This window comes from Neorhizobium turbinariae (assembly GCF_023223505.1).
In the GTDB taxonomy this organism is placed as follows: Bacteria; Pseudomonadota; Alphaproteobacteria; order Rhizobiales; family Rhizobiaceae; genus Neorhizobium; species Neorhizobium turbinariae.
In genome coordinates this window covers 1-57,671 of the sequence record NZ_JALPRY010000025.1, presented here as the reverse complement: position 1 = coordinate 57,671, position 57,671 = coordinate 1, and the positions used below count along the sequence as shown (strand labels likewise).

Below are 57,671 nucleotides of genomic sequence, written 5' to 3'. Positions count from 1 at the left end.
CCGAACTCGGCGAGACGGTGGCGCTTTGCCGGCTCGACGGCGAGCAGGCGCTTTATCTGGAGGAGCGTTCGGGAGACGGTCTCGGCGTCCGAGTGGATCAGGGGCGGCGGGTGCCGTTGCACTGCACCGCTGCCGGCAAAGCGCTGCTGGCGGGTATGGAGCCGACCATCTTCCGAGCGCTCGTGTCGCGGCTGACGCTCGACCAGCACACGCCGAGCACGATCGTCGAGCCGTCACAGCTCGCTGCCGAGGTGACGCTGACGCAAGCGCGTGGCTATGCCGTCTCCTACGAGGAACATCTGAAGGGTGTGAATTCCGTCGCAGCGCCGCTGCCGGGTCGTGACGGAACGCCGCTCGGCGCCATTGTGGCACTGGGGCCGTCGCTTCGGCTGGATAAGGAGCGGATCCATCCCGTGGGTCGAGAACTGATCGCCGCGGCCCGCCGCATCACCGGGTCCGCCGGCACGGTCGCGATCAGTTCCGGCCCAAGGCCGCGCAGTGCTGCGAAATCCGCGCACGCCATCGAGGTCGCGTGCGTGCTGCCGTGGGGCGCGCAGCTTGGCGAAGCGCCTGTTTGGGTGGCCCGCGAGGAGAAGCTTTATTGGGTCGATATACTCGAGCCGGCAGTGCATCGCTTCGATCCGGTGACCAGCCGCAACGAGACCTATGTGGCACGCAAGCTCGTCAGCGCCATTCTGCCGGCCGCCGATGGTCGGCTTCTGGTGGCCTCACAGGACGGTATCGAAACCTTCGACTTCGACGGCGGGCGGTTCGGCTCCTATGCGGATCCGGAAGCGGGGCTTTCGGAGAACCGGTTGAATGACGCCAAGGTTGATGCATCCGGTGCCATCTGGGTGGGCTCGATGCGGCTCGACGCAAGCCGGCCGGGCGGCAGCCTATACCGCATCCGCGACCGCCAGTCGGTCGAGCGGATGGAAACCGGCATCACGGTGTCGAACGGCATGGGCTGGAGCCCCGACGGACAAACTTTTTATTTCGTCGATACGGTTCCCGGCGTCATCCTCGCCTATGACGTCGCCGATGGCGGCCTCGCCAACCGCAGGGTCTTCGCGCAAATCCCTGAGAACAGCGGTCGCCCCGACGGGCTGACCATTGACAGCGATGGCGGCGTCTGGTGTGCGATCTGGGACGGCTGGCGCGTGGACCGCTTTCTGCCCGACGGAAAGCTGGACCTATCGCTGCCGGTGCCGGTGCCAAGGCCGACCAGTATCGCCTTCGGCGGCAAGGATCTCGATACGCTGTTCATCACCAGTGCCCGGACCCGGCTTCCCGCCTCGACGCTGACGGAGGCGCCGCTTTCAGGCGGACTTTTCGCCTGCAGTCCTGGGAAACGCGGCCTGCCAGTGCATCTGTTCACGCCTGAAGGAGGATCGCTTTGAATACGTCTTCCTTGGCAACACAACTCTTTTCACTTCAGGGCAGACGCGCGCTGGTCACCGGCGCTGGTCGCGGCATCGGTTCGGCAATTGCCAGCGGCCTTGCCAGCTTCGGCGCCGATGTGATTATTCATGATCTGACGGCGGAGCGGTGCGTCAGCACTTGTCACGCAATCCAAGCTGACGGCGGCACGTGCTCGACTATCGGGCTCGATTTGGGCGAACCGGACGCTGGACAAAAGCTCATCGAGACGGCTGGGCCTATCGATATCCTGATCATCAACGCTTCCGCGCAGATCAACGGAGAGATCCAGACGATTGACGATGAGGACTTTTCGACGCAGGTGGCGGTCAATTTGAGATCAACCGTAAAGATGCTGCAGGCCTGTCTGCCGCAGATGGCGGCGAAAGGATGGGGACGGGTTGTCAGCATCGGCTCGATCAACCAGTCGAGGCCGAAGCCTATCGTCACCATGTACGCGGCCACAAAAGCGGCGCAGCACAACATCATCCAATCGTTGGCACGGCAGTATGCCCGGCAGGGTGTGCTCCTTAACACGCTAGCGCCTGGCCTCATTGATACCGATCGGAACGCCGAACGCCGCGATGCAGATCCTGACGGCTGGTCCAACTATGTAGAGAACCTTAATTTTATGGGTCGCGCAGGAGCGGCGCAAGAACTCGTCGGTGCTGCCGTTTTCCTGTCCTCGGAAGCATGTAGCTTCATGACCGGCGAGACGATTTACATGACCGGTGGGTTTTAGAGCATCGGCGTGCTGATTAAAACCTTCTTGAAAAAGGAACGTCACGAGCATCTCGCTATCTTTCAAGCATAGCAGCGTCGGAGCGTTGCGCTCTGGCGTGACGTTATATCTCAGCTTTAGCTCGTGACCGTGCGGCCACCGCTCCGAAGCGTTTAGCTTTCAATCTCCAGAGACCCTGAGGATGTGCTTTCGCTCTCTTGAAAGGTATCGAACCTACGACCCCTGCCCTTGTATAGCTCCGCGCGTCACAGATTCCGCTGGTGAGCAAATAGCTTAAGCCGCCGGGGTTGGACGAACCGCGGTTGGTGGCTGCTCTCCCTCTGTCCCATCTGCTAAGGCGGACACCTTGACGCGGAAGTCCGCAGTCGGCCCAAAGCGGACAGAGCAATGAGGGTGAGACCTACTCTTTATCATGTTCAAAGAAAGCGAGTGAAGCCGGGGTTGGGTCAGCGATAAGCGCATCCAGACCGCTTTTGTTAGTGAGACGCTTTCCCACGCTCCCAATACCAGGCCACGCTCTGGCTCTTGCGGTCTTGGCCCCGTTCCTTGAGATGCGAGCGTATAGCACGGGCGTCGGTCTTCTCGCACGCTACCCAGGTGTAGGTTCCTGGCGTGCTTGCGGCAATTGCCGACTTGACCGTGCGCTGGAACCTGTCCCATTCCTCTTCGCTATAGGTCTTACGGTGCAGCCAGTTGACCTCGATCGCAGCCTTGCTTGATAGTGGCTGCTCCTCGTCCTCGTCTTCAACCTCAATGATTGCCTTAATGGAGCATCCAGCAGGAGCTTCGGCGGCGATGCGTGCGATCGCCGGAAGAGCAGTCTCGTCACCAGCGAGAAGCAGGTTGTCGGCCTTCGGAAGGCTTCCGCCAGGCCCGATCAAAGCTATCTTGTCTCCAGGTCGTGCGTCGCGAGCAAAGTCAGCACCCGGAGTCGTCACTCCTGGAGCAGGATGCTGGAGGAAGTCTATCCACAATTCTCGGCGGTCAGGATCAACCGCACGTATGGTGTAGACGCGTGCCGTTATCTCGTCCTCACCCTCTGGCCATGCTATGCGCCCATCATCGCCTAGACCTGGCCAAACTGGCGACCTTCCTTTCGGGGGGACAAGAACGCGAACATGGACATCGCCACCGATGAACGGCGTGACGTCCTGACAAGCGACTTTCACCCGGCGCATACGTGGTGTCACGTCTTCAGCCGAAACGACGGTAGCCTCATGTAAATTCGGCAACCTCGAAACCTCTGCTGCATTCACCCAGGTAAGCTCGAACGGCTCCTCATTGGCGAAGTAGAAAAGGTGCTCCGCAATCATGTTGCGGGTGAGATGCAGCGCCTCCTCCGATGGGCAAGCCAGCTCAATCAACAGCCGCTGATCAGCAAGCTTGATATCCGCCGTTCCGATGTCGTTCTTCAGGAGTGCTGACTTTTCCGTCCGTTGCACGTCAGAGTGCTCAACAAAATGCTCGCAGATTTCTTCAAGCATAGACTGCGGGTCCATCGGTACGGCAATGCCGGAAAGCCTGTAGGTTTGCATTGTATCCATGACTGGTATCCTGAAGAGCCTCAAAATAAGGAGCGCCTTCGCGCTTTGTCCTAGCTGAACGTCGATCTTTCAGATTAGGGCGCTACATGGGCGTCATCCGAAACACTCAAGCTGTAGCTCTCTTGCGTCGCTACCTTCGCAATGAATGGCACTGCGCCCAATGCCAGGGCGGCGGCTGCAGAAAAGAAGATACCGTAGCCGAGAACTTCGGCGATCTGACCTGCTATCACGCCACCTACAATGCTCACCGCCGCATCCGCGCACTGAAACAGCGTGAAGTCGACACCCGCCTGGCGGGAATCGGACAAGCGCATGAACTGTGCGTAGAGGGCCACAAATCCGAACGCCATTACACCTGAGCTGCTGGCGATTGCGATAATCATGATGACTGAGACCGGGAGCGCTTCTGTTATGCGGGACACTGCGAGAAGCGACAGCAATGACGCCTGCAGTATCAGCGCAAGGATCAGCACTGGCTTGGTTCCCCATGCTCTGACGCATGCCCCTCCGAAGATCGCTGCGGCCGAGCCGATGACGAGGCTTCCGGTGCCATTGAGTATACCGATGGTGGCCAGATCGACGCCTGCATCAACAAGGAACGGCCCGATCATCCCAAGTGAAACTTTGAGAGCGACAACGAAGATGGCGGCCGCGAAGAGACCCTGTCGTAAGGCTGGCCGCCGTAGCGAGTGGAGAAGTGACGGCACGTGCTCGCGGCTTTGCTCCGTCGGCACCCTGGCTGCGACAAACAGAAACGGCAGGCCGAGAAGCACGACAAGGGCCGCCATGGACCAGGCGGCGATCTGCCAACTCGACGTGCCAACGAGGTAGAGGAAAAGCCCTCCACCCACGGCGGATCCCAAATAGGCCCCACCAACTTGTGCTGCATTCGCCCAACCATGGTGTTTCTGGGCCAGGCTTTGCACGGCAAAGCCATCGCAGGCGATATCGACGGTCGAGGCGGCGAAGGCAACGACGACCAGAACGGCAAACAGCGACATCCAGTTGGCGGGATCCAACACACCTGCAGCGATCACGCCGACCGCCGAGGCCAGGCCACCGAAGATGACGATCGTTCCGGAGCGATTGCCGCCATTCCTGGGCAGGCGGTAGCGCTCGACCATAGGGGCCCATAGGAATTTAAGCACCCAAGGCAGGGCAATCAGCGAGACGAGCCCGATCCGATCAAGGGAAACGCCCGCCTCGCGCATGACGGCGGGAAGGCTCGTCCAGGTGACCCCGCCGATGACGCTCTGAGCAATGTAGAGGCCGGTAATGCCAGCAAGTAGCGTCCCCGGTTTCTGTACCTTCGTCATCGCCATCAGAACCGGTAGCGGAGGCTACCATAGATGGTGCGGCCCTCGTCCCAGTAACATGAGCCCGCCGAGCACATCGGCTTCTTCGTGTCGAACAGGTTCTTGGCGTTGACCTGCAGCGTCAGGCCTTGAAGATCAGGGTTGCGGTAGCCGAAGTCGTAAGAGATCGCGGCATCGGCAAAGACGCGGGCGCCGTTGACAAAGCTGTTCTCGTCGTCACCGTAGCTCTTGCCGACGTAACGCAGACCAGCCCCCATCCCGAGTCCCTGAAGCGGCCCCGTTTCAACGAGATAGTGTCCCCAAAGTGCGGCAATATGGTTCGGCGTAGCCGAAAGCTCGTTGCCTTCCGTGCCGGCCGCACCCCTCTCGATCTTCATGCGCATGTAAGTGTAGGATGCGACTAGGCTGAATCCGTTGTCGAAGGAGGCGGTGGCCTCAAGCTCGATACCACGTGAGTTAAGGTCACGCTGGACCTGCTTGTTGATGCCGCTCGACGTGTCGAAAACGACGCCGTCCTTCTGGTCGATGTCGAAGACAGCCGCGCTCAGCACTGCATTGGTGTCAGGAACCTCATACTTGACACCAATCTCCTTCTGTTTGCCGATCGTGGGATCGGCGACGCGATTATCGTTGGTGCTCGGGTCATCGTAGACAAAGCCGACATTAGGCGAGAACGACGTCGAATAACTGGCATAGGGGATGAGCCCCAATTCGGTGCGATACGAAAGGCCGATCCGCCCGGAGAAGCCACTGTCCGTCTGCTCCGTCCTCGCGAACCCGCTGTCGATCGCGATCGTATTGACCCAGTCATACCGTGCGCTCGCAAACAGCGTTAGGTCGTCCCACTTCATCTGGTCGTGGAGGTAGATGCCGACCATATTGCTCTTCTGGCTACCGGAGAACGGCGGGTTCGCGACTTCGAGGTCAGCAAGCGTGGTGTAGGAGACGGCGCTGTAGGCGGAATAATCGGACCAGTTGTAGTCAACACCCGCCACGGCCGTATGGCTGACGGAGCCTGTATCGAACTCGAACTGCGCCACGTTGTCGACAGCGAAGTTCTTCATGTCCTCTTCATAGTAACCCCAGTAGCGCGTCGGAACCGCACCATAGAGGCCGCTGTACTGAAGATCAGAATCGACAGCGCTGAAACGCAGGTTCTGTCGTAGCGTCACGACCTCGTTCAGCCGGTGCTCGAACTCGTAACCGATGCGCCCCTGGGTCTGATCGAAGTCATTCCAGCCAGGATCGCCGCCATAGATATCGGTCACCTCGCCGTAGACAGGCTGGTAAAAGAAGGCGGTGCCGCCGGTATGAGCCTTGGAATATTCCGTCAGGATCGTGAACTTGGTGTCCTCGTCAGGCTTCCAGGTGAAGGCCGGCGCGATATAGAACTTGTCATCCGGATATCCGGCCAGCTCCGTGTCACTCTTTCGGCCCATCGCCGTGAGCCGGTAAAGAAGCGACTCGTCTTCACTGACGGGACCCGACAAATCAATGCCGGCCTGGTAGCGGTTGTCCTGGCCGATGCCGGCTTCGATCTCACGGAACGCCTCGTCCTTCGGGCGCTTGGTTACCATGTTGACGATGCCGCCGGGACCGCTGACGCCGTAGAGGGAGGACGCCGGCCCCTTGAGAACGGTGATGCCTTCAAGGCCATAGGGCTCTGTCCGCAGCCATGCGGAAGGGCCGTTAAACTGCCGGAGCCCGTCGCGGAACATGCCGTTGTAGTAAGCCGGGAAGCCTCGCAAATAAAAGGCGTCGTAGCGCGTGTCGAAACCGAAGGTGTTCGGGTTGGCACCCGCTGTATAAGTCAGCGCTTCGTTCAGCGTTCGAGGCCTCTGGTCCTCGATCTGATCCTGCGTCACCACTGACACAGACTGCGGTAGCTCGACCAGCGGTGTGTCTGTCTTCGTCCCGATCCGGTCCGTCTTGCCCACGTAACCTTCCTGAACAAGGATGGCATCGCTTTCAGCCTCCAGGACGATAGTCTCCAGTTCCGTCTGGGCATCCTGCGCAACACCAAGCCCCGCCTGCAAAGCGAGGGATGCTCCTGCAATAAAGCTTAGCTTGTGATGTCGAAGTGCCGAATTGATCGTTACCATTGTGAGCCCCACCAAAAATCTACTGGCAGTTCTCAAAGATGATTATTCGAGTCAAGTATGGTTGCGATGCAAGTAACGAGTCTGACCTTGGTGTCACCAATATGGCACAGTTTCCATCTAGCCGTGGCTGACGCATTCACGAACCTACCGAGCGAGCAATGACCGGATTTGGCGCAAAGCTGCGGTGGCCTCCGCATTGAGCGGACAAACCTTCGACCCAATCTTACTTCGGATGCAGGCCAGCTGATAAAAGTGGCAGATCAAGCACCTGGCCCATTTGGGTCCGAAGGGCGCCGGGAGCGGAATGGCAGCTTGGGGCACGTGAGCTGGAAAAGCTGAAATCTGCGCGAACAATGGGACGCTCGGATCGGGCAACAGTCGGTAGATTCCCAAACCTACCACCTCGCCATCAGCATCCGGCGCTTGGTTTGCGAAGAGTTCGGCTAGGCCAGGCGTTGCTCAGGCAGCAGAGGCCGTTGGATGACCGGCTGCCAACAGATCTCCAAAGTCGGCGACTTCAAGCGGTCTTGAGAACAGGTAACCCTGGCCCTCGTCACAGCCCATGACGCGCAGAAGCTCGGCAGCCTCGGGAGCTTCAATGCCCTCGGCTACAACGCGGTAGCCCATCTCGTGGGAAAGCTTGATCATAGAGTGCACAAGCTTCTGCTCACGGGAGCCGTCGCCAAGTGCCCTTATAAAGGATCGATCAATCTTGACGACGCTGACAGGGAGCCGTTGGAGATAAGACAGGCTGCTGTAGCCCGTGCCGAAGTCGTCGATGGCAAGGTTGACACCAAGTTCGACCATTTCGTCGAGTTTTGCTAGAACCTGAGCGCTGTCCTGCATTAGTGATGTTTCCGTCAGCTCGACCTCCAGGGATCCTGGAGGAAGATCATTCAATGACAGGTTCGAGAGAAGCTCACCGACGACGTCTTCTTTCAGGTTACTGGCTGCTAGGTTGACAGAAAGTGTCAAGGCAATCCCTTGCCTCCGCCACTCCCCGAGCTGATTGCAGGCTGTTGCCAGCACCCACTTGGTCATCGGCCATGCCAACGCGGTGTTCTCGATGACAGGCACGAACTCTGCTGGCGAGATCTCACCAAGCTCAGGGTGTCGCCAACGAAGTAGCGCTTCAGCAGAAACCGTTTTCCCGGAGGCAAGATCGACCCGAGGCTGCACAACAATGCGGAGCTGATCAGTTTGCTGACATCACCATAGAGGCGAGGTCTTTTAGAGCAGTTATCTCTGCGTCAGAGCTTTTCCTTGGTTCCGTTCCCAAGACGCAAAGGGCGCCAAGACAGTATCCCTCGCGCGTCACGAGCGGCGCCCCCGCATAAAAGCGGATGCCGCTCACGCCAAGCACATCGACTGTTCCTCCCCTTCGTTGAAGCCAGGCAAGCAAACTAGCTCTAACCTCGGTCGTGATCTCGAACTGCACGGGTCGCCCAGTCTTCTGCTGGACGACCACCGCCCGAGTTCGAATGTCATGGCCGGTGACGAGTGTGCCGATCTTCAGCTTTACCAGATCGCAGCCGCGGAGCTTGCTGTCGATGGCAAGATCGAAAAGCGCCTGGTCTCGATCCTACCCTCACGGTCGAGGAAGAAGCGAACCGCCCAGATCTGGCGCTGCTTCGGGGGCTTCTTTACGCCGACTTGCTTGCCCGCGTTCCAAGCCGGTCGACCCAGTGCGGCAGGATCATATTGTGAGATACCCATTTCAATTCTCCTATGGCCACCATGGCCGCAGGAATAACGCGAAAGCTTCCTCACCCTGCTCGTCAGCTTGTCAGTTGTATTGCCGTTACGAGTGACATACATGCGGCGCGAGAGCGACGTCACTCCTGCTCAGCCATTCTATAGCCCACGCCCGGTTCCGTTCGCACGATGCTCGGTTGTGTCGGGTCGCGTTCGATCTTCTGGCGGAGCTGGCCGATGAAGACGCGCAGGTAGTGCAGGTCGTCGCCATGGGCAGGGCCCCAGACGGATGTGAGCAGGGTTCGGTGGGTTACGACGCGGCCGGCGTGGCGTGCGAGCAGCAGGAGCAGATCATATTCCTTCGGCGTCAGGTGCACGGTGAAGCCGCCGCGCGAGACGAGGCGCTTGATTGGATCGATCGTCAGGCCGTCGATTTCCGTGACTCTGGGGATTGCATCGCGGCATCCTCGGTGACGAAGGGCGCTGCGGATGCGGGCCGTGAGTTCGCCAATGCCAAAAGGCTTTTCGACATAATCGTCGGCGCCGAAGTCAAGGGCTGCGATCTTTTCGCTTTCGCGGTCGCGGGCTGAGAGGATGACGATCGGGATGTCCGACCATCCCCGGAGGCTCGCGATGACCTCCTTGCCGTCCATGTCCGGCAGGCCGAGATCGAGGATGACGAGATCGGGCGCCTGCGTGGCCACGGCTTTTAATGCTTCTGCCCCCGTGCCGGCTTCGACAACTTCGTAGCCTGCGGCCATCAGCGAGGGTTTGAGGAACCGCTGGATCTGCGGCTCGTCATCGACAACCAGAATGCGGGGCTGGTTCATTTTACGCCGGCCCTCGGTTCATTGGATGCTGGAAAGCGCATGACGATCCGCGTGCCTTTCTTCTTCAAGGCCGGACTTTCGGCATGGATCCTGCCGCCCATGGCCTCCACGAAGCCTCGGGCGATGGAAAGGCCGAGCCCTGTGCCCGGTGCGCGCCCATCCGGTTTACCCCTGCGATAGAACTTCTCGAAGATGCGGTCCAGATCCTCCGGCGGGATGCCTTTGCCGAGATCGGTGACCGAGATCAGCACATCCTTGCCATCACGGCGAGCATAGACGTTGATCGGTTCCTCACCTCCGTATTTCACGGCGTTGTCGAGTAGGTTGAAGAGGACCTGGCCGATCAGCACGCTGTCGCCGCGGATTAGCGGCAGGTCAGCGGCTATGCCGGTTTCGATGATGCGGCCGAGCGCGTGCTTGCGTGTACGCTCGACGGCGGACTGCACGACATCGGCGACATTCACCCAGTCCTGTTTCGGCTTCAGCGTGCCGGCCTCGATCCTTGTCATGTCAAGAAGATTGGCAACGAAGCGGCTCATGCGGCCGCTTTCCTCCTCGATCGACTGCAGGAGATCGTCGCGATTTTCCGGCGTCATCCGCTCACCCAGCTGGCGGAGACCCGTGACGGCACCAGTGATCGTCGCGAGCGGGGTGCGCAGATCGTGGGAGATGGAAGAGAGAAGCGCTTCTCGGTAGCGTTCGCCTTCCAGCCTTGCGGCTTGCTCGACGGTCTCGTCGGCGAGGCGCGCCCGATCGAGCGCGATCGCCGTCTGGTCGAGGATGGCGGTGAGCGATCGTTCGGCATTCTGATCGAGCCGGTCGTCCGTGTGTTCTATGCCGCAGACCCCGACAATGCCATGGGGTCCCAGCAGAGGGCGGAACTCGAAGCGGCTGTTGGGCAGCGTGCCGGTGCCATGGCCGGCGGGCTCGCGCTTATCATGGGTCCAGCGGGCGGCCGTCAGATCGGTCACGTCGAGCTCGGTATCCGGCGGCCAGGCGGCGGCGACGCTGAGATCATTCTTGCGCGGCACGAGCAACACGACCTTGCGCTTGAGGCTCGCCTGCAATTGCGAAACGGCGAGCCAGATCGCATCATCGCCCTTGGCGGTGCTCGCGAGCTTGCGCGAGAAGTCGAAAAGCGACTGCAGGGCCGTCGCCCGCACCTTTGCCACCTCCGCCTGTTCGTGGATGCGCGAGGCAAAACCGCCTGCGATCATCGCGACTGCGAAGAAGACGAAGAGCGCGAAGACTTCGTGCGGGGCAGCGATGGTGAAAGTATGGACCGGGTCGATGAAGAGGAAATTGTAGGCGAGCGCCGACAGGGCTGCAGCCAGGAAGGCCGCCACATATCCGCCCGTCACCGACGCGCCCAGGACCGCCAGCAGGAACAGGAGCGAGATGTTGGGCAGATCGACGAAGAGGCCTATACCCTTGCCGATCAGGGCGGTGAGCGCAACGAAGCCAACGGCCGAGAATGCAGACTGCCTGAGCGAGGTGGCCTTCGGCATGCTTAATGCGGCACGGCGTATTTCGCGCGTCGCGGTGTCGGGGGTGACGATGTGAATGCCCAGGCCCGACGCGCCGCGCGACAGGGCGTCCGGCAGCGATCGGGTCACGAGCTTCTGCCAGCGGCTCCGCTTTCGGGTGCCAATCACGATCTGGGTCGCGTGCTCGCGACGGGCGACTTTGAGGATCTCCTCGACAAAATCATTGCCGATGACGCGGCGCGTTTCCGCGCCCAGCTGTTCGGCGAGCCGGAAGAGCGTCTCGATACGCTGCAGCCGTTCGGGCGTCTCGACCTCCCGGTCGGCGCGCTCGATCGACACTACCAGCCAGGGCGCGTTGAGGCCCGCGGCTAGACGGCTTGCGACCCGCACGACCTTTTCCGAGAGCGCGTCCGAACCGACGCAGACGAGCAGCCGTTCGCCCGTCGCCCAGGGGCCGTCGATGGCGTTCTGCTTGAGATAATCGACCATCTGGTCGTCGACACGGTCGGCGGTACGGCGGAGCGCCAGTTCCCGCAGCGCCGTCAGGTTTCCGAGGCGGAAGAAACGGTCGACGGCGCGGTTGGCGCTTTCAGGCAGGTAGACCTTGCCGTCCTTCAAGCGCTCGATGAGTTCAGACGGGGCGAGATCGACCAGCAAAACCTCGTCGGCGCGCTTGAGCACGACGTCGGGCACCCGTTCGCGCACGGTGACGCCGGTGATCTGAGCGACGAGATCGGCGAGGCTTTCGAGATGCTGGATGTTCAACGCCGTCCAGACGTCGATGCCGGCTGCAATCAGTTCCTCGATGTCCTGGTAGCGTTTGGGATGGCGGCTTTCTTCCGGGTTGGAGTGGGCGAGCTCGTCGACGATGATGATCCGCGGCCGGCGTGCAAGGGCCACGTCGAGATCGAATTCCTCCAGCATTCGTCCGCGATGGGCCACACGCCGGCGCGGCAGGATCTCGAGCCCGTCGAGCAGGTCCGCCGTTTCGCTGCGCCCATGGGTTTCGACCAGGCCGACAACGACGTCGCTGCCATCGGCATTGAGCCGCCGGGCACGCGACAGCATTGCATAGGTCTTGCCGACGCCAGGGGCGGCGCCCAAAAAAACAGTAAGCTTGCCCCGGCGGTCTTTCTCCGCCAGGGCAAGCAATGCATCGGGATCGGGACGCCTTTCGTCCCTGCGGTCGTCATCCGCCATCAGGTTTTCACCAGTCCTGAGCGTCGAGCGCCAGGTTGAGCTCTAGCACATTCACACGGGCTTCGCCGATAACGCCGAAGTCGGGTTTTTCGGTCGCCTGCTCGACAAGGGCAGCGACGGCCGAGGGTTGAAGTCCCCTCGCCTGTGCGACACGGGCCACCTGCGCCTCCGCAAAGGCGGGCGAGACATGCGGGTCGAGGCCGGAACCCGAGGTCGTGACGGCATCGCCCGGAACCGGCTGTGTAATGCCGGCTCCTGCCAGCCTTCCGACATCGGCAGTCACACGATCCTTCAGCTTGACCGAGGTCGTGCCGAGGTTCGAGCCGGAGGATGCCCCGGCGTTGTAGGCGTCGGGGCCGGTCGCGGAGGGGCGCGGCCAGAAGTAGCGGTCGGAGGTGAAGGCCTGGCCGATCAAGGTCGAACCGACGACCTTGCCGTCCCGCTCGATCAAGCTGCCATTGGATTTGGCCGGCATGACAGCCTGGGCGACGCTGGTGATGGAAAGCGGAAAGGCAAGGCCGAGGAGAGCAGTGAAGACGACGACCAGGGTGAGGGCGGGTCTGAGTTGGTTGAGCATGATTACACCAGATGGAGAGCGCTGACGGCGATGTCGATGACCTTGATCCCGGCAAACGGCAGGATGAGACCGCCGACGCCATAGACCAGCAGGTTTCGACGCAGAAGCGATGCGGCACCCGCCGGGCGATAGGTCACCCCCTTCAGGGCAAGCGGAATGAGTGCCACGATGATCAGCGCATTGAAGATGACGGCCGACAGGATGGCTGATTGCGGCGATGCGAGGCCCATGACGTTGAGGGCTTCAAGGGCGGGATAGGTCGCGACGAACAGCGCCGGGATGATGGCGAAGTATTTGGCCACATCATTGGCGATCGAGAAGGTGGTGAGCGAGCCACGCGTCATCAGGAGCTGCTTACCGATCTCGACGATTTCGATCAGCTTGGTCGGGCTGGAATCGAGATCCACCATGTTGGCGGCCTCGCGGGCGGCTTGGGTGCCGGTCTGCATGGCGACCCCGACATCGGCCTGGGCAAGGGCCGGCGCATCGTTGGTGCCGTCGCCGCACATGGCGATGAGACGGCCGCCCTGCTGCTCGCGCCTGATATAGGCGAGCTTGTCCTCCGGAGTTGCCTGGGCGAGGAAATCGTCGACGCCGGCTTCCGATGCGATGGCCGCGGCCGTGACCGGATTGTCGCCCGTCACCATGACCGTGCGGATGCCCATGGCGCGGAGTGCGGCGAAGCGTTCCTTGATGCCGGGCTTCACCACGTCCTTGAGGTGGATGACGCCGAGCAGGCGGTCGCCATCGGCGACACCTAGCGGCGTACCGCCGGTACGGGCAACCTGATCGACGGCGCGGCGAAATTCGGCCGGTGCATCCTGTTCCGTCAGGCCGGCGAATTTCAGCACCGCATCAACGGCGCCCTTGCGCAGGCGGCGCTGACCGATATCGACGCCCGAGAGACGGGTTTCGGCGGTAAAGCCGATCACGGCATCAAACTCGGCCTTCGGCATGGGCACGCCGAACTCGCCGGTGGCGAGTGCCACCACCGAGCGCCCTTCCGGGGTCTCGTCCGAGAGCGAGGCGATGAGTGCGGCTTCGGCCAGTTGCGTCGGGGTAACACCTGGCGGCGCGAGGAAGTCGCTGGCCATGCGGTTGCCGAAGGTGATGGTGCCTGTCTTGTCCAGGAGCAGCGTGTCGACGTCGCCGGCGGCCTCGACCGCGCGGCCGGAGGTGGCGATCACGTTAAAGCGCACCAGGCGATCCATGCCGGCAATGCCGATGGCAGACAACAGGCCGCCGATCGTGGTCGGGATCAGCGTGACCAGCAGGGCTGCCAGCACCGTGACCGACAGCACCGTGCCGGAATAGCCGGCAAGACCCCAAATGGCGACGCAGACGAAGAGGAAGATCAGCGTCAAGCCCGAGAGCAGGATCGACAGCGCGATCTCGTTGGGCGTCTTCTGGCGCTGGGCGCCTTCGATCAGCGCGATCATGCGATCGACGAAGGAGGAGCCGGGTTGGACGGTGATCTTGACCTTGATCTCGTCGGAGAGCACCTGCGTGCCGCCGGTGACGGCCGAACGGTCCCCACCGGATTCGCGAATGACCGGAGCGGATTCACCGGTGATGGCGCTTTCGTTGACCGAGGCGACACCCTCGATCACTTGGCCATCGCCTGGGATCAGTTCGCCGGCCGCGACCAGCACAATATCGCCGACCATGAGGCTGGAGGCCGCAATCGTCTCCGTTTTTCCATTGGCGCCAAGCCGGCGGGCAACGAGTTCGGATTTGGTCTTTTTCAGGCTGTCGGCTTGGGCGCGGCCCCGGCCTTCCGCCACCGCTTCGGCGAAGGTGGCGAAAAGCACCGTGGACCAGAGCCAGGCGGCGATCTGGCCGGAGAAGCCGGCCTCACCGGGGTTCACAGTGAGGTCGCGGATGAAGAGGATGGTCACAATGACGGCGACGATCTCGGTGACGAAGATGACCGGGTTGCGCATGAGTTGGCGCGGATCGAGCTTGACGACGGCATCGCGCATCGCCGGATACAAGATCGCCGGGTCGAGAAGACCGGAGGCTTTATGGTCTTTTGACATGATGGGTCCTTTAGAAGGTCTGGCCGGCAAGCATGGCGAAGTGTTCGACGATCGGGCCGAGCACCAGCGCGGGCAGAAACTGCAGGCCGCCGAGAATGAGGATGATGCCGATGAGCAGGCCGACGAAGAGCGGACCATCCGTTGGGAAGGTGCCAGCGGAGGCCGGCGACTTCACCTTGGCGGCTAGCGATCCGGCGATCGCCATGACCGGTACGACATAGGCGAAGCGGCCGAGCAGCATGGCGAGCCCAAGCGCCGTGTTGTACCAGACCGTGTTGCCGGTGAGGCCGCCGAAGGCCGAGCCGTTATTGCCGGCGGTCGAGGTATAGGCATACAGGATTTCCGAGAGGCCGTGCGGGCCTGCCGTGCCGATGCTCGCCACCGCGAAGGGCAGCATGGCCGAAACGGCGGTGAAGCCGAGAATGACCAGCGGCAGGATGAGCACGGCCAGCATGGCGAATTTCATCTCGCGGCCCTCGATCTTCTTGCCAAGGAATTCCGGCGTGCGTCCGACCATCAGGCCAGCGACGAAGACGGAGAGCAAGGCGAAGACCAGCATGCCGTAAAGCCCGGAACCGACACCACCCGGCAGCACTTCGCCAAGTTGCATAAGGAACATCGGCACGAGACCGCCGATCCCCGTAAACGAGCCGTGCATACTATTGACGCCACCATCCGAAAGGCCGGTGGTCACGGCCGCATAGAGTGCCGTCATGGCTTGGCCGAAGCGGACTTCCTTGCCTTCCATGTTGCCGAGTGTGGGATCAACGCCGATCGCCGTCAGGATGGTATTGCCCTGGGACTCTGCCCAGTAGGTCAAGCCGACGCCTGCGATCAGGAGGATCGCCATGGCCGAGATCAGCGCCCAGCCCTGCTTGCGGTTTCCGACCATCTGGCCGAACGAATAGACGAGAGCCGCCGAGATCGACAGCATGGCGAAGATGTTGAGGTAATTCGACCAAGCGGTCGGGTTCTCGAAGGGATGCGCGGCATTGACGTTGAAGAAGCCGCCGCCATTGGTGCCGAGCTGCTTGATCGCTTCCTGAGACGCGACGGGGCCGAGCGAGATCACCTGATTGGCGCCTTCCAGGGTGGTGGCCGTCACCGAGGCATCTAGCGTCTGAGGCAGGCCCATGGCGACGAAGGCAAGTGCGACGACGATGGCGAGCGGCAGCAGCACGTAGAGCGTGGCCCGCGTCATGTCGACCCAGAAATTGCCGAGCGTCGCAACCTTGGAGCGGGCAAGCGCGCGGGTGATGGCGACGGCAAGCGCCATGCCGGTTGCAGCCGATAGGAAATTCTGTACGGTGAGGCCGGCCATCTGGGAGAAGTGGCTGAGCGTGGTTTCGCCGCCGTAGTTCTGCCAGTTGGTGTTGGTGACGAACGAGACTGCCGTGTTGAAGGCGAGATCGGCCGGGACGCCGGGAAAGCCTTGAGGGTTCAATGGCAGATAGGCCTGCAGCCGCAGCATGGCGTAGAGCGCCAGGAAGCCGACGAGCGAAAACGCGAGCATGGCGAAGGTGTAGCCGAGCCAGCTCTGCTCCTTCTCGGGGTTAATGCCGCTCACGCGGTAAAGGTCGCGCTCGACACGCCCGAGCACGGGGGACAGGAAGATCCGCTCACCGGAAAATACCCGCGCCATGTAGAGGCCGAGGGGCTTGATAACGAGAAGGACGGCGAGGAAGAGGAGGCTGATCTGCAGCCATCCAATAAGAGTCATGGCTCTACTCCCGATCAGAAACGCTCGGGACGCAGCAGCGTCACGACGAGATAGATGCCAAGGGCAGCGGCGACGAAGAGGCCGAAGAGGGGCTCAAGCATTTGCATTGCCCTCACAGCCTGGCGAGCGCGCGGGCATACAGTGCCAGCACGACAAGCGTACTAGAGCCTAGCGCGATAAAAAGTAGGTCGGACATGTCCGGGTCTCCTGTTGATACAGGAGAAGTATTAGGTCCGCTTCGGGTAAGGCTTCGATTGGGAAGACGTGGGAGGAGAATAAAGAAAAGATAAAGATGCATCTGGACGGCAGATTATCGCCACAGCAGCGGGCAGTGTCTTGTGCCGTTGGAGCCAATGTCTCCTTATGGGGGCGATGCTATTGCCAGAAGGACCGAAATGGGGCGCGAAGCGGTCGTAGCCTCGCTCTTGAAGGGATCAGAACCGGCGACCCGTTAATTCAATCCTGCACTCGATGGGAACCGAGCATCAAACCGGATGCCAACTCATTGAAATGACGCGTCACTAGCGGAGGCTTCCGCCGTGGTTTTGGGTAGCTCATGCGGACCGCCGCAGTACAACACTCAGTATATGGATAGAAACACGAACAGGCGCCGCGCGGACCGTGGCGCCTGTTCGTCATCTGCAAGCCTATGCAATCAATGCGCTTTCATCTCACTGACGATCTGTTGTGGCGTCAGCGACGAAGGATAGTAAGTGGGCCAGTTGGTCACTTCATCCAGGAGGGCAGCCCGATCATCGCCCCAGTAGAGGTGGTAGTGGTCAGCCTTCTCCGGCGCGATCTTGTGGTCGCTGAACTGAATGAACTGCGGTGCTTCGGCATCGCCATCAGTCTTTTTGAAGATGAACCGAACGCCGCGGTTACCCTTCTTGTAAGTCAGGGTTTCCCTGCCGTCATAGGCATAGCTGCCCTTCATCGGCTCGCCGTTCTTGTAGAAGGTTACGACGTCGCCCTCGATGGTGATGCGCTCAACATCTGTCTTGTAACCGACTTCGTATTCGGCACGAATGTCTTCCACGCTTGCCGTGCCCTTTTCCGCCTTGTGCTCCCAAACCGGCTCAAGTGTTCCATCCTGAAGATAAGGGTATACTGACTGCCAGTCGCCGGCATAATCGGAGAGTGGGCGATCCTTTATCTGGCTGTCCTCGAAGTAACCCGCGTAGACTTGCGGGTCGCCGTGGCTGTGTGCGTGTTCATGGTTTTCGTGGTCGTGGTCATGGCCCGCGTGGTCATGCTCCTCGCCCTCGTGGACCTTGCCGCTGCCGCCGGCTACGGCGATGTTGTAAGGCTTGCCTTCAACCTCGACCGTACCGACCTCCTTGAGCTCATCCTTGGCGATGCGACGGACCAAGCCGGCGTTCGGATCGCTCATGACAATTTCATCGCCTGCCATTGCTATGCGCGGGCGCGGATCGTTCCAGTGACCATCCATGGAATAGGGTTCAGTCACCTTGGCACTCTTGGACAGCTTGCCATCTAGAACGTCGATCTGATGCAGGGATCCATCTTCGGTGAGGACATAGCCGAAGCGGGCATTGGCTGGGTCTAGCGCAAAATCAACGCGCCTGAACGGCAATTCAATGTACCGGAAATGCGGCTCATCGACGGGATCGACGACAACCAGACCTTTGGCGCCGTAGTTGCCGAGAAAGACCTGCATGCTTTTGGCGCCCAGCAATGTACCCGTGGTCTCACCGCTCGGCAGTTCTGCGGCGTAAGTCAGCATTTTCGTGACGGGGCCATCCTTGCCCGCAGTTACAGTCAAGATGCCTTCCTTGCATCCTGCCGCGAGGTACGCGCCCGAAAAAGCCTCGCCGTGAATGCCGGTGCAGGTGGCGATATCACCAACCGGTGTGCCATCTTCATTGACTGCGCGCAGTCCAACACGCGTGGGAGCGGCATCGCCCTCTACCGGGGCATCGGATGCTACGGTGGTGACCCAACCATTGCCAACCGGAGCCACAAAGCCGTGATGAGCCCGTGCCTGCTTCAGTTGCTTAGACTCGATCTCGTTGTGAGCAAGCTCATGCGCCTCGACGATTTCGGCATAACCGCCCTTGTCGAAGTTGATGACGATCTTGCCGTCATGATCGATGACGTGGAAGGGGCGCGGGCCGGTCAGCGCCTTGTCGACGGCTGCCGGATTTTCGATCTCGATATCGGAATGGTCGCCGTGAGAATGTAGGGAGATACCGCTGTTGATGAAGTTTACGGCGTCGTCGTCTGATTGGACCGAAACGATAGCCGCACCTTCGTTCACGCTGTAGAGCTTGTTTTGTCCCTTCGTCTCGAACGTCCAGCGGTTTTCCGGTTTGTTGAGATCGAATGCTGTGACCTTCCCTGCTTCATGATCACCGACGAACACGCGGTATAGCGTGACGTCTTCGGCGTCCTCGTCGGCAAATGCCACGGGGCCGATGAAGGCCGCCGATAGTGCAAGGGCGGAAACGCCCCGGACCAGTCGTTTCATATCCATCTCTCCTTTATGATATAACTTAACATTAACAGCGCAGCTTTCGCCGCCTGATCTTGGACGCTCAGCCTTTGTTGATGCCTGAGACGAGAGTTTCGACGTTGTAGCGCATCATGTCGATGTAAGTCGGTGCGGTACCATCGGCCGGGGATAGCGCGTCCGAATAAAGCGTTCCGCCAATCTTCAATCCGGCCTCGGAAGCGATCTGCTCGACCAGACGGCTGTCGGAGATGTTTTCCGCGAAAACGGCAGCAGCGCGTTTTTCGCGGATCTCGCGGATCAAGGAGGCAACGTCGGCTGCCGATGCCTCGGATTCGGTTGAAACGCCCTGCGGCGACAGGAAGGAAATGCCGTAATCCCGCTCGAAATAACGGAAGGCATTGTGCGCCACGACGGCCACGCGTTGATCCTGGGGGATCGTGCCGATCTGCGCCTTGATGTCGGCATCGAGTTCGGTCAGCTTTTCGATATAGGCGGTCGCATTCGTTTTATAGGCTTCGCATCCGCCGGCGTCGGCAGAGCAGAACGCTTTCTGAATGTTCTGGACGTATGTTTTGACATTGCCGACCGATTGCCATGCATGCGGATCATTCGGTGTGGCATGAAAAACCGCCTTGCCGTCAACGAAGTGGTAATGGCCACCGGTCGGGTCGTTGAGGATGTTGATGCCATCGGTGACGGTGGTAATCGGCGCATCAGCCTGGCTTGCCTCAATCAGACGCTCCATGAACCCTTCAAGCAGCAGGCCGTTGACGAGGACCACGTCGGCACGGGCCAGAGCCATGGCATCGGCGGGGCGCGGCTCGTAGACATGCGCATCGCCATCTGGGCCGACCAGTGTTCTGAGCTCGATGTGATCACCGCCAACCTGCTTGGCCAGATCACCGATGATCGAGAAGCTGGCAACAACAGACAGTTTTTTGTCTTGAGCAAAGGCTGGCGTGCCGAACGCACTAAGCGAGGCTGCGATGAGACCGGTAAGGAGGAGCGTCCGTTTCTTCATGGGTGTTTCCAACAGCAGTTTGAGATCAGGCGGTCCGGTGAATGGATCGCGGAAGTCGCGACAGAAGCAGGCCGCGCGGGCTTGCAACCACGGAGACAAAATAGATGGCACCTGCGGACAGGATGATGGCCGGGCCTGACGGCAGCGATGCGTGATAGGACAAGAGCAGGCCTGACACCGACGAGACCAGGCCGATGACGGTTGCCAGCAGGCACATCGTTGAGACACGCTGCAACCAGAACCGGGCGGCGGCCGCCGGCAGAACCATTAGACCGACCGACAGCAGGGTTCCGAGTGCCTGGAAGCCGGCCACCAGATTGATGACGACAAGGCCAAGAAAAATGAAGTGCACCGGCGAGCCAAGGCGGGAGACTGAGCGCAGGAACAGCGGATCCAAGCATTCGGCCACCAGCGCGCGCCAGAACAGCGCCAGCAGAACGAGCGTGGCGGCAGACACAAGCGCGATCAAGGTCAGCGCATCGTTGTTCAACGCCAACACGGTCCCGAACAGGACATGCATCAGATCGACGCTCGACCCGCGCAGGGACACCATCAGTACCCCAAGTGACAGCGAGATCAAATAGAAGGCGGCCATCGAGGCATCTTCCTTCTGGATGGTGAGACGCGCGACCGCCCCTGCCCCGAGAGCCACGAAGATCCCGGCGATCAGACCGCCAATCGTCATCGGCACGATCTGCAGACCGTACATGAGGAAGCCGGCAGCAGCGCCCGGCAGGATGGCATGCGCCATCGCATCCCCAGTCAGGCTCATGCGGCGCAGCATCAGAAATACGCCAGCCGGGCAGGCACTCAGCGACAGCATCAGCGCGCCGCCAGTGCCCTTTGCATGAACGCGAATTCGGTGAAGGGGAGGATCAGAACGTCGCAGAGCATGGTCATGATTTAGCCCCCGCCCGCCACGCGCTGAACGGTGACCGACGACACCGCGGCATGTTGGTGATCGTGGTGATGGTGTTGATCGTAGACATGCCCCGTCGGCTGGCACCAGGGGGCGCTCTCGTCCCAAGCCTCGTGGTAGTGCCGTGCTCGCAGAAGGTTTTCGGCGGACAGGGTCTGGTGCACGTCGCCCCACGCGACCGGCTGCCGCGCCAGCAGCAACGCTTCGGGAAAATGCTCGCGCACCAGATCAAGATCGTGAACAACGACCATCACCGTGCGGTTCTCGCCATGCCAGCTTTTGATCAGCGCCACCAGATCGGTAACCGTGCGCGCATCAACGGCATTGAACGGCTCGTCGAGAAGGATCAGATCGGCATCCTGAACAAGAACTCTGGCAAACAGCGCGCGTTGCATCTGTCCGCCTGATAATGTGTCAATCGGGCGGTTTTCAAATCCTCTGAGCCCGACTGCCATCAGCGCGTTGGTAACGGCCTGTCGATCCTCGGCCCGGTGACGCCCGAGAAGACCACGACGCGGCCAAAGGCCAAGCGACACCAGATCTATGACACGCGCGGGAAAGGAGCGGTCCAGCTCCGACTGCTGCGGCAGATAAGCAAGACGAGTGCCCGCAGCCACCGAGCAGGATCCATCCATGGGCCGCAACAGTCCAACAATGCCCTTCATCAGGGTCGACTTGCCCGATCCATTTCCACCAACGACAGCGACGAGACCGCCCTTGCGCACAGCTCCGGTCAGGTGGTGCACGGCGGGATGCCGATTATACCCGAGCGTCAAGTCGCTGAATGTCAGGCAGGCTTCTTGCATTTTTGACCCTCGGTGAACGCTCATCGCGTTCCGTGGATTTTGATAGCGACTGCTTAGGTAACGTTATTACATTCGTCAATATGAAATGTAACGGTATAACAGATCGGTTGCTTCATTGGGTCTTCAAGACGGGAAAAAATCCTCCTGCAGAAGCCGCACCGCCAATCTCCTTGACCGGCAATCTGGACTGAAAAAGATGATCGGGGGAAGCACGCCTTGGCGCCGTGCGGTGGGACTGAAGCGACATCAGCGGGTCGACGACACGTCTGTGCTGAGGGCTTGGCCGATATCTTCTTTGGTGACTTCCAATATCGCCTTGTGGATCGAAACCTGGACCGTCTGATCTCTGAACATCATCAGCACGACCGTTTCCTTCGGCGGGCATCCGGGCACGTGGCAGGCAAGTTCGTTGACGGAAACCACGGCGTCTTCTGGAAGTCTGAAGACCTCGCGTGCCCATGCCTTGATCTCACGCGTTCTGCCGAGCAGACCGCCGGAGCCGCGTGAAAGCGGGTTGATGAAGGAGCCGGTCACATCACCCTCCGATGCTTGCGCGCCGACCGTGGCGCCAGGACTTCGAACAGATCCCGGATCTGTTTGATCGGCATGTCCTGCCCAATCAATACTACTCTGCTGCTGCGATCGCCGTCCGGCCAGCGCTCCAGCCGCTGGAGCGGATGGAGCCTGTGCTGGACCGCGTGAGCAACGAGTGGACGTTCCAGATCGTCGCTGAGGGCGAAAATGCCCTTCATGCGAAGAAGACCTGAACTGATATTGGTTGTCACGATGTGGAGGAAGGTTTCCACCGCCTGTGGAGACAGGGGCACCTCATGAGTCAAGCTGATGGCCTCGACGTCATCGCCGTGCCTGTTCGGGTCGTGCGTATGATCTGGATGCTGTCGAAGGGCTTCCATCGCCAGCCATCCCTCTACGTCATCAGCCTTGCCGGAGATCGCATAGTTGCCCTGCCCGAACATCGCCGGGAGATAGAACTCCTGCCCGTGACGATCATGGTAGCGAGCCGACGGATTGAGCAGGCGAAGCTCGGTCGGCCAGTCATGGCTCCTCTCCGCCAGATCAGTCTTGGTCAGGATGACATGATCGGCGAACGCAAGCTGCTTCCACCCCTCCAGGAAACTGTCGAGCGTAGCCCGCCCGTTCAAGACATCGAAGGCGGTGACGACGCTCGCCAGGTGAAAGTGCCGCGCAACGACATGGTCCCGAAGTCCCATTGCGGGTGCGCCTCCAGGTATGATGCTGTTGATGATCGGGGCTGGATCGGCAAGTCCCGTGGTCTCGATGACAACCCGCAAGACGGGAGGCACTTCGCCCCGCAGCAACGCCTCGTGCAGGTCGAACAGAGACACGCGGATGTCGCTGGTCGCGGTGCAGCAGATGCAGCCGGTCGTCGTTTTGAAGTAGCGTTCCGAGCCGGTGTGAACCAGATTGTGATCAATGGGGACCGTCCCGAACTCGTTGATGATCACCGCAGTGCTCGCCATGCTCGGGTCAGCCAGGATCTCGTTGAGCAGAGTCGTCTTTCCCGAGCCGAGAAATCCGGTCAGCACTGTCACCGGTACTGAATCGTAGAGACGCCTCACTTCAGGCTCCTCGATAGTTTTGCGCGCATCCTTGCGCCGCTTGAAAAGACGGCCGATCATTCGCAAACCTGCGCTCCATCGTCTTGTGCGAAAGAAGCAAGCTCGAGCTCTGCCGGGCAGAGCAGCCGATCAGAGGCCACGAAAATCAATTTGCGAGGAAGAAACTCTCCCATTTTGAGATAATCCTCGCACATCACATCCTCGGGTGTTGACAGCGTCTGCTTAGGTAATGTTATTACGTTCGTCAACTAAAACGTTACGGTATAACATCTACAAGCGGCATCACCGCCGCTATGGAGCGGCCCATGTCACAGCAGCCAATTGCACCCACCCCTGTCACGGTTCTGACCGGCTATCTCGGTGCGGGAAAAATCACGCTCCTGAACCGCATCCTGACGGAGCCGCACGGGAAAAAGTTTGCTGTGATCGTCAACGAATTTGGCGAGGTGGGCATCGACAACGATCTGATCGTTGAGTCCGACGAAGACGTGTTCGAAATGAACAACGGCTGCATCTGCTGCACGGTGCGCGGCGACCTGATCCGCATTATCGAAGGGCTGATGCGCCGCCGCGATCGCTTCGACGGCATCCTCATCGAGACCACGGGGCTTGCCGATCCGGCGCCGGTGGCGCAGACGTTCTTCGTTGATGAAGACGTTCGCGCAAAGACGCGTCTCGACTCCATCATCACCGTCGTGGATGCCAAGCACCTTCTCGGCGAGATCGATCAGGCGCATGAAGCGCAAGAGCAGTTGGCGTTTGCCGACACGATTATCCTCAACAAGACCGATCTGGTGAACGATGCCGAGCTGGCGGCCGTTGAGGACCGCATCCGGCGCATCAACCCTGCAGCCAGCATCATCAGGTCCGAGCGCTGCAATGTCGAAATTGCCAGCCTGCTGGACCGCCAAGCATTCGATCTGGATCGTATCCTCGAAGTGGAGCCGGACTTCCTGGATGAGGAGCACGACCATGAGCATGACGATCACGTCACCAGCTTCTCACTCGTCGAGCGTCAGCCGATGGATCCAAAGAGGTTCCTGAACTGGTTGCAAGACACGGTGCAGGCCTTTGGACTGGATATGCTGCGAATGAAGGGCATAATCTCTTTTGACGGAGACGATGATCGTTTTGTTGTCCAGGCGGTCCATATGCTCCTAGAGGGCGATCACCAGCGCCCATGGAAGCAGAACGAAGAGCGGATCACGCGGCTTGTCTTCATTGGCCGTAACTTGCCCAGAGACATCATCAGCGACGGGTTCCAGAAATGCCGCGCTGTTCGACAGGCCGCTGAGTAGGTCCAGGATGCTTCGCCCAAGATGACGAACGCACTGAGACAGGACGGCGAGAATTCATGATGCAGTATGCAGCCCACATAGATGACCCGAAGTTGACGAAGAACCAGAGCCTGGTGCTTTCGGTGCTGCAGTCGTCCGATCAGCCGCTGAGTGCATATACCATCCTCGACCGTTTGCGCGACGATGGCCTGAAAGCGCCGCTTCAAATCTACCGAGCCCTCGATAAGCTGCTGGAGGCCGGTCGTATTCATCGACTTGAGAGCATGAATGCCTTTGTCGTCTGCTGTCATTCAAAGCACGGACAGATCCACCCGCGGATCACCGCTTTCGAGATCTGCGAGGGCTGCGGCAAGGTCAACGAGTTCCATGATTCCAGAATCGAAGATGCCTTGACTCGGCATGCGAGAGGCAGCGGCTTCAAGATCCGGGCCACCACCATCGAAGTTCACGGCCTCTGCGGCGACTGCCGCTAACGACCTATCACAAAGCGGGCCCAATGGCCTGCCTTACTAAAACGAATTGTTATGTTATATCATTTGGAGACAACAATGGATAAGCTTCTGGTCACCGTTCTGTCCGGCTTCCTTGGTGCAGGCAAGACCACACTCCTCAACCACATCCTTTCTAATCGCGAGGGAATGCGCGTCGCGCTCATCGTGAACGATATGAGCGAGGTTAATATCGACGCCGCGTTGATCAGGGACGGTGGCGCCAATCTGTCACGCACCCAGGAACAACTGGTCGAGATGACGAATGGCTGCATCTGCTGTACGCTGCGGGACGACCTTTTGAACGAGGTCCGGGCGCTCGCAGAACAGGGCCGCTTTGACTATCTGTTGATCGAGTCTACGGGGATCGCGGAGCCGCTGCCCGTTGCGGCGACCTTCGACTTTCGCGACGAGAATGGGCGAAGCCTTTCTGATGTTTCGAAGCTCGACACGATGGTTACCGTTGTCGATGCGGCAAACCTTTTGAAGGACTACAGCTCAGCCGATTTTCTTGCAGATCGGGGCGAGACGGCCGGCGACGGCGACAACAGGACGCTGGTCGATCTGCTCGTAGAACAGATCGAGTTCGCTGACGTGGTCATCCTCAACAAGATCAGCGCCGCCTCACCGGCCGAACGCGATGCTGCGCGCAAAATCATCATCAGCCTCAACCCGAGTGCCAAGCTTATCGAAGCCGATTGGGGAAAGGTGGACCTGAAGGAGGTGCTGGGCACCGGTCGTTTCGACTTTGCCAAAGCAGAGACCAAGCCGCTGTGGTTCAAGGAACTGCATGGTTTCAAGGACCATGTCCCGGAGACCGAAGAATATGGCATTCGCTCCTTCGTCTATCGCGCCAAGAAGCCGTTCGATCCGTTGAAGTTCCAAGCCTTCATCGATCGCTCCTGGCCGGGCGTCGTGCGAGCAAAGGGCTTCTTCTGGCTGGCGACGCGGCCCGATTATGTTGGCGAAATGAGTCAGGCAGGCGCGCTCGTGCGCACCCAGAAGATGGGTCGCTGGTGGACATCCGTGGCGAGAGAGCAGTGGCCGCGCGATCCGGGCTTCATTGACATGATGAAGCCCTATCTTGATCCGGTCTGGGGAGACCGTCGCCAGGAAATCGTCTTCATTGGTGCAGACCCGATGGACGAGGCGAAAATCCGTAGCGAGCTGAATGCCTGCCTGATCGACAGCCCGGTCTTCCTGCCAGAGCTATGGCGAAATCTGCCGGATCCTTTCGCTTCGTGGGAGCAGCGCGCCGCCTGACCTTGAGAGGAGCGGGCAAACGTTGACAGCCGTTGGGGACATTGTAGGTTGGGCAGGTCAAGGTTCTTCCGTCGGTGACGGAAGCTAAGAGGGAATCCGGTGCGATACCGGAGCTGTCCCGCAACTGTGAGCGGTGAGCCGTTCGCCCATTATGTCACTGGCACAAAAGCCGGGAAGACGGGCGACAGGCTTTGACCCGCGAGCCAGGAGACCTGCCTGACGAAAGAGAATTCCGTGGTCGGGGTGTGCCACAGGAATGACGACGTAGCTGCTTCCGAAGATTCGGAACCTGCTTTGCCGCCATTTTTGCTGCCTCCTCGGATGTTTGAGAGTGAGGCATTGAGCAACAAAATCCGTCCTGCCAACGGCACACGCAAGAGCGCGATCTTGCTGATTGCCAAATCGGCCTTCGCTGCCTCGCCGCACCGCGCGATGCAGCGCATGACTGATCTGGTCGCATCCTCGCAGTCGGGAACCCTTGTTCGCTTCGCCTTCACCGAGCAGGGCACGCCATCCCTCCATGAAGCCCTGAGCGCGTTGTTGGATGAGGAAGTCGACGAGATCTTTATCGTTCCGCTCGTCCTGCCTATGGAGCCGAGCTTCCACATCTGGCTGAAGAAATCGCTGACGCGATGGAAGAGCTCAGACGACCGGCCCTGGCCAGTTCTTTCCATTGCAAGGGACATCGCGTCCAGCGCGTTAATGGGGCAACTGCTGAACGATCTTCTGGCAACAGCGGATGAACTTCAGGTTCCCGCTCCTCACCCGCCTCCCCTCGAAGGCTCCTTGGTTCCTGCCCAAAAGCGTCGGGTGCTGGTCTGCGAAGGTGGAGCCTGCAACTTAGCCGGCGCAGACGCCATCTGGGGGCATCTGCGCAACCAGCAGGAACGCCTAAAGCTGCGCGTTATCGGCGATGGCACCATGACCGCCAAGTCCACCTGCCTTGGCCCCTGCAATTTGGCACCCGTTCTGCAGGTTTTTCCTGAGGGCACTTATTACGGCGGCGTCACCGAGCAAGCGGTGAACCGGATCATAACCGAACACCTGCTCGCCGGCCAGGTCGTCGAGGACTTCGCCTACCACCCAACAGGCCGCAAGCAGCGGCTTCGCAACCCATCGCTAACGAGCTGACGAGACCAGATTGCTTCAACATCCACTCGACATCGCGCAAAGAACAGTCAGATGGGGCGCTCAATCCCTTGACCCTTCCTGCACTTCGGGGATGCCACAGTGATGGATCGCGTTGCACCTACGACTGCTGCGGCAATGGCGGACCATTGGAATTCCCGTGCCTGGAGGTTCGACGGGGCGGCCTCGCACCGGCGCGATGCGGATGCATGGCGAACAGTCTTCAACGCAGCCCTGGGAGGGGCTCCGCTGGACGTCTTGGATCTTGGCTGCGGAACGGGAGCATGCGCGCTTTTAGCAGGCAGCCTTGGCCACCGGGTGACCGCAGTCGATGGATCAGCGGAGATGCTAGCTCATGCAAAAGCAGCAGCCACCGAGGCTAATCTATCCATCGAGTTCATCAACGCCACGATGGATGAGGCGGCGCTACCCACGGCTAGCGCCGAAATCGTCACGCTGCGCAACGTCCTGTGGACCCTTGAGAACCCGTCTGCGGCACTTACCCTGGCACGCAAGCTTCTGCGGCCGGGCGGGATACTTCTTGTCTCGGATGGGCTGTGGTTTCGCCACCGTGTCAATAACAGTCGCGACGTCTTTGGCGCGCATCTCCCTTTTTACAATGGCGTCCCCGAGGACGACGCCCGCGGCCTATTGGCGGGAGCCGGTTTCAGCGCGGTCGAAAGCTGGCGCGACCTGATCCCCGGCAACCTCTATGGCGCCGCCTACGACGATCCCGAAAAGCCCATAGCCTTTTTTATTCTCACCGCAATTTCTCCGGAGTAACTTCATGCACCAGAAATTCTGGTTGGCCGCATTGGTCGCCGCAGTATTCGCATCACCCGTGTCTGCCCTTGCGCAGGACGAACTGCGAGTGGTCGAGCCGTTCCAGCTTCAAAGGCTTGATACGCAGACCGGCGGCTTTCAGCTTCGCGCCAATGGCGTGACCGAGACGCTGGTGCAGACAAATCCCGAGGCTGCTGTCTTGCCCGCGCTTGCGGAGCGCTGGGAGACATCGGAAAACGGGCTGAAGTGGACCTTTTACCTGCGCCCGGATGTCACTTTCCACGACGGTACCGCGATGACTCCAGAGGCGGTCGCCGCATCCTTCAAGGCGCTTCTCCCGAGCGGCAATCTCATCAAGAATGCAAAGATCACGGATGTCGTCTCCGGCGACGGGACCGTTACCTTCACGCTTGAGCAACCGTTCGCGCCCTTTCTCGCATACCTGCTAGACCCTGCCGTTCCCGTGCTCGCCCCCTCCTCCTTCGGCCAAGGCGGCGACGTCATCGGGATCGTCTCGACTGGGCCCTACCGCACCGAAAGTGCCGAACTGCCACAAGGTCTGAACCTCGTGCGGCACGATGCCTACTGGGGCGAGGTCGCGAAGATCGAGCGCGTTCGGGTCGACGGGGTGCCAAACCCGGAGACACGGGTAAACATCGCGCTTGCTGGAGAGGGCGATCTCGTGCTCGAGATCCCGACCACGGCAGTATCCCGCATCGACCGGTCGGGTGAAACGAGTATCGTCAAGGCGCCGGTCCCGCGCGTCGTAATGATGATGCTAAACGTCAAGAAACCTCAATTCGCTGACGTGGACGTCCGCCGCGCGCTCAGCCTTGCCGTTAACCGGGAAGCAATTGCACGCACCATCATGGGCAATGCCGAGCTTGCTGCCGCTCAGTATTTCCCGCCCGCAATGAAGGGCTGGCATTTTGCCGACTTCAAGCCGCAGAACTTCAACCTGGCGGAGGCGAACCGCATCCTCGACGAGCTTGGCTGGGTGCGCGGAGCGGACGGTATCCGGGAAAAGGACGGCATCAAGTTCGCGGGCATGATGCGGACCTTCCCGCAGCGCGCTTACCTGCCCGTGATCGCAGAGGCCCTTCAGGCGCAACTGAGAGAGATCGGTTTTGACCTGAGCATTCAGGTCGGGGAATCGAGCCTGATCCCCGAGGCGCAGAATGATGGCACGCTCGAGCTCGGGCTCGGAATCCGCACAATGATCTACCAGGTCCCGGATCCGGTTGCGCGCCTCACCACCGACTTCGCCAGCGATGCGCCAAGCACAGACGCCACAGGTGCGACGGGATGGAAAAGCGAAGCAATGCGCCAAGCCGTCGCCGCCTATAATCGCACGTCTGACCCGGCAGAGCGTCTACCCCTGCAGCGCCAGATGGCCGAGATCCTGCACGACGAACTGCCGGTCATCCCAATCACCTTCACCGATGAGAAATATGCCATCTCGGAGCGGCTCGAGGGGTTTGTCGCCGACCCGGTGATGCAGACCCGTCCCTTGAACCATCTGTCGTTCAAGGAATAAGCAATGCAGCTTGCGGTTCGTCATGCAATTCCGCGCGCTGTCCTGCGGCGCGTGCTACAGGCTTTCGCGGTCGCCCTGATCCTGGCCACGATCTGCTTCGCGCTTGTCCACGCGATCCCCGGCGACATGGCGCTCAGGATCGCCGTGGGCCGGCTGGGCGTTGAAAATACCTCGCCCGACGCCGTGGAGCAGATCCGCGACGCCGAGATGTTATCGCGGCCCTTACTTGCCCAGTATGGCGACTGGTTACGAGCGGTCCTCACGGGAGACATCGGACAATCGTTCGTATCCGGTCGACCCGTGGCGGAAGAGTTACTGGGGCCGAGCGGCTATACGCTGCGGCTTGCCGCGATTGCCTGGTTACTCTCCTACGCCTTCGCCTTGCCGCTTGGCATAGCGGCAGGCCTTGCTCCCAATGGGACACTGGACCGAGCGACCGCCCTTGCCGCAGCGGGTCTTTCCTCCCTGCCTACCTTCCTGATCGGGATCGCGCTCATCTCTGTCTTTGTGCTCTCGCTCGACTGGCTACCACCTGCTGGCTATCGGCGCCCGGAGCATCTGGTTCTTCCGGCTGTGACACTGGCGCTGGGTCTGATGGCGCCATCGATGCGCATAATCCGCAACGCTGTCGTTGAGGTGCAAGACGCGACCTACATGACCTATGCACGCATCCGTGGCTTCGGCAGGATCAAGGCATTCGCCCGGCACGGGCTGCGCAATGCCAGCGTTCCCATCGTCACATTCGCGGCGCTGCAATTCGCATACCTGATGGACGGCTTCCTCATTGTCGAAACCTTGTTCAACTATCCCGGTCTTGGAGATGCGATGGTGAGCGCCTTGCTTGCCCGAGACGTCCCCGTAGTCATGGGATCCGCCCTGCTGATAGGCACCAGTTATGCAGTCATCAACCTTCTGGCTGATCTCATCTGCATGTGGCTCGACCCCCGTCTTGTGTGCGAGAGCCATGGCAGTCGCTGATCAACGGTACTTGTGGATCATTTGCACGGCAGCCTTCTTGATTGTCTCCGTAACGGTCGCCGCCTGGCATCGCGATCCCTTGCATCAGGATCTCATGGTTGCGCTCGCGCCGCCGTCTCTACGGCTTCCACTTGGAACCGATCATCTTGGGCGGGATGTCTTAGCGCGCCTTATCCATGCTCTTCCGCGCTCCATTGGAATTGCAATGGCCGCAATGGCGGCTGCGGCCATAGTCGGGACATCTGCCGGGCTGGTCGCGGCAGCCTCCAACCGTTTCGTCGATGGAGCACTGATGCGGCTGACCGATCTAGCGCTCGCCTTTCCAGGACTGCTTCTTGCGATGGTTTTGGCGGGACTGATGGGCGGCGGTACTATGCCTGTCCTAATCGGCATCGCACTGGGGCAGTGGCCGCAATTCGCGCGTATGACGCGCAGTATAGCAGCGACCGTTTTAGCCGAAGCCCATATCGAGGCTTCGCGCCTCGCAGGTCTAGCGGAGTGGCGTATCCTGCTCCGACAGGTCATGCCTCGCGTTCTCAGCCAGACGTTTGCGCTTGCGGCGCTCGGGGTCGGTGGTGCGGTGCTGACGATTTCATCGCTCGGGTTTCTCGGACTTGGACTGCAGCCGCCAACGCCCGAATGGGGTGCGATGATCACGGAACTGCTGCCCTATATGGACGTGGCTCCGGTGCAGATCGCAGCACCTTGCGCCGCTCTCTTCCTGACCGTTCTTGCTTGTATGGCGGGGGGACGGCGACTTGCGGAGGCACGATGAGCCTCCCTGTGCTTCGCATCAGCGACATGTCGATCAAGGACAAGAGCGGTACCTTGCTGGTTGATCGCGTCTGCTTTTCGGTCGAGCGCGGCGGTGCCTACGTCCTCATCGGCGAAACAGGCAGCGGCAAGAGCCTCGTCACACAGGCCGTGCTTGGTCTCCTGCCGGCAGGCCTGGTTGTCAGTGGTCAGATCGAATTCGGTGTAGAACTGGTCGATCTTGCTGATCGGACTACCTTGAGGCGACATTGGACGCACCATCTGGCGCTGGTACCCCAGGAACCGCGCTCGGCGCTTGATCCCACCATGCGCGTGTTGCCGCAGATCGCGGGGATTGCCCAGCAAGCCCGTGCAAGGGCTGCAATGTCCAGCGTCAGCCTTCATCAGACGGTTGAGCGACACTATCCCTTCATGTTGTCGGGAGGTATGGCGCAGCGTGTGTTGGTAGCCGGTGCCTTGACGACGGATGCGCGTGTCATCATAGCCGACGAGCCAACCAAAGGTCTCGACGACGAGCGGGTCGAGGAAGCTGTCATGCACCTGCGCCAGATCCAGGATCATGGCCGTGCTGTCTTTGCCATCACTCACGATCTTCGGGTTGCGCAAGGCCTGGGCGGGCAACTGGGGGTGATGCGCGAAGGCAGACTGTTGGAACAGGGGCCAGTGGACAGTGTGGTTTCCGCTCCGCGCCATGCCTATACCCGCGCCTGGCTCGAGGCAGACCCTGCTCGATGGGATGCTCGTAAATCCAACAGCTCCTTTGATCTTGTCCTTAAGGCGGCCTCTCTCTCTTACCGTATTGGTAACCGCACGCTCTTCCAGGACTTGAGCCTGAACCTTCGCCAAGGGAGCATCACAGCCGTAACGGGGCCGAGTGGCAGCGGCAAGACTATGCTTTGCAACGTCCTACTGGGTCTCGCACGGCCTTCGGCGGGGAAGGTACGCTGGCGGGACGGCACGGATCCGCACCTTGTCCGCAAACCGCCCCTTCGTTCCCGGTATCAGAAGCTGCACCAGGATCCGGCCTCTGCATTTGTGCCGGGGCGCCTGCTGCGTACCCAGTTTGCTGACCTCCGCTCTGTCCTTCCACTTGGATATATGGAGCGCGACCTGCCGCCTTTGTTCGACCGTCTGGAACTTGCCCCCAGGCTGATCGACCGGAGACCGGAAGAAGTGTCGGGGGGACAGTTACAGCGCATTGCCATCGCGCGCGTCCTGCTCTTCAAGCCCCTTCTGCTGATAGCCGATGAGCCAACATCGCGGCTCGACCCTCTGGTCCAACGAGACGTGATGGAGCTGCTACGCGAGCTCGTTGATGAGCGAGGCATGAGCCTTCTGATCACCAGCCATGACCGCCGCCTGGTGCGTGCTGTGGCGCAGGAGGTGGTTCGATTGGACTGAGACCGGATATGGAGAGACCAGGTATCGCAGCCGGAACGGACTCGACGGTGCTGCTAAAGCAGCCTTCTCCTCGACATACCCTCTCACCCGCGCAATCCGGACTTCTCGATGCTGTGCCATTTGACCGCCGACCCCGTCGTAAATGCCGTGGCATGGCCTTGCCATTGATTGAAGCTGTCCATAACCCACGCCCGGACCACATGTGACGCCCGGTGCCAAGAGGAACATTGACGTGACGACGAATAACAGCATTGCGGCAACGATGGCAGATCGACCAGCTCTCGGCATTGGCCTCAGGATCCTGTCAGGCGTTTTGTTCGCGGCTATGTCGATCTTCGTGAAGGCGTTGTCGGATCATATTCCGGTGGGCCAGATCGTCTTCTTTCGCTCAGCCTTCGCGCTGATCCCGCTGGTCATATTCCTGCGGCTGCGGTCGGAGTTTCCCAGTGGCCTTGCCACCAAACGGCCGCTCGGTCACTTGCTTCGCTCCGGCTTTGGCGCAGCGGCGATGTTTGCCTCGTTCGCCTCAATCGCACGTCTGCCGCTCGCCGAAGCGACGCTTCTAAGTTATCTCTCTCCGGTGTTTACTGCGATAGCAGGGGTCATGATCCTGTCCGAACGGGCAACGGTTTGGCGCGTCGGCGGCGTGGTTATGGGTGCCGGGGGTGTCTTCGTGCTGGTCTGGCCTGAACTAGGCCAGGGCACTGCCGATAGCGATCGGATCGTGGGCTACGGCCTTGGGCTCCTGATGGGCCTTCTCACCGCATTTGCATTGATCATGGTCCGCAGCCTCAACCGTAGCGAGAGCCCCGGCGCCATCGCGTTTTATTTTGTGGTGGTGTCGATGTTAGGCGGTGTCGCCAGCCTACCCTTTGGTTGGATCTGGGCCGACATGCAAAGCATGATCCTTCTTGTCCTGGCCGGGATCTTCGGCGGCCTCGCCCATATCGCGATGACGCTTGCGTTTCGCAATGCGGAGGCTTCGCTGCTGGCGCCATTCGAATACCTGGCTATCGTTTGGCCTGTACTCGCCGATTTGCTCATCTTCAGGGCGCCAATCAGCACCGCCTTCCTCGTGGCCTTGCCGCTAGTGCTCGCCGGAGCAGGCCTCGCCGCCATGGATGGAAGACGGAGGTCGCGCTAACCAATCTTCTAAGCTCGCGTGTTCTGACATCACCTGGCTCCCTGACCTAGATTATTCGGCAATTCGAGTTCCGCAGGCCGTTAGCAACTTGCCCTACCCTTGCGATCTAAGCGATCGGCACCTGCTGGCGGATATTGCGCTCCTCCATCAGTGCCGAGACGAACGCCCTCACCAGCCTCGCCTTCTGCATGTCCGGCCGAAACAGCAGATAGCTCTTGAAATACACAGATGGCTCAAACGGACGCAGTATCAGTCCACGTTCCGCAAAACCGTCCACCGCGAGCGGATTGACGATCCCAACACCCACCCGCTCCAGTGCCAGGGCGCAGGCGGTGATGGCAAACGGCGTCTCGATGACCAAGTTGGGCTTGGCGCCGGCCTCGTCACACAACTTGTCGAACTGCAATCTGGCTCTGTCTTCGGGAGACAGAGCCACATAGTCTACCCCATCAAAGTCGCTCGGGCAGATCACCTTCTTCTCTGCGAGACGATGTCCAGGCGGGATGGCGCAAAGCGCCGGAAAGCTCCCGAACACCTGGTGCTCGACACCTGAGAGATCCACCTCGTCTGCGGCAAGGCCAAGATCGAACTCGCCGTCAACGACGTGATTTCTAACGGAGGCCGAACTCATGATGCTCAGCGTTACAATCGCGGATGAATAGCTTTCCCTGAACCTGCGTACAGCGCGTGGGACAATGGTGGAGCCCGCGGCGGCGAGACTTGCAACCCGGATGTGTCCGGAGCCGAAGTCGCGGATGCGCGCAGCCGACGAGCGGAGCCTGTCGAGACCCCGAAAGCTCGTTTCAACGTCGCGGTAGAAGATGTCGGCCTCGGGCGTCGGAACCAGCCTGCCTTTGATGCGATCGAACAGCGGGAACCCCACAACCGCCTCGAGCTCACTGATAAGCCGACTGACAGCAGGCTGTGTGACGCCCATGAGTTCGGCAGCCCGCGATGCCGTTCCCGAAATGATGACGGCCCTGAAGGCCTCAATTTGGCGAAAGTTCAACTGACATATCCCATAACGTTTAGACATAGACCTAGACGCGAGCGTCAATTGTCCTTCTACCGCGGTCATGGCAGATTCCTCGTCGAAATCCAACGAGGACATACAATGCGCGACTGGACGCTCTGCGTTAAACGGCCTGAAGTCTCCCATGAAGGCTTTGCCAGCCTGGCCACCCCAACCTACCGGGCCTCTACCATCGTCTTCGACAGCGCCGAGGCGTATGCCAATCGCTCCAAACGGGGGCCTGATGGATATACCTACGGCCTCCACGGGACCCCGACGTCCCGTACGTTGGAAGCGTCGATCACGGCTCTGGAGAAGGGCCTTCGAACAGTCTTGGTCCCGTCTGGACAAGCCGCCATCACCGTGGTGTTCCTCTCGGTTCTCATGCCTGGCGACACGGTTTTGATCCCGGACAGCGCCTATCCGCCGGTTGCCGGCTTCTGCGAGAACTATTTAAAGCCGCGCGGCATCGCGTACCGCGTCTATGACCCGATGATCGGTTCCGGTATCGCAAACCTCATCGACGAGACCGTCAAACTTATCTGGACGGAGTCGCCCGGTTCCACGACGATGGAAGTCCAGGACATTCCAGCCATCGTTGCGGCGGCGAAATGCCGTGGAGTTTTGACCGGCTGTGACAACACCTGGGCAACGCCCCTCTATTTCAAGCCTCTAGCGTATGACATGGACTTCTCATCCATGGCTCTGACGAAGTACGTCGGCGGACACTCCGATCTCTTGATGGGGTCGATCGCGGTCAAGGACATCGCGCTGCACAAGAAGCTGAAGGACACCATGCGGATGATCGGCATGGGGGTATCGCCGGACGACTGTGCGCTCGCCCTTCGTGGCATGGAAACCATGGGCGTCCGCCTCGCCCATTCCGGTCGGGTCGCTTTGAACTTCGCTCAGAAGATTGCAGAGCGTGTGCAGCCGGGACTGGTTCTTCATCCTGCTCTTCCCGGAGCTGCCGGTCATGAGGTCTTCCAGCGTGACTTTGCGGGCGCCAGCGGCGTGTTCAGCCTGATCATTCCTCCTCACGCTGAAGCTGCCCTTCCAGACCATTTGACGGCGGGGAAAACGTTCTCGATCGGCGCCTCCTGGGGCGGCACCCACAGCCTGCTTGCTCCGATGACCATCACTCGCGTGACCAATCCAGAAGCCCACAAGGGGACGATCTTGCGGATCAATGTTGGCCTCGAAGACGAGAACGATCTCTGGGCGGACCTTGAGCCGATTATCGAAGCCATCGCAGCCACGCCGCCCATGGCGAAGACCGCCTGAACGATAACACCTACCAATCAATAACAAAGGGAACGAAGACATGAAGAACTGGAAAATCGGCCTCGCGACGCTCGCCGCCGCACTCTCCGCTACGGCTGCCTACGCCGGTCCGACCTTAGATAAGGTCAAAGAGAGAGGTCGCATTGTCTGCGGTGCCAGCCAGGGCACCGTCGGCTTCGGCTCGCCGGACGACAAGGGCTACTGGACCGGCCTCGACGTCGAAACCTGCCGCGCCGTCGCCGTCGCCATCTTCGGTGACAAGGATAAAGTCGAGTTCGTCCCCTTGAGCGGGCAGCAGCGAATTCCGGCGCTTCAGACGGGCGAGATCGACATCCTGCCGCGGACCCTCACATGGACGCTGCAGCGTGACGCGAACGGCATCAACTTCACCACGCCGACCTACTACGAGTTTACGGGCTTCATGGTCGCCAAGTCCTCCGGTGTGACCAAGGTGGAGGAGATGACGGGGGCATCGGTCTGCGTACAGACAGGCTCCACGACGGAGGTCGTCGTCAACGATGTTTCCACCAAGCTGAACCTCCAGTTGAACCCGGTCGTGTTCGACAACGTCGCCGCCACCCGTCAGGCTTTCTTCTCCGGTCGCTGCGATGCCCTGATCACCGATGCGGCAGCCCTTGCGTCCGTCCGCGCGACCCAGTCCGACAACCCCGACGACTACGTCATCTTCCCGGCCACCAAATACATGGATGCCCTGACGCCAGCCGTGCGCCACGGCGACGACAACTGGATGGACATCGTCAACTGGTCAATCCAGGCACTGTTGAACGCCGAGCTATACGGCATCACTCAGGCCAATATTGACGAGATGATGAACTCGGATGACCCGCGGGTGAAGCGCTTCCTCGGCGTCGAGCCCGGCAACGGCAAAGCGCTCGGGCTGGACGACAAGTTCGCCTACAACATCGTCAAGCAGCTCGGGAATTACGGCGAAATGTTCGACCGCAACCTTGGTGCCGGTAGCGCGCTGAAGATCGAACGCGGTCCCAACAGGCTGTTCTCTGATGGCGGCCTGATGTTCCCGATGGCCTTCCAGTAGCCTTTTGGAGCCCACCATGATCTCCGCTGTTCTCGACAACAGACGGTTCCGAAGCTGGGGCGGGCAGATTCTTCTGCTGGGCGGCTTTGCCGCCCTCCTCTTCTGGCTTGTGAGCAACACCGTCACAAATCTCGATGCCCGCGGGATCAGGGTGGGATTTGATTTCCTGTGGCGCCAGGCCAATTTTCCGATCTCCGAAAGCGTTCTGCCTTACGATCCCTCCGACACCTTCCTCTGGGCCTATGTCACAGGCGTCGGTAACACGCTGGCAATATCCATCCTTGCCATCTTTCTAGCGACGGCGCTCGGCTTGCTCGTCGGACTGGCGCGACGATCGAAGCACCCGCTGACATCCGGTGTCGCCGGCGTGTTTGTGACAACCATGCGCAACATGCCGCTGATCGTCCACCTGCTGTTCTGGTACGCGCTTGCAACCACTGCGCTGCCGGCGCCGCGAGAGGCTTATAATCCCCTGCCCGGCGTCTTCCTGTCGTTAAGAGGTTTTTACATCCCCGCCGTTGAGCTGGACGCCGCTGCCTGGAGCGCGGTCTGCGTCGTCGTCGTTGTGACTCTGGCAGCTTGGCGTCTGCGTCATCACATGATCGGATCAGGCCGATGGCCTGACCACTATCCCGTCATTGCTTTCTTGGCGCTAATTGTCGTCGTCGCAGCCGGAGCCGCCTTTCTTCTACAGCCAAACGGGACGCTTAGCTTTCCCGAGATGAAGGGCTTCAACTTCGCGGGCGGGATGCGGCTTTCTCCGGAATTCGCAGCACTTATGCTGGGCCTCGTGATCTACACCTCCGCCTTCATCGGAGAGATCATTCGCGGCGGGATTGACTCGGTCCCTCTCGGGCAGTGGGAGGCTGGACGCGCAATTGGACTGTCGGAGCGGCACACGCTCACCAAAATTATCATCCCGCAAGCGCTGCGGATCATCGTTCCTCCGATGACCTCGCAGTACCTGTCGACCGTGAAGAATACGACCCTCGCTCTCGCCGTCGGCTATCCAGAGCTCGGCCTCGTCGTGGGAACGGTCATCAACCAGACTGGTCAGGCAATCGAGAGCATCGCGCTGCTGCTCGGCATCTTCCTGACTATCAGCATCGCGGTATCCCTGTTCATGAACTGGTATAATGCGCATGTCGCATTGGTGGAGGCACGATGACCCTGTTCGATGCAGCCCCGACGACGGCCTACATCGCGCCGTCCGCTCCCCCAAAGCGACAGCGCAAGCCGATCCTGCACCTCTTCTTCGGCGATCTGGTGGCGTCGGTCCTGACCGTCACCACCGGGTTCCTGCTGCTCCTGATGATCCCCGCCTTGAACTGGGCTGTCCTGGACGCGATCTGGGCTACCGATGACCCGTCTACCTGCCGCGACGGCGGTGCCTGCTGGGCATTCATTGCAGCGAAGTTCCGCTTCATCATCTTTGGCGTCTATCCGCCGGAGGAGCAGTGGCGGCCGCTTCTAGTCATAGGACTTATCCTTGCGATGATCCTTGCCTCCTTATCCCCCAGACTCTGGGGCCAAAGGCTCATCGCTGCCTGGATTGCGTCCATTGCCGTCATGCTTGCGTTGATGTGGGGCGGCGTGTTCGGACTGACGCCGGTACCGACCTCGAGCTGGGGCGGACTGCCGGTGACGCTTCTGCTTGCATTGCTGTCGCTCGGCCTCGGCTTTCCATTCGCCGTCTTTCTGGCGCTCGGGAGGCGCTCGATCTTGCCGATCCCGCGCCTGTTGTCCCTGATGACGATCGAGCTCGTTCGCGGCCTGCCGCTGGTAGGGCTGCTGTTCGTCGCATCCATCCTGTTGCCACTGCTGCTCCCGGCAGGCTGGTCTATCGACAAGCTCGGTCGCACGCTCGCGGCATTGACGGTCTTTGCCGCAGCCTATCTGGCGGAGGTTATCCGCGGCGGCCTACAGGGCGTACCTGCCGGCCAGATCGAAGCAGCGAACGCTTTGGGCATACCGGCTTGGAAGGCCATATGGCACATCGTTCTCCCGCAGGCGCTTCAGAAGGTTATCCCGCCCCTGACCAATACGGCCATCGTCATGGTCAAGAACACAAGTCTCGTCCTGATTGTCGGCGTCTTCGACATGCTGAGCGCTAGCCGCGTTGCCGCCACGGACCCGGTGTGGCCTGCACCTTACGTGGAGAGCTACCTCTTCGTCGCCTCGATCTACTTCCTGATCTGCTTCGGCATATCGAACTACAGTCGCTGGCTCGAAGCCCGCGTTCAATCCCGGAGCTACCGATGACAACGAATGACTTGAATGCGATTGAAGTGGCTTCGCTAGACAAGTGGTACGGCAGCTTTCACGTGCTGAAAAACATCGACCTTTGCGTCTCGTCGGGAGAGCGGATCGTCGTCTGCGGCCCATCAGGCTCCGGGAAATCAACACTCATCCGCTGCATCAACCGGCTGGAGGAACACCAGCGGGGCAGCATCACGGTCAATGGGATCGCCCTCGGTGACAGCGTGAAGAACCTGGATGCCATCCGGCGCGATGTTGGAATGGTATTCCAGCACTTCAACCTCTTCCCGCACCTGACCGTGAAGGAGAACTGTGCGCTACCGCAGATGCTGTCACGAAATACGCCCCGGCGCGACGCAGAAGAGCGTGCCATGAGCTTCCTTTCGAAGGTCCGCATCCCGGAACAGGCAGAGAAATATCCAGGCCAGTTGTCAGGGGGACAACAGCAGCGGGTCGCAATCGCCCGTGCCCTCTGCATGACACCAAAGATCATGCTGTTCGATGAACCGACGTCGGCGCTCGACCCGGAAATGGTCAAAGAGGTCCTCGACACGATGGTGGTGTTGGCCGAAGACGGAATGACCATGATCGTGGTGACGCATGAGATGGGTTTTGCAAAAAGGGTGGCGGATCGCGTCGTCTTCATGGAAAGCGGCGAGATCGTCGAGATCGGCAAGCCCGATGTCATCTTCGAGGCGCCTACGCAGGAAAGAACCCAGAACTTCCTGCAAAATATCATGCATTGACGCAGCCAGGAGCCGTGTCTGGCGAGCGCTGCAAAGAAGCGCCAGGATAGTTTCGCGAGGGTGTGCGCGAGAGGTTGATCGCCAAACCTTCTGCGGATATGAGAGCTACAGTATCGCCTCGCAGGAAGATCGATGATCAGGCGTTCGGGCTTTGACCGGCAGTCCATGGTCCGCATGCTTTGCGCACTTGCACTGCTGCTTGTCGGCTTTGCGCACAAGCCGCCGGTCCTTGACGGATACGGGATCCCGCTAGCTGAGATTGCGCAGTATACACTCCCCGACGGCACGCTACCGCATCTCTGCCTCCCCTCAGAAGACGGCAAGTTGCACCATCATGGACACGACGCCTCCACCAGTTGCGAAGCCTGCCGGCTAGCCGCCTCTGCGCTGCTGCCGGTGCCGGGGGATACGATCGGCAAGCCGATCCTGCTACAGATCGCCCACCTTGCGCCGCCGCGCGAGGACCAGTTCCACCGGCAGCTCTTTCCCAGTAACGCCCTTCCCCGCGGACCTCCCTCGGCCTGACGGCTTAATCGTCGCCGCTATCGCAGCAACGATCCCTGTGCAGAAGATATCGGCCTGGAGCCAGTGTCTCGATGCACCTTCATCCTTTTGAAACTCGCCATCTGCGGCAGGAAGCGTACAGCGCGCCTGCGGCAGAACGCGATCCTAGTTTCGCATTCATTCGTCCAAGGGGACAACAATGACACTCACCACAGACGCTTCATCCGCATCAGCTTCCCAGAAATCCCTTTCCAGGGCCTTCTACACGACCGCCTGGCGTTGGCACTTCTACGCCGGGCTCTATGTCGCGCCATTTCTCATCATGCTCGCCGTTACCGGACTCATCATGCTCTGGTCCTCCATGCTCGTCGGACGCGACGGCGAAAAATCTTTTTCGGTGGAACCGGCGGGTCAGACAGTCGCCGTGTCGGCGCAGGCGGACGCGGCGCTCTCGGCCGTTCCCGGCAGCGCGCTCGTCCAGTACATCGTTCCGCGGACGGAGGAACAGCCGGCTGTCTTCCGTGTCGATGCCGATGGGCAGTCGACCATGGTGGCCGTCGACCCCTACCGCGGAACCGTGCTCGGCACCTGGGAGCGGCGAGATTCGCTCTACGATCTTGCCAACCTCATCCACGGAACGCTGCTAATCGGCACCGTCGGCGATCGAATGATCGAGATTGCCGCCGGCTTCGGTATCGTGCTGGTCGTCACCGGTGCCTACCTGTGGTGGCCGCGCGACGGTCGCCGCTTCGCGAGATCTCTGGCGCCGCAACTTTCCGGCGGCGGCCGGCAGGTGTGGAAATCGCTTCATCAGACAGTCGGGATCTATTCAGCCCTGCTGCTTGTCGTCTTCCTCCTCTCAGGTCTCTCCTGGGCCGGTGTCTGGGGCGAGAAGATGACCCAGGCTTGGAGCACCTTTCCGGCGGAGAAGTGGGACAATGTTCCGCTTTCCGATGTGACGCATGCCAGCATGAACCATGGCGGCGTTAAGGACGTGCCCTGGGCGCTCGAGCAGACGCCGATGCCGGCGTCCGATCCCCATGCCGCGCATCATGGCCATGCCATGCCTGCCAGCAGCGGCCCAGGCGATGTTGATGGGATCATCGCGAAGGCCCGGTTGCTCGGCTTCGATGGGCGTTTCCAGCTCTCGTTCCCGAAGGGCGAGACCGGCGTGTGGACGATCGCGCGCGACACGATGAGCAATGACAGCGCCGATCCGCTGTCGGACCGGACGGTTCATATCGACCAGTATACCGGTCAGGTCCTCGCCGATGTCGGCTTCTCCGACTACAGCGCGGCGGGCAAGGCCATGGCCCTCGGCGTCGCCTTCCATGAGGGCGACATCGGCGGCGGGTGGAATGTCGCACTCAACACCGTCTTCTGCCTCTCCGTCATCTTCTTGTCGGTGAGCGGCATTGTCATGTGGTGGAAGCGCAGACCGGCCGGCGCCAACCGCCTCCTCGCACCGGCCTATCCAGTTAAGATGCCGCTCTGGAAGACCGGGGCGATCGTAATGATCGCGGTGTCGCTGGTCTTTCCGCTGACCGGACTCGTGCTCGTCAGCGTGCTGCTGCTCGACATGTTCGTGCTCCGGCGCGTCCGGACGCTGAAGCGGGCACTGAGCTGAAGGCATAGGAGGTCATCACGGTCCTAAAGAGGGTACGCCCTTCCGGGCGTACCCTCTTCGGGGTGGAGGAGGAATGTTGCAAGCAGAGTCTCCTCAAAGGCGGGGCACCTCTTCAAGGCGCCAGACGTTCCCGGTGAACCTCCGCCCCACCATTTGGAAAATCCTTGGCCACATCCGCCAGGGTAACGCCAGCGAATCTCTTTCGCAGAAGGTCCTCCGCCTCGCGAAAAACATCCTTGAGCGTCGCGTTGACCGCCTGCTCGATAAGGCAACCCGGCATGTCATAGGCCGGTCCGACCGCAAAGATGGAGGGTTCTCCAACTGCGCGGTAGATGTCGAGAAGCGTGAGCTCCTCAAGAGGACGGGCGAGCGTCCAGCCGCCGCCATGCCCCTTCACGGACACCACGTAGCCCTCCTCGCGCAGCCCCGCCATGGTGCGTCGGATCACCACCGGGTTGGCGTCGAGCATCTTCGCAATCATCTCGGACGTCATCGCGCCATCGTGCTGCCCTATGTGGATCAAGACGTGCAGCATGCGCGAAAGCCGACTGTCTTGCCTCATCAATTGCTCCCTTCTTACATTCAGCCACCGGTTCTAGCAGATGGCAGGTCATGACACAAACGAAGTATCATGATCGTTGACATTGCCGTTTCATGCCACCTATGATGTTGCGAAAGAAGGAGAGCTTCATGTCCGACACCATCCACGACGTCATTATTATCGGGGGCAGCTATGCCGGCCTGTCAGCGGCCCTTCAACTCGGACGCGCTCGGCGCAGGGTGCTGATCATTGACGAGGGGCTCAGGCGCAATCGCTTTGCCTCCCATTCACACGGCTTTCTGACGCAGGACGGGAATGATCCCGCGGTGATTGCTGCCGAAGCACGCGCGCAGGTCATGAACTATCCGACGGTCTCCTGGGTGTCCGGCAGAGCTGATCACGTGGAGCAAATCAGGCGCGACAAGACAGAAGGCGTCTCCTTTGAAGTCACTGTCGGAGAAACCCGTCACCATTCGCACCGACTGGTCCTTGCTCTGGGGGTGACCGACGTCCTCCCCGACATCGACGGGTTGAAGGAACGCTGGGGCAAAAGCGTGTTTCACTGCCCCTACTGCCATGGCTATGAGCTGAACCAGGGAAAGATTGGAGTGATTGCCGGCTCCGAGCTGTCGATGCATCACGCCCTGATGCTGCCCGACTGGGGACCGACAACGCTCCTCCTCAACGAGGCTTTCCAGCCGGATGCAGATCAGCTCGCAGCGCTCTCAGCGCGCGGCGTCACCATTGAGCGAACGCCGGTGCGAGGCATTAGGGAGCGCGCCGATGTCGAGCTTGCCGATGGTCAAACCCTGTCGTTCTCGGGCCTGTTCGCCCTTGCACCATTCAAGATCGGCAGCTCCATCCCGCAGCAGCTCGGTCTGGAGCTGGAAGAGGGACCACTTGGTTCCACCATCAAGACGGACGCGATGAAGGAGAGCAGTATGCGTGGCGTCTTCGCTTGCGGGGATGCTGCGCGTCCGATGGCTTCGGTTGCTCTCGCTGTGGGGGATGGAAACCTCGCGGGCGCTGCTGCTCACCGTTCTCTACTGTTTGGCGAGCTTGTCCCTTGATGGTTGAACGGAATATCTGGAGCTATCTACACTCTGCCGGACAAGTGATCTGTAGGATCATAAGACAGCCCAAAGGTGCCGAAGCCTCCAGGTCTTGAGCGGATTTGAACGGCCGACCCGACATCACTTCGGATGCATGCAGGCAGATAAACGAGCCAGATCAAGAATCTTGTTTAGTTGGAATCTCCGGAAGGGGGCCGTAAGACGACATTGCTTGATTAATTTTCGACGTCAGCTCTTCGGCCAAACACTCCATCCTATCCTGAAGATTGTTCCAGTTGTCACGGACTTCGCCAAGATACGCTCGCCTTGCATAACTGAGTGTCAAGGCGCTTCGGTCGCTCAGTCGGGGCATTGCCCAACTGGCGCCTTCGTCCTTGCTGACGAAGGTGCCGTTTTCGGCGGTGTGCCAAATCCGTGCCAGCGTCAACAGAACGTTGCGAGTATCCTCGCGTATGCCTCCCAGCAACTCAGGGAGCAGCTCGCGCATAGCATGTCGAACATCGGTCACGGGAATCACGGGCAGAAGCCTATCTCTATCCTGTCCAAATAGGGTAATCGCTTCTTGTTGAGCTTGGGCGAGAACCAGCGTGAATTCGGCGCTTTGCGCTGACATGGGCGTCTCGCCTGCCTCAAAGGCATCGCGAAGCCACTCACCAAATATGAATTCGGCTCGGGCTGGGAAAAGACCTGCGGCCAGGTCAGGGCGGGTGAAAACCGTAACTTCGAGACAGCGCAGCCCGCCCGGCTTTGGAGGATGGCGGCCGGAAAGCTTGAGAAGCGACGAAAGCAGATTGGCTCTTTCTCTCTGGGTCATACGACGGTCAACCATGGCAAGCAGATCGATATCGCTTTGGGGCCGAAGTCCTCCGGATACCGCCGAACCGTACAGATAGACCGCGCACAGGCAATCTGCGAGACAATCTTGCAACGCCGCCAATGCCACCGGAACTTGCTTAGATTGGTCCAGCACTGTCGGTATATCACCTCCGTCTCGGCGTAGCTGGTATATCAAGACGCGTGACCGCGACTGGCGCAGAGCAGCCTTCGCCTTGATGGGATCTGAACCTCGGCCTCGTAAAGTGCTCGGAATGTCGTCTAAGTCTATGTGTTTGGCTACTTGAGCCATAATGACTGAACTTGCGAATTAGGATGCCTGCTGGGAGTGGCTACAGATCTAAACCCACATGGCGATCTATCGAGTCACTTGCAGCTCCACATGTGGCGGCATGCCCTCAGGGCCGCGCAGCCCGTGTTGGCGGTTCGCTCCCTTCAGGAAGTGGAGACTGATACGCTTGACCTTTCCTTCGCGAGATCAGTTCCTGCTTCGCACGGGCTAACAACTCCGAATCGCTGGCAGCTCGGGCGCCAGTTGCGGCCATGACCTTGGCGGCCGTAACCATTGCCTTGTGGGCCGCGGGCAACTTCGCCTGCGTCACAGCCTGCCAGGCGTGGAACGGCGTGCCTATGGCAGCTGTTGCGGTCAGGCACTGGGCCGTAGGCACAACCCAGCTGACATCACCGACATCCGTGGATCCGAACAGCAAGCCAGGTCTGTCAGGCAGAGGCAGCAGATCGTCGTGCAAGGATTTCGCATAATCTTCCGGCCCGCCAAACGCTTCCGCGCTGGCGCGGACGTCTTCGTCGGTCAGGGCGGCGGCGCGCAGCCGGTCGGCAAAGTCGAAATCCGCCGCATCGAAATCAGGAGCGCCAAGCTGCGCGAACTCACGATGCATTGCCTCTTCCAATGCCCGGTTGGGCAGAATGTTGGAGGTGGCACGGTCGAAGATCATCTCGACCTTGGTTTCCGTCATCAGCGCCGCGCCTTCAGCAATCTTGCGCACACGCTCGAATAGGCTGCGGACATCGCTCAGCTTGGGCGCGCGGATGAGGTAGAGACCTTCGGCGGAGGCCTGCACAACATTCGGCGAAATGCCGCCCGACTGGGTGATCGCGTAGTGCACTCGGGCATCGGAAGGCATGTGCTCGCGCATGTAGTTGATGCCGACATTCATCAGTTCGACGGCGTCGAGCGCGCTCCGGCCGACCTGCGGGCTCATCGCGGCATGTGCCGCACGGCCACTGAAGCGGAAATAGGCTTGGATGTTGGCGAGCGTGGAGGACGACATCACCGCGTTGTAGACGCACGGATGCCAGCAGAAAGCAGCGTCCAAGTCATCGAAGGCGCCGGCGCGGGCCATGTAGGTCTTTCCGGAGCCACCTTCTTCTGCCGGGCATCCGTAATAACGGACGCGTGCCTTGATCCCGGCCTCGGCAAGCGCGTCCCGCAAAGTGACCGCCGCCAGAAGCGAGGCCGCGCCGAGAAGGTTGTGATGGCAGCCATGGCCATTCGCGCCGGGCTCAGCCTCTCGCTGTTCCGTGATGCCGGCGACCTGCGACAGCCCGGCGAGCGCATCGAATTCACCGAGGAAGCCGATGGTGATGTCGCCCTCCCCGGCTTCCGCCATGAATGCCGTCTTGATGCCGGCGATGTCGCGGGTCACGCGAAAGCCTTCAGCCTCCATTGCCGCGATATGCTCTTCGACGGAGCGAAACTCTTCGAAGCGTAGTTCCGGCATGCCCCATACGCGGTCGCTGAGATCGATGAAGGCGGAAGCCTTGGTATCTGCGCAGCGCGATATGTGGTCGGCATCGAGAACGTCATTGCGCCCTGCCGCGGCGGCCTTGTCTTCCTGCATATCGCTCATTCCTCGATCAGTGTCAGATGTTGGCGCCCGCACAGGCGAGCAGTACGGCGAGCCCGACGGACATGCCGGGAAGAGACTTGTCCGGATCCACGTCCGTCCATTCCGTCAGCGAATGCGCGTCGCCGCCCTCGCCGCCCCATGAGAGGGTAACAGCCGGAATGCCAAGGCTCATGGCCACGTTGGCGTCGGTCGAAAACGAGCCGAAGACCGGCGACAGGCCGATCGCCTCGATCACCGCAGCCGCGCATTCGGTCAGTTCGCCGTGCGCGGTAACGCCGGCGGGCCGGTCACCGATTACTACGATCTCGACGGCAATCGCTCCCTTCTCGATGGATCGGCTGTCGTTTTCGACATGACAGGATTGCAACACGATATCGCGGAAGCGCGTTTCGAGGTCGGCGAGTTCGGGCGCGGAATTGGAGCGAAGATCCACCATCAGCGAAACTTGCGCCGGGATCGCATTCACGGAATTTCCACCCTTGATCACAGTGGAGCTGCAGGTCGTTTTCGGATCGTCAGGCAAGGAGAGACGTCCCAGCTCGACCACCGAACGCGCCGCCGCGATCATCGGGTTGACGATGCCGTGGTCGGCGAAGCTGTGGCCACCAGGCCCCCGGAACGTCACGTGATACCGCTTCGATCCAGTGCCGCCGGAAACGACCGTGTTCGAGGGTGTCGGCCCATCTAAGCAGATCAGGGCAGCGATGCGATTACGATAGGCACTTTCCGCAAAGAAATGCCGCATGCCGCGCAGGTCGCCCTCGCCCTCCTCGCCGACGCTGGCGAGCACAAGAATATCGTCGCGGGTCGTGATCCCGGCGGCATCGAGCGCCCGGAGATAAGCGAGAATGGTGGCCAGACCGCGCGTGTTGTCGCCCACGCCCGGCGCGGCAAGCCTGTAGCCTTCGCGCCGAACCGTTACGTCCGTGCCTTCGGGAAACACCGTGTCGAGATGCGCGGAGATGGCAATCACTCGCTCTCCGCTTCCATCGCCGCGACGAATGCCGGTGATGTTGCCAATCGCGTCGGCCTTGACGTCCGAAAGGCCGGCGGCTTCCAGCATGCTCCGATAAGCCTGGCCGCGGCGCTCTTCCTTGAATGGAGGAGCGGGAATTTCGGTGAGCGCGATCAGTTCGCCGACAAAGCGATCATGGGTCTGCGCCAAAGCATTGGTGACGGTTCTGAAAGGCATGCTTGCCAGAAGCGCCCGGACTGCAGTTTCTCCAGCCGGTACATGAGTTTTCAGTTTTGACATGTTCAGGCTGCTTCGTTGAGATGACAGGCCGAAAGGCGGCCGGCGCCGATCGCTTTCAGTTCGGGCATGTTCTGCCTGCAGCGGTCCATCGCGCTCGGGCAGCGCGGGTGGAACGGACAGCCGGGCGGCGGGTCGAGCGGCGACGGCAGTTCGCCCTGGATCGGCTTGTAGTCCCGCTCCCCAGCCTCCAGCACCGGCAGTTGCTCCAGAAGCAGCCGGGTATAGGGATGGTTCGGGCTGGAAAACAGTTCGACCGTCGGGGCGATCTCCACGACGCGCCCGAGATACATGATCACCACCCGGTCCGAGATGTGCTCGACGACGCCGAGATTGTGCGAGATGAAGAGGTAGGTAAGTTCCAGCTCTTCGCGCAGGTCCATGAACAGGTTGAGCACCTGCGCCTGGATTGAAACGTCGAGCGCCGCTACCGCTTCATCGCAGATGATCAGCGACGGCTTGACCGCCAGTGCGCGTGCAATGCCGATACGCTGCCGCTGGCCGCCGGAAAACTGGTGCGGATAGCGATTGACGTATGCGCCGGAGAGCCCGACCTTCTCCATCAGGTCGATGACATAGGCGCGCTGTTCCGCCTTGCCGATCAACCCATGGGCCACCGGGGCTTCGCCGATGATATCCAGCACGCGCATGCGCGGATTGAGCGAAGCGAACGGGTCTTGGAAGATCATTTGGACGCTGAGCGAGAAATCACGTCGTTGTTCCGGCGTCATCGTCGACGTGGATACGCCCTTGTAGCTGATAGTGCCGGCCGTGGCTCCGCTGATGCCGGCGATCATCCGCGCCACCGTGGACTTGCCGCAGCCGGATTCGCCGACGATGCCGACGACCTCGCCCTTGCCCACCGCAAGATCGATGCCGGCGACCGCACGAACCTCGATCTTACGAACCTTGGCACCGAAAAGATTGGCGATATGGCCCGCTACCCCGACCGGTTTGGTGAAGGTCTTCGCGAGGGACTGCAGTTCAAGCATCGGCGATGGCGCGTTCTTGTTCGTGATCATGTCCTGTCTCATCGGGCTGGGTTCCAGCAACGCACCGAACGACCACCGGAAACAAGCGTCGGTTCGGGAGCGACCAGACATTCCGATGTCGCCTTCTCGCACCGCTCGCGGAAGGCACAGCCCTGCGGCAGGTTGAGGAGCGACGGCGTCATGCCCTTGATCTGGTGCAGCCTGCGGCCGCGCGTGGCATGGGAGGGAACGGAATCGATCAGCCCCTTGGTGTAAGGGTGCAGAGGTCGCTCGATGACATCGGCTGTCTTGCCCGTCTCGACGATACGGCCGGCATACATGACCGCGATCCGGTCGGCGAGACCTGCAACCACGGCCAGATCGTGGGTGATCCAGATAAGCGCCGTCCCGGTCTCGCGGCAGAGCTTCTTCACCTCGTGGATGATCTGCCCCTGGATCGAGACGTCGAGCGCCGTGGTCGGCTCGTCCGCGATGATCAGTTTCGGCCTGTTGATCAGCGCAATCGCGATGGCGATACGCTGCCGCATGCCGCCGGAAAGCTCGTAAGGATAGGCCTTCAGCCGTTCGTCCGGAGACGGAATGCCGACTTGAACCAGCACATCGCGCGCCCGCTTTCTGGCTTCCGCCGTGCCGACATTTTCATGCGCCTGCACGGTCTCGATCATCTGCGTGTCGATGCGCAGGACCGGATTGAGCGTCATCGATGGGTCCTGGAAGATCATCGCGATGTCGTTGCCGCGCAACTGCCGGCGCGCTTCTTCGCCCATCGAGAGGAGGTCGCGGCCGTCATAGGTGATGCTCCCGTCGGCGATGCGGCCGGGCGGGTCGATGAGTCCCAGGATGGAGAAGCCGGTGATCGACTTGCCGGAGCCGGACTCGCCGACAAGGCCGAGAACTTCCCCGCGGCCAAGTTCCATATCGACGCCGTCGACTGCTTTCACGATACCGGCGCGGGTCGTAAAATGCGTCGTCAGGCCCCGGATCGAAAGCAGCGGCTCACGCTCCGCTACAGTCGCTGCTTTCATGGTGGTCACATCCATCACTGGGCATTCCTCGGGTTCAGAACGTCGCGAAGATGATCGCCGACGAGGTTGATGCCGATGATGGCGAGCGCAAGCGCGATGCCGGGGAAGACCGAGATCCAGTAATGGCCGGAAAGCATGAACTCGAAGCCGTTGGCGATCAGCATGCCGAGCGACGGCTGGGTAACCGGAACGCCGACCCCGAGGAAGGAAAGCGTCGCTTCGAGCGCGATCGCATGCGCGAGGTCGATAGTCGCGATGACGATCAGCGGCGGCAGACAGTTCGGCAGGAGATGCCGGAAAATGATCCGTCGCCAACCGAGCGAGAGACAGCGGGCTGCCAGAATGTACTCGCGATTGCGCTCGACGAGCGCGGTACCCCTCGCGGTGCGGGCAAAATACGCCCATTGCACGATGATCAGCGCAATGATGACCTTGTCCAGACCCTGCCCCAGGATGGACAGCATGATCAGCGCCACGAGGATCGCCGGGAAGGAAAGCTGGATATCGACGATGCGCATCAGAAGCGCGTCGAGCCAGCCGCCGAAATAGGCCGCACACAGGCCGACGGTTGCGCCGACAAGCAGCGATACCGAGACCGAGACGAAGGCCACGAGCAAGCTGGTGCGCATGCCGTAGAGTACGGCCGAGAGCACGTCACGCGCCTGACTGTCGGTTCCGAGCCAGTAGGTGATACCGCTCATTTCGGCGACGCTGCCGGGCGGCATCTGGGAGTCCAGGATGTCGAGGGCGGCGATATCATAAGGGTTCTGAGGCGCAATCCATGGGGCCATCACGGCCGGTATCGCGAGGAGAAGCATCAGGACGAGGCCAGCGAGTGCCAAGCGGCTTTCGGCAAACCGCGCCAGGAGGCGGCGGAAAGCCGCCTCTTCTGCAGGAGCCGTCTGGGAAACTGTCATAGGCGTGCTCATCAGTCGCGTACCTTTTCCCGCGCACTCGGGTCGATGGCCATGTATAGGATGTCGATCACGAGGTTCAGGATGACGAGGAACAAGACCATCATGATGAGGTAGGCGACGACGACAGGCCGATCGAGAGTGATGATCGAGTCGATCAGGAGCTTGCCCATGCCTGGCCAGGAGAAGACGCTTTCCGTTACCACCGCAAAGGCGATTGCTTGGCCGAATTCGAGGCCGGCGACGGTAACGATCGGTATCAGGATGTTCTTCAGCAGATGGACGTTCAAGATCCGCGACGGGCGCAGACCCTTGGCACGAGCGAACTTGATATAGTCCATCGGCAGGACTTCTCGGGTGGCCGCGCGGGTGACACGGATGATCAATGCGGCCTTGGCGATGCCGAGCGTCAGGGCCGGCAGTGCAAGGTGCTGCCACCCGTCAAGGGTGAGGATGCTGAGCGACACGCCGCCGACACTGACCGTCTCTCCGCGTGCCGATGCCGGCAGGATGCCGAGATAAACGGCAAATAGCATGATCAGCATCAGGCCGATCCAGAAGTTCGGCAGGCTGAAGCCGAGGATGGAGCCGGTCATGATCGCCTTGCTGGAGGGCGTTTTTGGATGAAGCCCGGCAAGGATGCCCAGAGGTACGCCGACGGCGAGAGCAAATGTCATCGCGACGACCACAAGCTCGACGGTCGCCGGCATGCGCTCGACGATCAGTTGCAGTGCCGGCTGGCCGGTCAGGAAGCTGCGGCCGAAATCGCCATGCGCTGCATTGCCGAGAAAAGTCAGGTACTGGAACCAAATGGACTGATCGAGGCCCAGCGCCTGGCGCAATGCCTGACGTTCGATCTCCGTCGCCTCCGGGCTGACGAGCATCGAAGTCGGGTCGCCGATCAGATAGAGGCCGACGAAGACAAGCACGGACATGACGAGAATCACGCCGATGGCCTGAAGCAGCCGGTTGATGATGAAAACGGGCACCTGCCTGTCCTTCTATTCCTGGTTTCCGCCCGCCAGCCCGAAGCCGGCGGGCGGAAAATGGCATCACTTCACCGAGGTCACGTCCTGCGGCAGCGTGTACTGATCGGCGCGGGCGGCATAGGTCAGGCCCTTGCGCAGCGCCCAGACCGGCACTTCGAAATGAATCGGAATGATACCGTAGTCGGACAGCACCATGTCGTCAGCCTTCTGGAGCAGCTCCTCGCGCGCCTTGTCGTCCATCGTGGCGGACGCCTTGTCTAGCAGGGCATCGAGCTCCGGGTTCGAATAGCGTCCGCCGTTCGAAGTGCCGGAACCCTTGGAGGGTTCGCGCGTACCGACCAGCGACCGAAGCGTGGTGGACATCTCACCCGTCGAATTGCCCCATGCCGCGAGGTAGGCGCTGTATTCGAAGTTGTCCCGGCTCTTGAAGAAGACAGGCGATGCAGCGGCCGCAACCTCGACCTTGACGCCGGCGCGCGCCCACATGGCGGCGATGGTCTGCGTGACGCGTACATCGTTGACATAACGGCCGCTCGGCGTGCCGATCGTAATCTGGAAGCCGTTGGGATATCCGGCTTCGGCCAGCAACGCCTTTGCCTTGGCGGTATCGACGGCGGGCGCGACCTGGCGTTCCTTGACGGCGCCGAACATCGGCTCCGGTAGCAGGTCGCCGGTGGCGACTGCCACGCCGCCCATGACGCGTTCAGCGATCGCCTTGCGATCGATCGCCAGCGAAAGAGCTTGGCGCACCCGCTTGTCCATCAGCGGGTTCTTGTTGCCCAGGCCGGGAATGCCCGGGCTCGGCTCGCCCTTCTGGTCGAGCGCGATATAGACGATGCGGGTGCCCGGCGCCTGGGCCACCGAAAGCTTGGCATTGCTCTTGAACTGCTCGAGATCCGTGGTGGGCGGATCTTCCATCATGTCGATGTCACCCGACAGGAGCGCGGCCGCACGGGCGGCGGGATTAGTCATCGGGCGGTAGATCACCTTGTCCCATTCCGCCGATTTACCCCAATAATTTGGGTTGCGCTCCAAAACCAGATCGGCACCCTTCTGCCAGGAGACGAACTTGAATGGGCCGGTGCCGACAAGTCCTTCGCCGCGGTTGAGTTCGACGGTTGTCTTTCCTTCTGGTGCCGAACCGGAGGCCGCGGTCTTCGACATGATCGGCAGATTGGCAAGGTCGGTGATCAGCAGTGGATAAGGCTGCTTGGTGGTGATGCGCACGGTATGGGCATCGACAGCCTCGACCTTGGCAATCTGGCGGGTGAACAGCGTGAAGGCTGTCGGGCTGTTCGGAACCTTCGGGATCCGATCGAATGTGAATGCGACGTCCTCCGCAGTCAGTGGCGAACCGTCGGAGAACTTCGTGTCTTTGCGCAGCGCGAATTCCCACACGGTGTCGCTCGTGGCCTTCCAGCTTTCCGCAAGGGCAGGCTGCGGCACAAGCTTCGAATCCATCATCACGAGCGGATCGAACATCGCAAAGGTGACCTGCATGTTCGGGACGAGAACGTGGAACTGGGGGTCGAGCGAGGACGGCTCCGATTTAACGCCGACCTTGAGATCGGCTGCCGATAGAGGCAGCGCACCCAATAGGATCAGGGCAGCCGACGCGGCCAGCCGGGTTTTGACGAAATTCATAATTTCACTCCAATTTTTGTCTTCGCTTATGTGCTTTTTTCGAAGACGTTCCCTTGTTGACCGATTGGTCCGAACGTACCAATTAATGAACCCGAAGATTCCTTTCGACCGATGCCATGACGTCGCCGACGTCATGTGCGCGCCCAAGCGAACGCGCGAGCTGAAAAAGCGGCTCGGCTACGGCCTCATGGCCGCTCCAGGCGCAGCAGGTCCGGAATTTCGCGAGCAGATCGCCATCGCTCAGCGGATTCTCCGGCGATCCCTTCGGATGGCTCACCGAGGCTTCCATGACCTTTCCGTTCTTCAGGTAGATCCTTACGCTCGCCTCGAAATTCCCGCCGTCAACCATCATGGCGTTATCGTAGGCAATCAGGCGGATCCGGGGCAGCCAGGCTGCAATCCGCTCATCACGCACGCTTGTCGCAGTGAAATGAGAAAGTCCGACGCTGCCATCGACCAGCATCCGCGCCATGCAATAGGTGCCACTGAAACGGGCTTCCAACTCGTCGGCGGGACAGTCGAAACGAAGGTTGCGTCTTGCCATTTCCGGCAGCGACGTCTCGATCCGGTCGATCGCCTCCAACGAGAGGCCAGGCTCCCTGAGCAGAATCTCCAATGCGTCGATGCTGCGATGTACAGCCCCACAGCACGGAAAGCGTTTTGCGAGCAGGCCACTCGTCTCGATTTCCAGTGTCTCTCCTAGCCCCGCTAACATGATCTCAGGAGCGGCATTGCCTGCGCCGGTCAGTGCTGCGAAACCCCAATCCCCGACAAGCGGATCGTCGTTGCCGCCGATGCCCGCCATAGCGAAGCGCGCCGCAAGAACCGCATTCTTGGCTGCAAGTCCGGCATGGATCGGCTTCATCATTGATCCGAATTGCAGCTTTGAGCCGCCGGCCATGCTGGTTGAGGCGCTCATGGCGGCTAGGATGTGGGCGGGAGAACCGCCTAGCAGCCGGGCACATGCGCCCGCCGTTCCGATAGCGCCGATGGTGGAGGTGGAGTGCCAACCTCGCTGATAGTGCGCGGGCTGCATAAGCCGGCCGATACGGCCCTGCAGCTCCAATCCAACGATGAAGGCGTCCAGGAGGGACGGACCATCAACCTGCCGGTCATCGACCAGCGCGAGAAGTCCAGGAGCCAGAACGGCCGTCGCATGGGTGAAAGCGGGGGCAAAATTATCGTCGAAATCCAGCGCATGCGCCGCCGTGCCATTGATCAACGCAGCCCAGGGAGCGGCAAACCGATGCGGTGCGCCGAACGCAAGCGACGCCCCCTCGCCACATCCGGTCAATGAATTTACGACGGAAGCGGTCGAGGCATCGCGGATGCCGGCGATCATGGTCGCGAGAATATCCACCAGCCCATCTTCAGCGCGACGGCAAGCAACCGGGCTGAAACCGGATGCGTTGGCAGCCCATTCGCACAGGATGCGGAATGCCGGACTGGATTCACTGCCCATGTCTTGGGCTCTCACTGCCGTGGTTACCTTCATCGTCGTTCCCATCCGGCTTTGCTGCCGTGTTGTTGGGTGCGATGATGGTCAAAGGCAAGGGATCGGGCAAGAAACTAACTCGCCATTCATTATGAAAAAAAGTTATGTTATGAGACGTTCGACGAGCCAAATCCCGACCATACGGCCCGGTTGACCTCTCCTTTATAACAGGAGGGCATTCTCGAAGTGGGTAGCCAGAATGTCGGACTGGAGCAGTCAATGGACCTGAGGCAGTTGAGGAACTTGGTGCTCGTAGCGCGTTATTCCAGCTTCGGTGTTGCTGCGGAAAGGCTGAATGTCACGCAGCCGGCACTGAGCAAGAGCATTCGTGCACTGGAAGAGTCGGTCGGCGTACGGCTTCTCGACCGTGGCCCCTGGGGCGTCAGGCCGACAGATTACGGACAACGGCTGATCGAATATGGCGAAATCGTCCTGTCCCTTACCGATGAGGCGCGCAATGAACTGGACGCGATGCGCGGCGCCAAGCGCGGCCGGCTCCGTGTAGGGGCTGTCACCACCGCGATGCGTGAGATCGTACCGACAGCCATCAAGCGATTTCTAGCCGCCCAACCAGACGTCGATATTTCTTTGAACGAGGAATTGAGCTCCGCGCTCTATTCGGCATTGCTCAATGGCGCAATCGACATCGCTGTCATGAGCCGCCCCCGTGAAATCTCGGAGGAGATCGAATTTCACAACCTGCTCGAAATTCCCGTCGACATCGTCGCTGACCGCGATCATGAGCTTGTGAGCTTGTCCAAGGTCAGCCTTGCCGACCTCACCGAATATCGCTGGGTGATCCCGGCGCGACCAGAGCCCGACCGTTTGGCGCTCGAGGCGATGTTTGCAGCGGCACAACTTCCGCGCCCCTTGGCTGTCTGCGAAACCACGTCGTCCACGTTCCAGATGTCGATGATCGCCAGCTCGAAGTGGCTCAGCTACCTCACCCGCACGAGCGTGTTCGTACAGGGGCGCGACGCACAGTTCGCAGCCCTGAAGCTCGATAGCCGCACCTGGACCCGCAGCATCGGCATAGCATATCGCCGGCGTAGCGTACTAAGGCCGGTGGTGATATCTTTCGTGAGAGAACTGGAAGCGCTCTGCTCTAGTTCAATCGACAGGTCTCGCAGCTCTTGATGAGAATGGAACCTAAGACCTCGCTTGGCCGTCCGGGTTCGATCTGAAGCGGCTATCTCGTCTGAGGCTTCTCGACAAAGCTCATGTCCTCGCAACATGAAACAGCTATGGTAAGAGCAGACGGAATGGATAGGATTGCCGTTAGCACCTCATTCACCTCAATCGCAGCGCCGGCGTCGAGCTTCCGAGCCATCTGCGTTACCGTCCCACCGATCAGGATGACACCAAGGATTAGCTCATGATGGAGCATGTGACCCAGTGGCTGGAGGAAGCCGCACAGGTCAGGTCGTACAAACATATGCACGAGCTCGCGACGATGGCGCTGGATCTAAATCTCAGCTTCTATTGAAGTCGTTGCCTCGATGCTGGCTCAGCACCTGACGGTTGTGATCAACAAGCCAGTTGCGGATGCAGATTATCTGAGGCAAGCAAGAGGCTTGTTCAACGAACTGCAGCGCGCGCTCCAAACGCATGGGGCTGTGGCGTTGTCCGGAGCCAACCTGCCAGTCGATCCAATCGCGCCTGTCGCTTTGGCTTCAGGCGACTACGCCATGATGCAGCAAAGAGCATGAAAGCTCGATGCGTGCAGCTGGCGCGCAGACTGCTGAAAGGCAATTCCCTATGGAGTTGAACGCTGATGAAGTTCTTTTGGCATATCTGCGCATCCTCGGCGTCGCGGCACTCGTCATCTATGGCTACGCTTGGGTTGAGCGGGCATCGAAGCGAAGGATCACCAAGGGCTTGCTGATCGGCCTCCTACTCGGAGCTGGCGCGGTTGTCTCCATGCACGATCCAATGGAGCTTTTGCCAGGCGTATTTTACGATGGGCGATCGATACTTCTTGTCCTGGCGCCACTCTAGGGCGGCCCAGTTGGCACGGTCGTGGCTGCCTTCATAATGACGGTCTATCGCCTCGTAATTGGCGGGATCGGTGCGAGCGGCGGCGTAGTCGGCATTTGGGCTGTTGCCTTGGCAGGTTTTGGCGTCAACTTGATCCCGAGAACGCGCTTGGGCACTGGCTGGCGCCGGTCACTTCTTCTCAGGCTCGCAACAATACCATCTTCAATCGTTGTCAATGCCGTGTGAATTTTCCCCAGAAGTGCCGAAGTAAAATTCCCCACTTATGCCGA

The 57,671-nt window shown here is 60.5% G+C and carries 48 protein-coding genes, 3 pseudogenes and 1 riboswitch (1 of these 52 running past the window's edge); of the genes and pseudogenes, 22 read left to right on the top strand and 29 right to left on the bottom strand.

What is annotated here, in order from left to right; translation table 11 throughout:
* Together M0654_RS20145 and M0654_RS20140 are read left to right on the top strand one after the other, a co-directional pair.
* Positions 1-1,400 carry the 3' portion of an SMP-30/gluconolactonase/LRE family protein gene (locus tag M0654_RS20145; RefSeq protein WP_248684610.1) on the top strand. 364 nt of this gene lie to the left of the window's left edge, so only the last 1,400 of its 1,764 coding nucleotides appear in the window; its start codon lies off the left edge, out of view; its stop codon occupies positions 1,398-1,400.
* Complete coding sequence (locus tag M0654_RS20140) at positions 1,397-2,161, top strand: SDR family NAD(P)-dependent oxidoreductase (RefSeq protein ID WP_248684609.1); 765 nt, start codon at positions 1,397-1,399, stop codon at positions 2,159-2,161. The genes M0654_RS20145 and M0654_RS20140 overlap by 4 nt, the downstream gene beginning before the upstream one ends.
* 476 nt (positions 2,162-2,637) lie before the next feature.
* Here the strand turns inward: M0654_RS20140 and M0654_RS20135 are convergent, their stop codons facing one another.
* The 18 genes and pseudogenes from M0654_RS20135 to M0654_RS20055 all read right to left on the bottom strand — a co-directional run bounded on the left by M0654_RS20135 (position 2,638) and on the right by M0654_RS20055 (position 23,551).
* Positions 2,638-3,705: a DUF2218 domain-containing protein gene (locus M0654_RS20135; RefSeq protein ID WP_248684608.1), complete on the bottom strand. Its 1,068-nt coding sequence runs from the start codon at positions 3,703-3,705 to the stop codon at positions 2,638-2,640.
* A 74-nt stretch (positions 3,706-3,779) separates the two neighbouring features.
* The gene (locus tag M0654_RS20130; RefSeq protein ID WP_248684607.1) at positions 3,780-5,021 is read right to left on the bottom strand and encodes an MFS transporter; all 1,242 of its coding nucleotides are present in this window, start codon (positions 5,019-5,021) and stop codon (positions 3,780-3,782) included.
* Between the two features lie 5 nt (positions 5,022-5,026).
* Entirely contained in the window at positions 5,027-7,123 is a 2,097-nt protein-coding gene (locus tag M0654_RS20125; RefSeq protein ID WP_248684606.1) for a TonB-dependent siderophore receptor, read from the bottom strand.
* Positions 7,124-7,582: 459 nt separating this feature from the next.
* Positions 7,583-8,311, bottom strand: a pseudogene (locus tag M0654_RS20120) (EAL domain-containing protein); the annotation flags it as partial.
* A gap of 7 nt (positions 8,312-8,318) precedes the next feature.
* The gene (locus M0654_RS22965) at positions 8,319-8,477 is read right to left on the bottom strand and encodes a GAF domain-containing protein (protein ID WP_390920921.1); all 159 of its coding nucleotides are present in this window, start codon (positions 8,475-8,477) and stop codon (positions 8,319-8,321) included.
* 9 nt (positions 8,478-8,486) lie between these two features.
* Positions 8,487-8,839, bottom strand: a pseudogene (locus M0654_RS20115) (integrase); the annotation flags it as partial.
* A 119-nt stretch (positions 8,840-8,958) separates the two neighbouring features.
* Entirely contained in the window at positions 8,959-9,648 is a 690-nt protein-coding gene (locus M0654_RS20110) for a response regulator (RefSeq protein WP_248684604.1), read from the bottom strand.
* Positions 9,645-12,335, bottom strand: coding sequence for a sensor histidine kinase (locus tag M0654_RS20105; protein WP_248684603.1), 2,691 nt, complete (start codon positions 12,333-12,335; stop codon positions 9,645-9,647). The genes M0654_RS20110 and M0654_RS20105 overlap by 4 nt, the downstream gene beginning before the upstream one ends.
* A gap of 7 nt (positions 12,336-12,342) precedes the next feature.
* Entirely contained in the window at positions 12,343-12,912 is a 570-nt protein-coding gene (gene kdpC / locus M0654_RS20100; RefSeq protein ID WP_248684602.1) for a potassium-transporting ATPase subunit KdpC, read from the bottom strand.
* Positions 12,913-12,914: 2 nt separating this feature from the next.
* Complete coding sequence (kdpB, locus tag M0654_RS20095) at positions 12,915-14,951, bottom strand: potassium-transporting ATPase subunit KdpB (protein ID WP_248684601.1); 2,037 nt, start codon at positions 14,949-14,951, stop codon at positions 12,915-12,917.
* Between the two features lie 10 nt (positions 14,952-14,961).
* Entirely contained in the window at positions 14,962-16,671 is a 1,710-nt protein-coding gene (kdpA, locus tag M0654_RS20090) for a potassium-transporting ATPase subunit KdpA (protein WP_248684600.1), read from the bottom strand.
* A 14-nt stretch (positions 16,672-16,685) separates the two neighbouring features.
* The gene (gene kdpF / locus M0654_RS20085) at positions 16,686-16,778 is read right to left on the bottom strand and encodes a K(+)-transporting ATPase subunit F (RefSeq protein ID WP_248684599.1); all 93 of its coding nucleotides are present in this window, start codon (positions 16,776-16,778) and stop codon (positions 16,686-16,688) included.
* 548 nt (positions 16,779-17,326) lie between these two features.
* Positions 17,327-17,968, bottom strand: coding sequence for a ZinT family metal-binding protein (locus tag M0654_RS22900; protein WP_390920919.1), 642 nt, complete (start codon positions 17,966-17,968; stop codon positions 17,327-17,329).
* Between the two features lie 1,258 nt (positions 17,969-19,226).
* Positions 19,227-20,165, bottom strand: coding sequence for a zinc ABC transporter substrate-binding protein AztC (gene aztC, locus M0654_RS20075; RefSeq protein ID WP_248684597.1), 939 nt, complete (start codon positions 20,163-20,165; stop codon positions 19,227-19,229).
* 25 nt (positions 20,166-20,190) lie between these two features.
* A pseudogene (aztB, locus tag M0654_RS20070) lies at positions 20,191-21,065 on the bottom strand (zinc ABC transporter permease AztB).
* Between the two features lie 3 nt (positions 21,066-21,068).
* Positions 21,069-21,890: a zinc ABC transporter ATP-binding protein AztA gene (gene aztA, locus M0654_RS20065; RefSeq protein WP_248684596.1), complete on the bottom strand. Its 822-nt coding sequence runs from the start codon at positions 21,888-21,890 to the stop codon at positions 21,069-21,071.
* A 246-nt stretch (positions 21,891-22,136) separates the two neighbouring features.
* The gene (locus M0654_RS20060; protein WP_248684595.1) at positions 22,137-22,424 is read right to left on the bottom strand and encodes a hypothetical protein; all 288 of its coding nucleotides are present in this window, start codon (positions 22,422-22,424) and stop codon (positions 22,137-22,139) included.
* Complete coding sequence (locus M0654_RS20055) at positions 22,421-23,551, bottom strand: CobW family GTP-binding protein (protein ID WP_248684638.1); 1,131 nt, start codon at positions 23,549-23,551, stop codon at positions 22,421-22,423. The genes M0654_RS20060 and M0654_RS20055 overlap by 4 nt, the downstream gene beginning before the upstream one ends.
* 245 nt (positions 23,552-23,796) lie before the next feature.
* On the opposite strand from M0654_RS20055, the gene M0654_RS20050 reads away from it, so the two are divergent.
* The 10 genes from M0654_RS20050 (at position 23,797) to M0654_RS20005 (ending at position 34,285) form a co-directional block, all read left to right on the top strand.
* Complete coding sequence (locus M0654_RS20050) at positions 23,797-24,789, top strand: CobW family GTP-binding protein (RefSeq protein ID WP_248684594.1); 993 nt, start codon at positions 23,797-23,799, stop codon at positions 24,787-24,789.
* A gap of 77 nt (positions 24,790-24,866) precedes the next feature.
* Positions 24,867-25,262 carry a Fur family transcriptional regulator gene (locus tag M0654_RS20045; protein ID WP_313791096.1) on the top strand — a complete coding sequence of 132 codons (396 nt, stop codon included), beginning with the start codon at positions 24,867-24,869 and terminating at the stop codon, positions 25,260-25,262.
* A 75-nt stretch (positions 25,263-25,337) separates the two neighbouring features.
* Positions 25,338-26,540 (top strand): GTP-binding protein, encoded by a 1,203-nt coding sequence (locus M0654_RS20040; protein ID WP_248684593.1) that lies wholly within the window; start codon positions 25,338-25,340, stop codon positions 26,538-26,540.
* Positions 26,541-26,582: 42 nt separating this feature from the next.
* A riboswitch (cobalamin riboswitch) is annotated at positions 26,583-26,774 on the top strand.
* 60 nt (positions 26,775-26,834) lie between these two features.
* Positions 26,835-27,671, top strand: a complete 837-nt coding sequence (locus M0654_RS20035) for a (2Fe-2S) ferredoxin domain-containing protein (RefSeq protein WP_248684592.1) — start codon at positions 26,835-26,837, stop codon at positions 27,669-27,671.
* 102 nt (positions 27,672-27,773) lie between these two features.
* Entirely contained in the window at positions 27,774-28,451 is a 678-nt protein-coding gene (locus M0654_RS20030) for a class I SAM-dependent methyltransferase (protein WP_248684591.1), read from the top strand.
* 4 nt (positions 28,452-28,455) lie between these two features.
* Positions 28,456-29,988 carry an ABC transporter substrate-binding protein gene (locus M0654_RS20025; protein ID WP_248684590.1) on the top strand — a complete coding sequence of 511 codons (1,533 nt, stop codon included), beginning with the start codon at positions 28,456-28,458 and terminating at the stop codon, positions 29,986-29,988.
* Positions 29,989-29,991: 3 nt separating this feature from the next.
* On the top strand, positions 29,992-30,966 hold the full coding sequence (locus M0654_RS20020) for an ABC transporter permease (RefSeq protein WP_248684589.1): 975 nt from the start codon (positions 29,992-29,994) through the stop codon (positions 30,964-30,966).
* Between the two features lie 205 nt (positions 30,967-31,171).
* A complete protein-coding gene (locus M0654_RS20015) occupies positions 31,172-31,741 on the top strand; it encodes an ABC transporter permease (RefSeq protein ID WP_248684588.1) in 570 nt (189 codons plus the stop codon).
* Positions 31,738-33,141, top strand: coding sequence for an ABC transporter ATP-binding protein (locus M0654_RS20010; protein ID WP_248684587.1), 1,404 nt, complete (start codon positions 31,738-31,740; stop codon positions 33,139-33,141). Before M0654_RS20015 ends, M0654_RS20010 begins: the two co-directional genes overlap by 4 nt.
* A gap of 232 nt (positions 33,142-33,373) precedes the next feature.
* Positions 33,374-34,285 (top strand): DMT family transporter, encoded by a 912-nt coding sequence (locus M0654_RS20005; protein ID WP_248684586.1) that lies wholly within the window; start codon positions 33,374-33,376, stop codon positions 34,283-34,285.
* A gap of 106 nt (positions 34,286-34,391) precedes the next feature.
* Here M0654_RS20005 and M0654_RS20000 read toward each other — a convergent pair whose 3' ends face one another.
* A complete protein-coding gene (locus tag M0654_RS20000) occupies positions 34,392-35,294 on the bottom strand; it encodes a LysR substrate-binding domain-containing protein (protein WP_248684585.1) in 903 nt (300 codons plus the stop codon).
* A gap of 105 nt (positions 35,295-35,399) precedes the next feature.
* Between M0654_RS20000 and M0654_RS19995 the strand changes: the two genes are divergently transcribed.
* The 7 genes from M0654_RS19995 (at position 35,400) to M0654_RS19965 (ending at position 42,774) form a co-directional block, all read left to right on the top strand.
* Positions 35,400-36,581, top strand: coding sequence for a PLP-dependent transferase (locus tag M0654_RS19995; protein ID WP_248684584.1), 1,182 nt, complete (start codon positions 35,400-35,402; stop codon positions 36,579-36,581).
* Positions 36,582-36,621: 40 nt separating this feature from the next.
* Positions 36,622-37,638: an amino acid ABC transporter substrate-binding protein gene (locus tag M0654_RS19990; RefSeq protein WP_248684583.1), complete on the top strand. Its 1,017-nt coding sequence runs from the start codon at positions 36,622-36,624 to the stop codon at positions 37,636-37,638.
* A 16-nt stretch (positions 37,639-37,654) separates the two neighbouring features.
* Positions 37,655-38,806, top strand: a complete 1,152-nt coding sequence (locus M0654_RS19985; protein WP_248684582.1) for an amino acid ABC transporter permease — start codon at positions 37,655-37,657, stop codon at positions 38,804-38,806.
* A complete protein-coding gene (locus M0654_RS19980) occupies positions 38,803-39,900 on the top strand; it encodes an amino acid ABC transporter permease (RefSeq protein WP_248684581.1) in 1,098 nt (365 codons plus the stop codon). Before M0654_RS19985 ends, M0654_RS19980 begins: the two co-directional genes overlap by 4 nt.
* Positions 39,897-40,643, top strand: coding sequence for an amino acid ABC transporter ATP-binding protein (locus M0654_RS19975; protein WP_248684580.1), 747 nt, complete (start codon positions 39,897-39,899; stop codon positions 40,641-40,643). Before M0654_RS19980 ends, M0654_RS19975 begins: the two co-directional genes overlap by 4 nt.
* Positions 40,644-40,775: 132 nt before the next feature.
* Positions 40,776-41,168, top strand: coding sequence for a hypothetical protein (locus M0654_RS19970; RefSeq protein WP_248684579.1), 393 nt, complete (start codon positions 40,776-40,778; stop codon positions 41,166-41,168).
* A 178-nt stretch (positions 41,169-41,346) separates the two neighbouring features.
* Positions 41,347-42,774 (top strand): PepSY-associated TM helix domain-containing protein, encoded by a 1,428-nt coding sequence (locus M0654_RS19965; RefSeq protein WP_248684578.1) that lies wholly within the window; start codon positions 41,347-41,349, stop codon positions 42,772-42,774.
* 112 nt (positions 42,775-42,886) lie between these two features.
* Here M0654_RS19965 and M0654_RS19960 read toward each other — a convergent pair whose 3' ends face one another.
* On the bottom strand, positions 42,887-43,336 hold the full coding sequence (locus M0654_RS19960) for an Rrf2 family transcriptional regulator (protein ID WP_248684577.1): 450 nt from the start codon (positions 43,334-43,336) through the stop codon (positions 42,887-42,889).
* 128 nt (positions 43,337-43,464) lie between these two features.
* Here M0654_RS19960 and M0654_RS19955 point away from each other — a divergent pair, with 128 nt between their 5' ends.
* Positions 43,465-44,385, top strand: coding sequence for an NAD(P)/FAD-dependent oxidoreductase (locus tag M0654_RS19955; RefSeq protein WP_248684576.1), 921 nt, complete (start codon positions 43,465-43,467; stop codon positions 44,383-44,385).
* A 160-nt stretch (positions 44,386-44,545) separates the two neighbouring features.
* Here M0654_RS19955 and M0654_RS19950 read toward each other — a convergent pair whose 3' ends face one another.
* The 9 genes from M0654_RS19950 to M0654_RS19910 form a co-directional block, all read right to left on the bottom strand.
* Positions 44,546-45,358: an aminoglycoside adenylyltransferase family protein gene (locus tag M0654_RS19950; protein ID WP_248684575.1), complete on the bottom strand. Its 813-nt coding sequence runs from the start codon at positions 45,356-45,358 to the stop codon at positions 44,546-44,548.
* 262 nt (positions 45,359-45,620) lie between these two features.
* Positions 45,621-47,084, bottom strand: a complete 1,464-nt coding sequence (locus tag M0654_RS19945) for an amidohydrolase (protein ID WP_248684574.1) — start codon at positions 47,082-47,084, stop codon at positions 45,621-45,623.
* A gap of 22 nt (positions 47,085-47,106) precedes the next feature.
* Positions 47,107-48,285, bottom strand: a complete 1,179-nt coding sequence (locus M0654_RS19940; RefSeq protein ID WP_248684573.1) for a M20/M25/M40 family metallo-hydrolase — start codon at positions 48,283-48,285, stop codon at positions 47,107-47,109.
* A 65-nt stretch (positions 48,286-48,350) separates the two neighbouring features.
* Positions 48,351-49,367: an ABC transporter ATP-binding protein gene (locus M0654_RS19935; protein WP_248684572.1), complete on the bottom strand. Its 1,017-nt coding sequence runs from the start codon at positions 49,365-49,367 to the stop codon at positions 48,351-48,353.
* Positions 49,368-49,375: 8 nt separating this feature from the next.
* Positions 49,376-50,377, bottom strand: a complete 1,002-nt coding sequence (locus M0654_RS19930) for an ABC transporter ATP-binding protein (protein WP_248684571.1) — start codon at positions 50,375-50,377, stop codon at positions 49,376-49,378.
* Complete coding sequence (locus M0654_RS19925) at positions 50,377-51,279, bottom strand: ABC transporter permease (protein WP_248684570.1); 903 nt, start codon at positions 51,277-51,279, stop codon at positions 50,377-50,379. Before M0654_RS19925 ends, M0654_RS19930 begins: the two co-directional genes overlap by 1 nt.
* Positions 51,280-51,290: 11 nt before the next feature.
* Complete coding sequence (locus M0654_RS19920; protein WP_248684569.1) at positions 51,291-52,265, bottom strand: ABC transporter permease; 975 nt, start codon at positions 52,263-52,265, stop codon at positions 51,291-51,293.
* A 63-nt stretch (positions 52,266-52,328) separates the two neighbouring features.
* Positions 52,329-53,909: an ABC transporter substrate-binding protein gene (locus M0654_RS19915; RefSeq protein WP_248684568.1), complete on the bottom strand. Its 1,581-nt coding sequence runs from the start codon at positions 53,907-53,909 to the stop codon at positions 52,329-52,331.
* A gap of 82 nt (positions 53,910-53,991) precedes the next feature.
* Positions 53,992-55,371 (bottom strand): MmgE/PrpD family protein, encoded by a 1,380-nt coding sequence (locus M0654_RS19910; protein WP_248684567.1) that lies wholly within the window; start codon positions 55,369-55,371, stop codon positions 53,992-53,994.
* A gap of 219 nt (positions 55,372-55,590) precedes the next feature.
* Between M0654_RS19910 and M0654_RS19905 the strand changes: the two genes are divergently transcribed.
* Both M0654_RS19905 and M0654_RS19900 read left to right on the top strand, forming a co-directional pair.
* Positions 55,591-56,541, top strand: a complete 951-nt coding sequence (locus M0654_RS19905) for a LysR family transcriptional regulator (RefSeq protein WP_248684566.1) — start codon at positions 55,591-55,593, stop codon at positions 56,539-56,541.
* Between the two features lie 621 nt (positions 56,542-57,162).
* A complete protein-coding gene (locus M0654_RS19900; protein ID WP_248684565.1) occupies positions 57,163-57,402 on the top strand; it encodes a hypothetical protein in 240 nt (79 codons plus the stop codon).
* Positions 57,403-57,671 lie beyond the last annotated feature (269 nt).

What these genes read in the sequence shown, in the direction of transcription:
- M0654_RS19990 (WP_248684583.1), top strand. Translation starts at nt 36,622, where the DNA reads ATGAAGAACTGGAAAATCGGCCTCGCGACGCTCGCCGCCGCACTCTCC.
- M0654_RS20105 (WP_248684603.1), bottom strand. Translation starts at nt 12,335, where the DNA reads ATGGCGGATGACGACCGCAGGGACGAAAGGCGTCCCGATCCCGATGCA.
- M0654_RS20130 (WP_248684607.1), bottom strand. Translation starts at nt 5,021, where the DNA reads ATGACGAAGGTACAGAAACCGGGGACGCTACTTGCTGGCATTACCGGC.
- kdpC (WP_248684602.1), bottom strand. Translation starts at nt 12,912, where the DNA reads ATGCTCAACCAACTCAGACCCGCCCTCACCCTGGTCGTCGTCTTCACT.
- M0654_RS20055 (WP_248684638.1), bottom strand. Translation starts at nt 23,551, where the DNA reads ATGATCGGCCGTCTTTTCAAGCGGCGCAAGGATGCGCGCAAAACTATC.
- M0654_RS19965 (WP_248684578.1), top strand. Translation starts at nt 41,347, where the DNA reads ATGACACTCACCACAGACGCTTCATCCGCATCAGCTTCCCAGAAATCC.
- M0654_RS19915 (WP_248684568.1), bottom strand. Translation starts at nt 53,909, where the DNA reads ATGAATTTCGTCAAAACCCGGCTGGCCGCGTCGGCTGCCCTGATCCTA.
- M0654_RS20015 (WP_248684588.1), top strand. Translation starts at nt 31,172, where the DNA reads ATGGCCGCAATGGCGGCTGCGGCCATAGTCGGGACATCTGCCGGGCTG.
- M0654_RS19930 (WP_248684571.1), bottom strand. Translation starts at nt 50,377, where the DNA reads ATGGATGTGACCACCATGAAAGCAGCGACTGTAGCGGAGCGTGAGCCG.
- M0654_RS20040 (WP_248684593.1), top strand. Translation starts at nt 25,338, where the DNA reads ATGGATAAGCTTCTGGTCACCGTTCTGTCCGGCTTCCTTGGTGCAGGC.
- M0654_RS19980 (WP_248684581.1), top strand. Translation starts at nt 38,803, where the DNA reads ATGACCCTGTTCGATGCAGCCCCGACGACGGCCTACATCGCGCCGTCC.
- M0654_RS19910 (WP_248684567.1), bottom strand. Translation starts at nt 55,371, where the DNA reads ATGGGCAGTGAATCCAGTCCGGCATTCCGCATCCTGTGCGAATGGGCT.
- aztC (WP_248684597.1), bottom strand. Translation starts at nt 20,165, where the DNA reads ATGAAGAAACGGACGCTCCTCCTTACCGGTCTCATCGCAGCCTCGCTT.
- M0654_RS19985 (WP_248684582.1), top strand. Translation starts at nt 37,655, where the DNA reads ATGATCTCCGCTGTTCTCGACAACAGACGGTTCCGAAGCTGGGGCGGG.
- kdpF (WP_248684599.1), bottom strand. Translation starts at nt 16,778, where the DNA reads ATGCAAATGCTTGAGCCCCTCTTCGGCCTCTTCGTCGCCGCTGCCCTT.
- M0654_RS20020 (WP_248684589.1), top strand. Translation starts at nt 29,992, where the DNA reads ATGCAGCTTGCGGTTCGTCATGCAATTCCGCGCGCTGTCCTGCGGCGC.
- M0654_RS20125 (WP_248684606.1), bottom strand. Translation starts at nt 7,123, where the DNA reads ATGGTAACGATCAATTCGGCACTTCGACATCACAAGCTAAGCTTTATT.
- M0654_RS19940 (WP_248684573.1), bottom strand. Translation starts at nt 48,285, where the DNA reads ATGCCTTTCAGAACCGTCACCAATGCTTTGGCGCAGACCCATGATCGC.
- kdpB (WP_248684601.1), bottom strand. Translation starts at nt 14,951, where the DNA reads ATGTCAAAAGACCATAAAGCCTCCGGTCTTCTCGACCCGGCGATCTTG.
- aztA (WP_248684596.1), bottom strand. Translation starts at nt 21,890, where the DNA reads ATGCAAGAAGCCTGCCTGACATTCAGCGACTTGACGCTCGGGTATAAT.
- M0654_RS20135 (WP_248684608.1), bottom strand. Translation starts at nt 3,705, where the DNA reads ATGGATACAATGCAAACCTACAGGCTTTCCGGCATTGCCGTACCGATG.
- M0654_RS19945 (WP_248684574.1), bottom strand. Translation starts at nt 47,084, where the DNA reads ATGCAGGAAGACAAGGCCGCCGCGGCAGGGCGCAATGACGTTCTCGAT.
- M0654_RS20030 (WP_248684591.1), top strand. Translation starts at nt 27,774, where the DNA reads ATGGATCGCGTTGCACCTACGACTGCTGCGGCAATGGCGGACCATTGG.
- M0654_RS19935 (WP_248684572.1), bottom strand. Translation starts at nt 49,367, where the DNA reads ATGATCACGAACAAGAACGCGCCATCGCCGATGCTTGAACTGCAGTCC.
- M0654_RS20110 (WP_248684604.1), bottom strand. Translation starts at nt 9,648, where the DNA reads ATGAACCAGCCCCGCATTCTGGTTGTCGATGACGAGCCGCAGATCCAG.
- M0654_RS20010 (WP_248684587.1), top strand. Translation starts at nt 31,738, where the DNA reads ATGAGCCTCCCTGTGCTTCGCATCAGCGACATGTCGATCAAGGACAAG.
- M0654_RS19955 (WP_248684576.1), top strand. Translation starts at nt 43,465, where the DNA reads ATGTCCGACACCATCCACGACGTCATTATTATCGGGGGCAGCTATGCC.
- M0654_RS19970 (WP_248684579.1), top strand. Translation starts at nt 40,776, where the DNA reads ATGATCAGGCGTTCGGGCTTTGACCGGCAGTCCATGGTCCGCATGCTT.
- M0654_RS19975 (WP_248684580.1), top strand. Translation starts at nt 39,897, where the DNA reads ATGACAACGAATGACTTGAATGCGATTGAAGTGGCTTCGCTAGACAAG.
- M0654_RS19925 (WP_248684570.1), bottom strand. Translation starts at nt 51,279, where the DNA reads ATGACAGTTTCCCAGACGGCTCCTGCAGAAGAGGCGGCTTTCCGCCGC.
- M0654_RS20025 (WP_248684590.1), top strand. Translation starts at nt 28,456, where the DNA reads ATGCACCAGAAATTCTGGTTGGCCGCATTGGTCGCCGCAGTATTCGCA.
- M0654_RS19995 (WP_248684584.1), top strand. Translation starts at nt 35,400, where the DNA reads ATGCGCGACTGGACGCTCTGCGTTAAACGGCCTGAAGTCTCCCATGAA.
- M0654_RS19900 (WP_248684565.1), top strand. Translation starts at nt 57,163, where the DNA reads ATGGAGTTGAACGCTGATGAAGTTCTTTTGGCATATCTGCGCATCCTC.
- kdpA (WP_248684600.1), bottom strand. Translation starts at nt 16,671, where the DNA reads ATGACTCTTATTGGATGGCTGCAGATCAGCCTCCTCTTCCTCGCCGTC.
- M0654_RS20050 (WP_248684594.1), top strand. Translation starts at nt 23,797, where the DNA reads ATGTCACAGCAGCCAATTGCACCCACCCCTGTCACGGTTCTGACCGGC.
- M0654_RS19960 (WP_248684577.1), bottom strand. Translation starts at nt 43,336, where the DNA reads ATGAGGCAAGACAGTCGGCTTTCGCGCATGCTGCACGTCTTGATCCAC.